46 protein-coding genes and 1 riboswitch (2 of these 47 running past the window's edge) are annotated in these 57671 nt (G+C 62.8%); of the genes, 25 read left to right on the top strand and 21 right to left on the bottom strand.

Annotated elements, in window-relative coordinates; translation table 11 throughout:
- Together R2855_08720 and R2855_08715 are read right to left on the bottom strand one after the other, a co-directional pair.
- A protein-coding gene (locus R2855_08720) for an aminotransferase class V-fold PLP-dependent enzyme (protein MEZ4531101.1) crosses the window boundary here: on the bottom strand, nucleotides 1-1104 show its 5' portion. It extends 318 nt beyond the left edge of the window; 1104 of the gene's 1422 nt are visible here — the first part of the coding sequence; the start codon lies at nucleotides 1102-1104; its stop codon lies off the left edge, out of view.
- 25 nt (nucleotides 1105-1129) lie between these two features.
- On the bottom strand, nucleotides 1130-2452 hold the full coding sequence (locus R2855_08715) for an MFS transporter (protein MEZ4531100.1): 1323 nt from the start codon (nucleotides 2450-2452) through the stop codon (nucleotides 1130-1132).
- 511 nt (nucleotides 2453-2963) lie between these two features.
- Here R2855_08715 and R2855_08710 point away from each other — a divergent pair.
- The 3 genes from R2855_08710 to R2855_08700 are packed head-to-tail and all read left to right on the top strand — an operon-like array spanning nucleotide 2964 to nucleotide 5102.
- The gene (locus R2855_08710; GenBank protein ID MEZ4531099.1) at nucleotides 2964-3191 is read left to right on the top strand and encodes a hypothetical protein; all 228 of its coding nucleotides are present in this window, start codon (nucleotides 2964-2966) and stop codon (nucleotides 3189-3191) included.
- A 4-nt stretch (nucleotides 3192-3195) separates the two neighbouring features.
- Entirely contained in the window at nucleotides 3196-3561 is a 366-nt protein-coding gene (locus tag R2855_08705; GenBank protein MEZ4531098.1) for a hypothetical protein, read from the top strand.
- Nucleotides 3558-5102 (top strand): aminotransferase class V-fold PLP-dependent enzyme, encoded by a 1545-nt coding sequence (locus R2855_08700; protein ID MEZ4531097.1) that lies wholly within the window; start codon nucleotides 3558-3560, stop codon nucleotides 5100-5102. The genes R2855_08705 and R2855_08700 overlap by 4 nt, the downstream gene beginning before the upstream one ends.
- A 181-nt stretch (nucleotides 5103-5283) precedes the next feature.
- Here R2855_08700 and R2855_08695 read toward each other — a convergent pair whose 3' ends face one another.
- Nucleotides 5284-7635 (bottom strand): helix-turn-helix domain-containing protein, encoded by a 2352-nt coding sequence (locus tag R2855_08695; GenBank protein MEZ4531096.1) that lies wholly within the window; start codon nucleotides 7633-7635, stop codon nucleotides 5284-5286.
- Nucleotides 7636-7935: 300 nt separating this feature from the next.
- Between R2855_08695 and R2855_08690 the strand changes: the two genes are divergently transcribed.
- Together R2855_08690 and R2855_08685 are read left to right on the top strand one after the other, a co-directional pair.
- A complete protein-coding gene (locus tag R2855_08690; GenBank protein MEZ4531095.1) occupies nucleotides 7936-8331 on the top strand; it encodes a hypothetical protein in 396 nt (131 codons plus the stop codon).
- 114 nt (nucleotides 8332-8445) lie between these two features.
- A complete protein-coding gene (locus R2855_08685; protein MEZ4531094.1) occupies nucleotides 8446-9693 on the top strand; it encodes an FAD-dependent oxidoreductase in 1248 nt (415 codons plus the stop codon).
- 146 nt (nucleotides 9694-9839) lie between these two features.
- Here the strand turns inward: R2855_08685 and R2855_08680 are convergent, their stop codons facing one another.
- Nucleotides 9840-12302 (bottom strand): prolyl oligopeptidase family serine peptidase, encoded by a 2463-nt coding sequence (locus R2855_08680; protein MEZ4531093.1) that lies wholly within the window; start codon nucleotides 12300-12302, stop codon nucleotides 9840-9842.
- Nucleotides 12303-12499: 197 nt separating this feature from the next.
- Between R2855_08680 and R2855_08675 the strand changes: the two genes are divergently transcribed.
- Nucleotides 12500-13003, top strand: coding sequence for an arsinothricin resistance N-acetyltransferase ArsN1 family A (locus R2855_08675; protein MEZ4531092.1), 504 nt, complete (start codon nucleotides 12500-12502; stop codon nucleotides 13001-13003).
- Between the two features lie 226 nt (nucleotides 13004-13229).
- Here R2855_08675 and R2855_08670 read toward each other — a convergent pair whose 3' ends face one another.
- The gene (locus tag R2855_08670; GenBank protein ID MEZ4531091.1) at nucleotides 13230-13706 is read right to left on the bottom strand and encodes a four helix bundle protein; all 477 of its coding nucleotides are present in this window, start codon (nucleotides 13704-13706) and stop codon (nucleotides 13230-13232) included.
- Between the two features lie 143 nt (nucleotides 13707-13849).
- On the bottom strand, nucleotides 13850-14245 hold the full coding sequence (locus tag R2855_08665; protein MEZ4531090.1) for a hypothetical protein: 396 nt from the start codon (nucleotides 14243-14245) through the stop codon (nucleotides 13850-13852).
- Between the two features lie 219 nt (nucleotides 14246-14464).
- Between R2855_08665 and R2855_08660 the strand changes: the two genes are divergently transcribed.
- Entirely contained in the window at nucleotides 14465-15445 is a 981-nt protein-coding gene (locus R2855_08660; protein MEZ4531089.1) for a hypothetical protein, read from the top strand.
- Nucleotides 15446-15511: 66 nt separating this feature from the next.
- Here R2855_08660 and R2855_08655 read toward each other — a convergent pair whose 3' ends face one another.
- The 3 genes from R2855_08655 to R2855_08645 form a co-directional block, all read right to left on the bottom strand.
- The gene (locus R2855_08655) at nucleotides 15512-15997 is read right to left on the bottom strand and encodes a cupin domain-containing protein (GenBank protein ID MEZ4531088.1); all 486 of its coding nucleotides are present in this window, start codon (nucleotides 15995-15997) and stop codon (nucleotides 15512-15514) included.
- A gap of 69 nt (nucleotides 15998-16066) precedes the next feature.
- On the bottom strand, nucleotides 16067-16834 hold the full coding sequence (locus R2855_08650) for a hypothetical protein (protein MEZ4531087.1): 768 nt from the start codon (nucleotides 16832-16834) through the stop codon (nucleotides 16067-16069).
- A gap of 232 nt (nucleotides 16835-17066) precedes the next feature.
- On the bottom strand, nucleotides 17067-18026 hold the full coding sequence (locus tag R2855_08645) for a LuxR C-terminal-related transcriptional regulator (GenBank protein ID MEZ4531086.1): 960 nt from the start codon (nucleotides 18024-18026) through the stop codon (nucleotides 17067-17069).
- 512 nt (nucleotides 18027-18538) lie between these two features.
- On the opposite strand from R2855_08645, the gene R2855_08640 reads away from it, so the two are divergent.
- The 4 genes from R2855_08640 to R2855_08625 all read left to right on the top strand — a co-directional run bounded on the left by R2855_08640 (nucleotide 18539) and on the right by R2855_08625 (nucleotide 23295).
- Entirely contained in the window at nucleotides 18539-20404 is a 1866-nt protein-coding gene (locus R2855_08640; protein ID MEZ4531085.1) for a peptide ABC transporter substrate-binding protein, read from the top strand.
- Between the two features lie 167 nt (nucleotides 20405-20571).
- Nucleotides 20572-21603, top strand: coding sequence for a hypothetical protein (locus R2855_08635; GenBank protein MEZ4531084.1), 1032 nt, complete (start codon nucleotides 20572-20574; stop codon nucleotides 21601-21603).
- 254 nt (nucleotides 21604-21857) lie between these two features.
- Entirely contained in the window at nucleotides 21858-22532 is a 675-nt protein-coding gene (locus R2855_08630; GenBank protein ID MEZ4531083.1) for a hypothetical protein, read from the top strand.
- A gap of 79 nt (nucleotides 22533-22611) precedes the next feature.
- Complete coding sequence (locus R2855_08625; GenBank protein MEZ4531082.1) at nucleotides 22612-23295, top strand: histidine phosphatase family protein; 684 nt, start codon at nucleotides 22612-22614, stop codon at nucleotides 23293-23295.
- Between the two features lie 264 nt (nucleotides 23296-23559).
- Here R2855_08625 and R2855_08620 read toward each other — a convergent pair whose 3' ends face one another.
- The 5 genes from R2855_08620 to R2855_08600 form a co-directional block, all read right to left on the bottom strand.
- Nucleotides 23560-24189: a chloride channel protein gene (locus tag R2855_08620; GenBank protein MEZ4531081.1), complete on the bottom strand. Its 630-nt coding sequence runs from the start codon at nucleotides 24187-24189 to the stop codon at nucleotides 23560-23562.
- 743 nt (nucleotides 24190-24932) lie between these two features.
- A riboswitch (Fluoride riboswitch) is annotated at nucleotides 24933-24995 on the bottom strand.
- A gap of 298 nt (nucleotides 24996-25293) precedes the next feature.
- Nucleotides 25294-25587: a substrate-binding domain-containing protein gene (locus R2855_08615; GenBank protein ID MEZ4531080.1), complete on the bottom strand. Its 294-nt coding sequence runs from the start codon at nucleotides 25585-25587 to the stop codon at nucleotides 25294-25296.
- The gene (locus R2855_08610) at nucleotides 25560-26300 is read right to left on the bottom strand and encodes a LacI family DNA-binding transcriptional regulator (GenBank protein ID MEZ4531079.1); all 741 of its coding nucleotides are present in this window, start codon (nucleotides 26298-26300) and stop codon (nucleotides 25560-25562) included. Before R2855_08610 ends, R2855_08615 begins: the two co-directional genes overlap by 28 nt.
- A 1152-nt stretch (nucleotides 26301-27452) precedes the next feature.
- Nucleotides 27453-28547, bottom strand: a complete 1095-nt coding sequence (locus R2855_08605; protein MEZ4531078.1) for a hypothetical protein — start codon at nucleotides 28545-28547, stop codon at nucleotides 27453-27455.
- A 215-nt stretch (nucleotides 28548-28762) separates the two neighbouring features.
- A complete protein-coding gene (locus R2855_08600; protein ID MEZ4531077.1) occupies nucleotides 28763-31006 on the bottom strand; it encodes an MMPL family transporter in 2244 nt (747 codons plus the stop codon).
- A gap of 752 nt (nucleotides 31007-31758) precedes the next feature.
- Between R2855_08600 and R2855_08595 the strand changes: the two genes are divergently transcribed.
- From R2855_08595 to R2855_08575, 5 genes are all read left to right on the top strand, one after another.
- Complete coding sequence (locus tag R2855_08595; GenBank protein ID MEZ4531076.1) at nucleotides 31759-32793, top strand: ABC transporter ATP-binding protein; 1035 nt, start codon at nucleotides 31759-31761, stop codon at nucleotides 32791-32793.
- Nucleotides 32794-33864 (top strand): ABC transporter permease, encoded by a 1071-nt coding sequence (locus tag R2855_08590; protein MEZ4531075.1) that lies wholly within the window; start codon nucleotides 32794-32796, stop codon nucleotides 33862-33864.
- Nucleotides 33865-34102: 238 nt separating this feature from the next.
- Nucleotides 34103-34654 (top strand): sigma-70 family RNA polymerase sigma factor, encoded by a 552-nt coding sequence (locus R2855_08585; GenBank protein MEZ4531074.1) that lies wholly within the window; start codon nucleotides 34103-34105, stop codon nucleotides 34652-34654.
- Nucleotides 34641-36272, top strand: a complete 1632-nt coding sequence (locus R2855_08580; protein ID MEZ4531073.1) for a PQQ-binding-like beta-propeller repeat protein — start codon at nucleotides 34641-34643, stop codon at nucleotides 36270-36272. The genes R2855_08585 and R2855_08580 overlap by 14 nt, the downstream gene beginning before the upstream one ends.
- A gap of 5 nt (nucleotides 36273-36277) precedes the next feature.
- Nucleotides 36278-37606, top strand: a complete 1329-nt coding sequence (locus R2855_08575; GenBank protein ID MEZ4531072.1) for a hypothetical protein — start codon at nucleotides 36278-36280, stop codon at nucleotides 37604-37606.
- Nucleotides 37607-37654: 48 nt separating this feature from the next.
- Here R2855_08575 and R2855_08570 read toward each other — a convergent pair whose 3' ends face one another.
- Nucleotides 37655-39553 carry a peptide ABC transporter substrate-binding protein gene (locus R2855_08570; GenBank protein MEZ4531071.1) on the bottom strand — a complete coding sequence of 633 codons (1899 nt, stop codon included), beginning with the start codon at nucleotides 39551-39553 and terminating at the stop codon, nucleotides 37655-37657.
- 461 nt (nucleotides 39554-40014) lie between these two features.
- On the opposite strand from R2855_08570, the gene R2855_08565 reads away from it, so the two are divergent.
- The 7 genes from R2855_08565 (at nucleotide 40015) to R2855_08535 (ending at nucleotide 47253) form a co-directional block, all read left to right on the top strand.
- Nucleotides 40015-42174 (top strand): M43 family zinc metalloprotease, encoded by a 2160-nt coding sequence (locus R2855_08565; GenBank protein MEZ4531070.1) that lies wholly within the window; start codon nucleotides 40015-40017, stop codon nucleotides 42172-42174.
- A 92-nt stretch (nucleotides 42175-42266) separates the two neighbouring features.
- Entirely contained in the window at nucleotides 42267-43673 is a 1407-nt protein-coding gene (locus R2855_08560) for a M28 family peptidase (GenBank protein ID MEZ4531069.1), read from the top strand.
- 100 nt (nucleotides 43674-43773) lie between these two features.
- Nucleotides 43774-44094 carry a hypothetical protein gene (locus R2855_08555; protein ID MEZ4531068.1) on the top strand — a complete coding sequence of 107 codons (321 nt, stop codon included), beginning with the start codon at nucleotides 43774-43776 and terminating at the stop codon, nucleotides 44092-44094.
- 169 nt (nucleotides 44095-44263) lie between these two features.
- Complete coding sequence (locus tag R2855_08550) at nucleotides 44264-44818, top strand: ester cyclase (GenBank protein ID MEZ4531067.1); 555 nt, start codon at nucleotides 44264-44266, stop codon at nucleotides 44816-44818.
- 72 nt (nucleotides 44819-44890) lie between these two features.
- Nucleotides 44891-45442 carry an ester cyclase gene (locus R2855_08545; GenBank protein MEZ4531066.1) on the top strand — a complete coding sequence of 184 codons (552 nt, stop codon included), beginning with the start codon at nucleotides 44891-44893 and terminating at the stop codon, nucleotides 45440-45442.
- Nucleotides 45443-45685: 243 nt separating this feature from the next.
- A complete protein-coding gene (locus R2855_08540) occupies nucleotides 45686-46651 on the top strand; it encodes a CorA family divalent cation transporter (GenBank protein ID MEZ4531065.1) in 966 nt (321 codons plus the stop codon).
- Between the two features lie 71 nt (nucleotides 46652-46722).
- Entirely contained in the window at nucleotides 46723-47253 is a 531-nt protein-coding gene (locus tag R2855_08535) for a hypothetical protein (GenBank protein MEZ4531064.1), read from the top strand.
- Nucleotides 47254-47431: 178 nt separating this feature from the next.
- Here R2855_08535 and R2855_08530 read toward each other — a convergent pair whose 3' ends face one another.
- The 5 genes from R2855_08530 to R2855_08510 all read right to left on the bottom strand — a co-directional run bounded on the left by R2855_08530 (nucleotide 47432) and on the right by R2855_08510 (nucleotide 54603).
- Nucleotides 47432-48199 (bottom strand): hypothetical protein, encoded by a 768-nt coding sequence (locus R2855_08530; protein MEZ4531063.1) that lies wholly within the window; start codon nucleotides 48197-48199, stop codon nucleotides 47432-47434.
- 305 nt (nucleotides 48200-48504) lie between these two features.
- Entirely contained in the window at nucleotides 48505-50862 is a 2358-nt protein-coding gene (locus tag R2855_08525; protein ID MEZ4531062.1) for an arylsulfatase, read from the bottom strand.
- 120 nt (nucleotides 50863-50982) lie between these two features.
- The gene (locus R2855_08520; protein ID MEZ4531061.1) at nucleotides 50983-51894 is read right to left on the bottom strand and encodes a hypothetical protein; all 912 of its coding nucleotides are present in this window, start codon (nucleotides 51892-51894) and stop codon (nucleotides 50983-50985) included.
- 272 nt (nucleotides 51895-52166) lie between these two features.
- Nucleotides 52167-52913, bottom strand: a complete 747-nt coding sequence (locus tag R2855_08515) for a TRIC cation channel family protein (protein ID MEZ4531060.1) — start codon at nucleotides 52911-52913, stop codon at nucleotides 52167-52169.
- Between the two features lie 19 nt (nucleotides 52914-52932).
- The gene (locus R2855_08510; GenBank protein ID MEZ4531059.1) at nucleotides 52933-54603 is read right to left on the bottom strand and encodes an MFS transporter; all 1671 of its coding nucleotides are present in this window, start codon (nucleotides 54601-54603) and stop codon (nucleotides 52933-52935) included.
- 254 nt (nucleotides 54604-54857) lie between these two features.
- Here R2855_08510 and R2855_08505 point away from each other — a divergent pair, with 254 nt between their 5' ends.
- Nucleotides 54858-56507: an ABC transporter substrate-binding protein gene (locus tag R2855_08505; GenBank protein MEZ4531058.1), complete on the top strand. Its 1650-nt coding sequence runs from the start codon at nucleotides 54858-54860 to the stop codon at nucleotides 56505-56507.
- Nucleotides 56508-56538: 31 nt separating this feature from the next.
- Here R2855_08505 and R2855_08500 read toward each other — a convergent pair whose 3' ends face one another.
- The gene (locus tag R2855_08500) at nucleotides 56539-57222 is read right to left on the bottom strand and encodes an NYN domain-containing protein (protein ID MEZ4531057.1); all 684 of its coding nucleotides are present in this window, start codon (nucleotides 57220-57222) and stop codon (nucleotides 56539-56541) included.
- A 198-nt stretch (nucleotides 57223-57420) separates the two neighbouring features.
- On the opposite strand from R2855_08500, the gene R2855_08495 reads away from it, so the two are divergent.
- Nucleotides 57421-57671, top strand: partial view of a hypothetical protein gene (locus tag R2855_08495; protein ID MEZ4531056.1) — the 5' portion only. 28 nt of this gene lie beyond the right edge of the window; only the first 251 of its 279 coding nucleotides appear in the window; the start codon lies at nucleotides 57421-57423; the stop codon falls past the right edge of the window.

Genomic DNA, 57671 nt, shown 5'->3' with positions numbered 1-57671 from the left:
CCGAATCAGCTCCGCCCAACGCACCGCCGCCCCCCGGGTGCGCGCCAGCACCGGCCCCAAGCCTCGTTCCGCTTCCAAAGGCAAGACCCGCATCGTCGTCCAGAGCGCCGCTGCCGCCGCGCCTGCCCGCGAGCATTCGAGACTGATCTCTCCCAGGTGCAGCTCCGCCGACGTGAAATAGGTGTACGGCGAGTCGTGCTTGTAGAACCGCCCGACCGTCGCGTCCCTGAAAAACACCGACCCACACCCGTACGGCTGCAACCCGCGCTTGTGCGGATCGACCACGATACTGTCCGCATCCCTGATTGCCCGGAACGCCCGCGCCACCGCTGGATCGAGCGCATCCGTTCCCGCCAGCAGCACGAAATACCCGCCATAGGCGGCATCCACATGCACCCGCACGCCATAGCGCGCCGCCAGTGGCACGATTTCGTCCACCTGATCGACCGAACCCGTTCCGGTCGAACCCGCCGTCGCGACCACCGTCCCCACGCGGCCCGATTTCAGCGCACGCTCGAGCGCATCCAGATCGATCCGTCCCAGCGCATCGGGTTCGATGGCAACGCCTTCCATGCGCAACACATCGCACATGCGCGCATGCGTGTAGTGGGCCAGTCTCGAATAGGCGATCGACTTGTCCGGATGGAGTTCCCGTGAGACCCAGAGCGCCTCCAGATTGGCAATCGTCCCGCTGGAGGTCAGGTGCCCCAGCGACGTCTTCGGGTCGTAGCCGAACATCGCCTTGTGGGTATCGACCACCTCGATCTCCAGCCTGGTCGTTGCCGGACCGCCGTCATTCGCATGCGCATTCGGATTGATCCGCTGCGCGATGGCATACGCCGCCGCCGCCACCGGATGCGGAGGCATCAGCATCTGCGCCGCATAGTCGGGATGGAAAAAGGGGTAGTTGTCCGTCAACCGCTCCGTCAGCGCCTCGATCGCCTCGGACATCGCCGCCGCATCCACATCCCAGCTCGCATCGACCGGGAATGCTCGCCAGCCCGCTTCCCAGGCTTCCATGCGGTCCAGACCAAGATCGATCATGGCCGCGATGGTCCGAGGCCCAGCGTCCTGCGCCCTGTGACGCCCGTCGTCACCCGTCATCATTCGCTCCTCGTTCCCAACCGTCTCAGGACCCAGGCCCCCTGACTCTTGACCCTGGACTCTGGACTCTGGACTCCGGCCTCAGGACTCCTCCCGACCCTGTCCCCTGAACACTGGCCTCACGACGCGCCGGCTTCCGCTCGCTCAACAACCGCACGTCCGCATCGGTCGGCAAGAGCATCGACACAAAGATCGACAATCCGGCGATCAGCGCCCAGAGCCGCATCGCGTTCTGGATGCCCCATTCGTCCGCCACCGCGCCCATGATCGGCACGCCAACCGCCCCCATGATGAAACCCAACCCCAGGATCAGGCCAGATGCGATTCCCGGCCGCCCGGACATCAGCTGCTGCGCCATCACCAGCAACAGCGGTCCGGTGCTCGCCGCCAGCAACCCGATCATCGCCGCAGTGAAGAACGCCGGCACGCCGGGGAACTGCGCGAAGAGCAGAATCAGCGGCACCGTGGCCACCGACGTCATCACCAGCAGCTTCCGCCGTCCATGCCGGTCAGCAATCGACCCAACACCAATGGCCCCGGCCGCGCTGCTGAGCAGGATCGTGGTCGAAAGCGCGGCATAGAACAACCGGCTGTAGCCCATCTCGTCATACCAGATGGGAATGAACGAGCTGATGCCGAAGAGCACCCACGAGCGCAGCATCATCAGCGCAATCACCACACTCATCGGCTTCCAGGGGATCGGCGGCGCCTCGGCCTGCGCCTGCTCCGCCTTCTTCTTGAGGCGCGACGCAATCGTGCGCATCTGGCTCAACAGAAACACAGCGATCGCCGCACCGGGAATCACCATCGCCAGGGTGCCGTGCAACCCAAAGAGCGCGAACACCGCCACGCCGATGAGCGGGCCGATTGCCACTCCCAGTGTGCCGCCCGTGACATAAATCGACATCGCCACATTGCGCTGATTGTCCGGAATCACCGACGCCGCGGTCACCGCCCCCATCGGGTGATACGCGCCCGACCCGATACCGGCAAGCGCGGCGCAGAGGAGCAACATTGAAAAGCTGGTCGCCAGCCCCAGCAACGCGAACATGATGGCCGTCCACATCAGCGCCAACCCGATCCAGCGCGTGCCCCACCGATCGGTGACCCACCCGAACAGCGGCTGCGTCAGCGACGCCATCCCGGAGTAGCAGAGAGACACCAGTCCGACCGTCTTCAGATTCAGGTCGAATTGCTCGGTCAACAGGGGATAGAGGAGGGGGATCACCCCGGAGTACATATCGACCGTGCCATGCCCCAGCATGAGCGTCAGCAACGAGCGATTGCGGACGACATCGAGCCGTCCCGGTTTCTGCGCGTCGGTCTGTGCTGCTGTGTCGCTGGCCAAGGTCTGTCCTACCAGTCCCTCGTTGGACCGGCCGAGGTAAACCGCCTCGCCATCCTAGCAGCGCCCAATCGACCGAACAATCCGATATGCCGGAGCACGCAGCAGGCAGCAGGCGGCAGGCGGCACGCAGCACGCAGCACGCAGTAGCTAGTTGTCAGTAGTCAGTCGCCAGTTGGCTGTCGCATGCCAATGCGCGGAAAGCACGAGCAAGCATGACGTGAAAGGCTATGGCTGCGCACTGGCATCCCCATTCCGTTGCCCAAGTGCTGTCCGCCCACAACCCCCAACTGACCACTGACTACTGACTACTGCGTGCTGCGTGCTGCCTGCTGTCCGCAAGAACACACCAATTGCGTGTGCGTTGCGTCTGTTGCTCCGGGTCGTCTGGCTGCACCATGAGGATGCGTCGACCGGAGGGCCGCAACCCAGCTCTCATCGCAGCCCGGCCCTTCCGTCGACTCGACCAATACGGCGCTTGATAGATCGATACGTCAATGGAGAGGAACGCACCGTGGTTCGCAACAGTTGGTTCTCCCCATTCCAGCAAGTCGGCAACGAGATTCGCATCGAGCTGCGCGTGTCATTCGAGGAAAGCCGGTTCGCCGGCCTCGTACGTCGCATCTCGCCAGTGAACGTCTCGCTCCTGCCAGAGCAGCGCGCCGACGACTGGCCGATCATCGATCGCCGCAAGGCCGAAGCGCTGCTGCGCTCAGTGCGCCATGGCGCGGTCAGGCGGTGATCGAATGATCGAACTGCCGGCGGTCCCTCGCGTGTTCGTGCTCGCCACGGTCATGGCCATTCTGGCCGGGCTCGATTTCGGCGGCGCGTTGCTTGCCAAGCACTGGGCGGATAACGGCAGCCGCCTCTGCTTCCTGATCGGGTTGCTGACCTTCGCGGTCCTCTTCGCGGTCTATGCCACCAGCCTGAAAACGGCCGAACTCTCGGTCGTGACGATGGGCTGGGTCGTGCTCCTGCAGGTTGGGCTCGTCCTAGTCGACCGCTTTCGGTATGACGTGCCGATCTCGCCCGGCAAGTGGACTGTCATCGCTGTCATCTTGCTCTTGCAGACCTATTTGATCCTCGACCCCTTCGCGGACCGCGATTCGTGAGCGGCAGTTTCGGAGACTCACCGATGGAAACAGTCGCGCTCCAGATGTCGACCCAGGTCAAGCCACCGCGTATCGATTCGCACCAGGCCGTTCCCCTCGTCGACGCGCTCCAGCGGCATCTCGACACCGGCGCAATCGCATTCTCCACCCCTGGGCACAAGGGTGGACGCCTGCTCGACGATCAGGTGCGCGGCCTGTTGGGCGACTCGGTCTTCCGTTCCGATGTCTGGCTCAACACAACGGAACTCGACACCGCGTTGCGCGCGGCGGAACAGTTGGCCGCCACCACCTGGGGCGCCGATGACGCCCGCTATGTCGTCAACGGTTCCTCGAGCGGCAACCATGCCCTCCTCTTGGCGCTGCTGAATCCGGGCGATACCGTCATCGTCGCGCGGGACGCGCATATGTCGGTCCTGACCGGATTGATCCTGGTCGGCGCCAATCCGGTTTTCGTCGCCCCGGAGCTGCATCCGACCCACGCCATGAGCATCGGCGCCAACCCCGCTCGCATCGCCGAAGCGCTCGATGCCCACCCAGATGCCAGCTTGGTCATCGTCACCAGCCCGACCTATCACGGCGTTGCCTCCGATCTGCCCGGCATCGTGGCCGCAGCCCACGCCCACAACGTGCCAGTCATGGTCGATGAAGCCTGGGGCGCGCATTTCCCCTTCCATCAGTCGCTTCCCATGCACGCCATGGCCGCCGGCGCCGATGCCGCGGTGGTGAGTCTGCACAAGACACTCCCCGCGCTGAGCCAGGGCGCCATGATCGTGCTCCAGGGCGAGCGCATCGACCGCCGCCGCATTACCGCGAGCGTGCGCATGACGCAGTCGACCAGCCGCTGCCTCCCGATCCTCGCCTCGCTCGATGCCGCCCGCCGGCAAGTGGCCCTCCATGGCTGGGGTCTGCTGGAACTCACCATGGCGCTTGCCGCCTGGGCGCGCAAGGAGCTCCGCGCGATTCCCGGTCTTGCGCTGATCGACCATGCCGCCCTCGGATTGCCTGCCGATCAGGTCGACCCGACCCGTCTCGTCATCGATACCGCCGGCATCGGGCTCTCCGGCTACAAGGTCGAGGCATTGTTACGCGAAGAATTCGGCATCGCCCCCGAGATGAGCGACCGCCGCGGCATCGTCTGCGTGGTCACCGTCGGGGATACCCGCGCCTCGCTCGCAGCGTTGGTCGCTGCCCTCACGGCCATCAGCCGCCGCACCCCGGTTTTCGAATCTCGACCCCGCCGGCTGGCCGCGCGTTCGGTCGGTGACGCCATCAGTCCAGGAGAGATGACCATGACCCCACGTGACGCCTTCTTCGCCAAGTCCCACGCCGTCCCGCTGCCCACGGCGATCGGCTGCATTGCCGCCGAGCCAATCATTCCTTATCCGCCCGGCATCCCCGTGCTCGTTCCCGGCGAGCGCATCGGCTGGAGCAAGCTGCTCTATCTCGCCCAGGTCGTCGCCGGTGGCGCCACCTGCGCCGGAGCCGCCGACCCGCGCTTGCTCACCATTCGCGTGGTCGACGAGGAGTCGTTGCAATCATAGAAATGGACCTCTGTGTCCGCTCATCCGGTGGTCTGCCAATGCGTTTCGAGACCGCCACCCAATACATTGCTCTTCCACCTAATCGATGCGGGAGAGGGGAGATACATGAAATCCCGGACTGGTTGAATCGCAACCGGCCCGGGATCCCTTTGTGCCATGGAGACGGGCCGCCCGTGTCCTGTTACGCTCGCGCCTTTTCGAACACCAAGCGCGCCTCGTCCAGGGCCTGCTCCCGCGTCATCCGCTGACCAGCGGCCCAGCCTCGCCCGAACCGCTCCCGCCCCAATTGACGCTGAACCGATTGCATCAACCGATCGAGCGTCTCCCCAATGCCGACGCGCAAATCGATCCCGGTTGCCTCGCGCATCGCCTCCGACGCGGAAAACAACCGCGTCGCCCGTTCCAGCTCGCTTCCCTTTGCCGCGGCGATCGCCGCCGCCGCGCGAATGCACCATTCCATCTGCAAGACATCGTCCGATTCCACCGCCAGCGGCAAGGCGTCCAGATAGGTCTCCGCGCTTTCGGCGTAACGCTCGGCCAGCAACTGCGCCCAACCGAGCCCAGCCAGCGCGTCGAACACATGTCCGATGTCGCCCAGTTCCCGCCAAATCTCGACCGCTTCCCGGTGCCGCTCGATCGCCCAATCGGGCGCGCCCTGCATCGCCTGGCTCAACCCAAGCAGGTTTGCCGATGCCGCCACTTCCCAATCGTTCCCGGAGCTCTGAGCCAACTCGCGCGATTCCGACAGCAGCGCGTCCGCCTGCCCGAACTCGTTCCGTTCAAGCGCCACATTTGCCAGACTGCGCAGCACCGCTGCCAGCTGCCGCTCGTCGTTCAACTCACGCAGCAGCTCCAGCGCCTCTCCATGCAACGCCGCGGCCTCGTCCAGCTCTCCTTGCCAAATCGCAAGATCCCCCGCCGCGATCAGCGCCCGCACCCGCAGCGCCTCGGGAGAATCTGCCGCGGCCGGATCCTCCAGCAGCGACGCCAACCATCGTTGCCCTTCCGCCAGGAACCGTGGCTCGGTCCAGAACCACGCGAGCGCGCTGGCAATGCGCAGCGCGTCCTGGATCTCGCCCCGATCGCGCAAATACCCCATGGCCGAACGCAGATTGCCAATATCGATCTCCAGCAGCTCGAAGGTCGGCAATGGATCTGAACCCGTCAGCCCCGGTTCCGCTTCCTCCGCCACCGCGACGAAATGCCGCGCGTGCGCCCCGGCCAAATCCTCGGGCTCTGATCCCAGCCGTTCCGCGGCGAAATCCCGAATCGTTTCGTACATCAGGAATCGCGGTTCGTCCCGGTTCGTGTCGACCGGTTGAATCAGGCTTTTTTCCACCAACGAAACCACGCGTTCCTCGATCGCGCCCTGATCCGCATCGGTATCGATCTGGGATAGCACCCCCACCGCCGCCGGAATCGTGAACCCGCCCTCGAATACCGACAGCCGCTCGAAGAGACGCCGCTCGTCGTCATCCAGCAAGTCCACGCTCCACGCGATCGCCGAGCGCATCGTCTGCAACCGCTCCGGTAGATCGCGCGGCCCCTCGGTCAACACCTGAAAGCGGCCTTCCAGCCGTCCCAGCAGTTGATCCGGCGGGAAGATTCGCGTGCGCGCCGCCGCCAGCTCGATGGCCAGCGGAATCCCGTCCAGCCGCCGGCAGATGTCCACGACGGTCGGCGCATTGCTTGCATCGAGCGCGAACCCGTCCAGTGCTTCGCTCGCCCGTTGCACGAACAGCTCCACGGCCGAAAACGCGCCTATCTCCTCGACCGCGCGCATCCCCGCATCCGGCACCGGCAACGGATCGAGCCGCAGTTCCCATTCCCCTCGTAACCGCAACCGCTCGCGGCTGGTCGCCAGAATCCAGAGGCCGCTGCACTGCCCGAGCAACACGGAAAGCACCGGCGCTGCTTCCACCACATGCTCCCAGTTGTCCGTCACCAGCAACATGGGCTCCGGCCCAATCGCCTGCGCAACCGCTTGCGCGGGGGACGTGCCCGGTTCCACCAACACATCGAGTTGCGACGCGATCGCCCCCGGCACCAACGCCGGATCGCGCACCGCCGCCAACTCCAGATAGGCCACCCGACCACGCAGTTCCTGGTGGAACCCTCGCGCAATCGCCAGCCCGAGCCGGGACTTCCCGATCCCCCCATGCCCGGTCACGGTAACCAGCCGTGCTTCACCACCCCGGAAGAGCTCGACGATCCGCTGAATCTCCTCGTCCCGCCCCACCAGCCGTGTCGGCGGAATTGGCAGCGGCCGCGGTCTGACGCCGCGTTCCTGTTTCGGCGCGGGAGCTTCCGGGTGCGCGTCGGACTCCAGCTCCGGGCGCGCCGCCGCCAACAACGTGGCGCGATCCCGCTCGCCCAGTTCCAGCGCGTCGGCCAGCATGCGTACCGTTTCCAACCGGGGAAAGGTGCGCGCCCCTCGTTCCAGATCGCTGATCCCGCGCACGCTCAATCCAGCCCGCTCGGCCAGCCCTTCCTGGCTCAACCCGGCGGAAACCCGATAGTGCCGCAGTGCCAGCCCAAATCTGGAAATGCTCGATCTCCTTCACCGCTGTACGACCACCCTGGAATGTTGCAGCATACGAAATACGACGTCCCTTGTCTCTCACCCGCGGCACACGCCAAACGTGCCCAACGCGACAGGCTTCCCGGACCCTGTATCCCGCAGCCTGAGACAGGCAGGGCGCTGACAAGCCCCTTTGAGCCAACTGCTGACGACCACCAACAGACGACCGAACGCTGCCCACAGCCTGCTAAACTTCCGCCTATGGACCGGCTCAAGCAACTTCGCACCCAAATGCCCACGAATCTCCCCAGCATGGAGGAGATTCGCGCCGCCACCGCTGGCAAATCGCAGGCAGAAATCACCGCCAGCGCGCGCAGGACTCTGGAAGGCATGGACCCGCAAAAGGTCGCTGCCTTCGGTCAGGTGCTGCAGGAGAACCTCGCCAAGAAGGGCATCAAGCCGCCCCCTGGCGTCTCCCAGGGAAACGCCAACGAAATCGCCTCGGTAATGGCCAGCATGCTGACCGGTCAGAATGCCGCCTCGGCCAAAACGCTGCTACAAAACCCCGCTGTGCGCGACAGCGCGACCGGCGTGGTGATGGCCAAACTCATCACCAGCCGCTTCGGACTGATCGCCATGCTCCTCAAAGATCCCCGCACGGCCCAGGTGGTCGGCCCTATGATCAAATCGATGCTCAAGACAAAATAGCGGGATCAGCCATCTCGGCTCGGATTTTTGCCTTCCTGGCTACCGTTCGGTGGCGGAATCCTTCATACTTCTCTAAACGCGGAGATGCCGCGCAGATGAAGAGGGAATAGGGCCATGCCAGATCGGGTTGTCGTCATTGGCGGTGGCGTCGTCGGGCTCTCGTCAGCCTGGGCGCTGCGCAAGCGGGGATGGACGGTTACCGTCGTCACCAATCGCGATTTCGGCTACGGCGCATCCCGTGTCAATGCGGGATGGATCTCTCCCGGTTGGGCCACACCCGTTCCCGCTCCCGGTCTGGTGCGCACCTCCATGAAATGGATGCGCTCCTCGTCCAGTCCGCTCTACATCCAGCCGCGTCCCAGTCCATCGTTCATGCGCTGGACCCTCGATTTCTGGCGTCACTGCAACGAAAAGGACTATTGGCATGGCGTCGAGGCCCTCGCCGGACTTGGCAAGCGCGCCTTCGAAACCTTCGACACAATGCGCGCCGACGGCATCTCCTTCGAGGAACATCACGACGGCATTCTCTTCGTCTTCCGCACACCCGCCGGGCTCGAGGACGAACTGGAAATGCTCGCTCGCTTTGGCCCGATCAATGGCTTGCAAATCCAGGGGCCGATTGTCGGCGACGATCTGCGCCAGATGGAACCAGCCCTGACCGAGAAGATTCACGGCGGCATCTGGATGACGCAGGAACGCTCCATCCGCCCTGACACGCTCAACTCCGCGCTCGTCTCCTGGCTGGAAGCCAACGATGTCGATCTTCGCAGCGGCGTGAGCGTCGAAGACCTCACGATCGAAGGGAACAGGGTCACCAACGTCGTCCTCGATCACGGGCGCATCGAAACCGACGCTGTCCTCATTGCCGCGGGCGTCTGGTCACCCCAGATTGCCCGGTTCGCCAAGCGCCGCATTCCCATCGAGGGCGGCAAGGGCTATTCGCTGGACTACACCCCCGCCCCGGTCGAAATCCGCCATCCGATCGAGGTCTTCGACGGCCGGCACGTCATCACCCCAATGAATGGAATGACCCGCCTGGCGGGCACCATGGAGTTCTCCGGCAACAACGCGACGATCCGCCCGGAGCGTGTCGAAGCAATCGTCCGCGGCACCGCCGATATCATCCGCGGTTGGCCGACCGACCTCTCGATCCCCGTCGTCAGCAGCGGTCTGCGCCCCATGTCGTCCGACGGACTTCCGCTCATTGGGTACCTCAAGGACTACCGCAATCTCGCCATTGCCACCGGCCACGGCATGATGGGACTCACCCTCGCTCCCGCCACGGGTGACGCCATCGCCGATCTCATGACCAACAACGGCTCCCGCGAGCTCCTGAAACCCTTCGACCCCGCCCGCTTCTAGCAATCACCCGAACGGCGAGCAGGGACGCCGCGCCACCATCACTGGATCGTAGCGCCGGGCGTCCCTGCCCGGCGATCGACCGAAGGTCGATGACCAACCGCACGCCGCGCCCACGCTCCGTTCTTTCGAACAATGCGCCAATCGCGCTAGATCTCGTCCGTGCGCATCCCACGACCGACATTCGAGCTCACCAGCACCCGTTCGGGCTCCGGTTCCGGCGCTGCTTCGACCACGACATCCTCGACCACGACCTCGGCTTCGACGACCTCGGCTGCCTCCGCTACCGGCTCGTCGGCCACCACGCCATTGGTCGCCGCCTCGGCCACGATGATCCCGTCCTCGACCGCTTCCGCCACGATCACCTCGTCCGGCTGGTCCCCCAGGATCAACGCCTCGATATCGACTGTCTCGACCTCTTCGATCACATAGTCAGGCTCGGCATCCGCCGCGGTCTCGGGCGCCGCCGGTTCTACCGGCGCCACCAGCTCCGCGCCCGCCGGGTTCGCCAGGAATCCGGCCACCTTCTCGGTCGTGAGCCAGGTCGATTCGTTCTCGGACGTCACCCGCGCATACGGCACCTGAAGCTCGTCCAGCGCGGCCGCGAACCGCTCCAGCTGGATCGAGCGGCCCAGACTTGCCCGGCTGGTGCCCACCAGCAGCACCGGCAAATCGAGCACCCCCGCGAAGGTCGTTGGCGTGCGCAACGCGCTCTTGCCCCGATTGGCCGATGGCAGACCCAGGTATTCCAGATACCACGAGGCAAATTCGTCGTCGGCCTGGTCGAGCTCATCGTCCCAGTCCGTCACTGGGTCGATCACCGCCACACCGTCCGCGACCCCCGGCCGCGCGCCGGCCAGCAGCAGCGCCAACGCCCCACCGTAGCCGTCGCCCACCAGATAGAGCCGCGAGCTATCCACGAACTCCAGCCCACGCGCCCAATTGGCCAGATCGACCAGATCGGAAATCTCCGCCTCGGTGCCGGCCCGCTCCTTCAGCGCGTTCACGATCTTCTTGCCATACCCCGGCGTCCCCGGCAGCGTCGGCACGATGACCGCGAATCCGCGCTGCACGAGCGCCTGAATGGTCGAATCGAACTCGAACCGGTTTGCCTCCTGTGGCGTCGCGCCCAGGAAGAGCACGGCTGGCAACTTTTCGACCTCGCGCTTGTTGCGGTAGACCAGCGCGCCTGCTTTCAACCCGCCGGCAATCTCGTAATCGACATGATCGGGCGGCACGAACCAATCTTCCGCCGTCCAGCCGCCGGTCACACCGATGTAGAGCCGCTCGACATCTTTCTTGGCTGCCTGCACCACAAAGGACGGCGCCTCGAGCGGAGAGGAGAACTGGTAAACCACCTGCTTGTCCGGCAACCAGCGCGGCGAGCTGGCCACGCCCATACCCGGATCGAGCGGATCGGCCGTGGCGCCGCTGGTCGGACGCTCCACCAGGCGCACTTCCCCTCGCACGCGGCGGGTATAGAGAATGCGCCCGCCATCCGGCGAATAGCGCGGCGAACCCTTGTCGCCCGCTTCACTGGCCAGATTCCAGCCGGCGCTGTTGTCCGGATTCACCACACCCACGTTCAGCCATTCGGCCTCATCGGTGATGAACGCGATCTGCGATTTGCCGGGGCACCACTGCAACTGCGAGCGGTTCGCCAGCTTCTTGGTCGCCTGTTTCTGCTCACCGGTCAGGATCGAAACGGTCCAGATCTGATCGCCCACCTGCTCGCCATCCACCATATGCCGGGTATAGGCGATCCGCTGGCTATTCGGCTCCCAGCATGGATTGCGGTCGTCCTGGCCAATCGGGCCATCGGTCAGCTGCACCACCGGGCCGTAGCCATCCGGCGTCGCCACGCAAATGGCGCTGCGGCCATGGCGCCGGGACGCGAACGCCAGCAACGACCCGTCCGCCGACCACCGCGGCTGCTCGTCCGAGGCCGCGTGATCGGCCAGCAGGATGCAGTCGCCTCCCGCAGCCGGCGCCAGCCAAATGGCCGTGCCAATATCGGAAGGCGCGCTCCCGGTCAAGGCGATCATCGTGCCATCCGGCGACCACTGCGGCCCTTCGATATCGAAGACCGGACGGAACGGGAGCTCGATCGACGAGGCGCTGCTGCCATCCAGTTCCGAAATCCAGAGCCGGGTCGAACCCTCGCCATCGGTCAGCAGATACGCAATCTGCTTGCCATCGGGCGACGGGTTGCACGCGCCGGGCAAGAATGGATCGGTGGCGGTGCGAGGTGCTTCGTCCTTCTTCGGTGTCCGCTTGCGGCGCGACGATCGAGCGCTGGCGCTCACCACGGCATCGCCGGCCACGAGCGTGTCGCCAACCAGATCCGGATGGGCCTTTTCGATCGCAGCGGTTTCCTGCTCCACCGTTTCCGCCGGCAAGTGATCCACCCCAAGCTGGCGATCAGCTTCGTCACCCACCGGACCCCCTTCCGAGACCATCTCGGCAGCTTCCTGGGTGGCCGTCTCCGGAGATTCTTCTGATTTCGGCTTGGCGGTACGGGTTCGTTTCGGTTTGGCAGCCGACTTGGGCTTGGATTCGGTGGCCGGCGCCTCGGCGTCTTCGGCAACCTGTGCTTCTTCGCGATCGCTCATCGATAGTCCTTCGTCATGTATTCGAGCATGCCTATGGCGACCCAGACCTCGCGTCACTCCGCCAAAGCGCGCCTAAGTGTAGAAGGTTATGACGGGTCGGGTTGCCAGTTCGGTCACCAGTTTTCCGCGCTTTTCCCCCGGACGTGACCATACTGGCACGCAAGACCATCCGTTCCGAGCCAAGGAGACGTTGCCAGGTGTCCAATCCCCACATCCGCATCCGCCTCGCCCAGCCAACCGATGCGCCTGCCATCACCGATATCTACAACCAGGGCATACGTGACCGCCTCGCCACCCTGGAAACCGAAGAACGCACGGCCGAGGAGCGCGCCGCCTGGCTTGCCGCGCGCGATGCCCGGCATCCCGTGTATATCGCCGAACTGGACGGCGCGGTCGTCGCCTGGGGTTCGCTCAACAGCTTCAACCCTCGTCCAGCCTACCAATGGGTCGCCGACTTCTCGGTCTATGTCGATCGCGCGCACCGCGGTCACGGTCTCGGCGGCGCCATGCTCGATCACCTCATCGCGGAAGCCACCAGGCTTGGCTTTCACAAGCTCGTCCTCGCCGCCTTTCCTTTCAATGAAGCCGGTATGCGCCTCTACCAATCGCGCGGTTTCCGCACCGTCGGCATCTACCACGAGCAAGGCCAGCTCGACGGCCGCTGGGTCGATACGATCGTGATGGAGAAGTTGTTGGGGTAGGCAAGGGGCAACAGGCAACGGGCAACAGGCAACAGTGGGAGTCGGGGTGTGGCTGCTGGTCCGTTGTTCGTTCGATTGCGACCGGATCACGACCGCGGAGTCCTGTGGGGCTTATGACTGCGCGGATGTGTCACCTGGCTGGGTCGCTAACGTTGAGCCGTACTGGAGGCGAACCAGGTGTGCAGCGTGACCGACGATCGAGGTGTCTGGACCGATCGCCGTGGATTCAGAGCGTGCGCTGGTGACCATTCGCTGTCGACTGCTCGATGGCCCGATACATCGCAGCAAGTTGGCGTGTGAGAGCGCGTACGAGCGACACCAGCTCGTTCGATGTCGAACCGTCAAGAAAACCGAGTCGAGCCGCAAGCAGTAGTTGAGTCCGGATCTCCGCGAGCGACCCATGGGCCATGCGAAGAAAGCGCAGATAGTCGGCAGTGCTGTTACGCGCATTTCCTTCAGCGATGTTCGACGGCACCGAAACGCTGGCACGCCGCAGTTGGCTGGTCAAGCCGAATCGTTCATGTGATGGAAATCGTTCGGTTGCTTCGCAGACGGCAACTGCCAGATCCATGGCGAGTTGCCAAACCCGTAGATCGGTGTAGTCCCGGATGGCGCGATAGTCGTCCGCAGGTTCCTGAATCGAGCGGTCCACACGGTTTGTCGCTTCTCGCCCATCGCATTCCCAATCCCAATCATCTTGCACGCTCTACACCTTCCCCCACCGCATGACACATGTCACACACCACACGATGTGACCATCGCCCGTTGCCTCTTGCCTTTTGCCTATTGCCTTTTGGCCGTTGCCTCTTGCCCGTTGCCCGTTGCCCGTTGCCCGTCGCCTCTTCCCTACTGCCGAGCCGCCTTCTCCTGCCACGCCATCATCACGATCATCACCGCCAATCCAAAGATCAGCACTCCCAATGGGAAATGCCAGGCCCGCGCGTCCATGTTGTCACGCCCCACATAGCCCAATCCCGTCTGCGCCACCAGCGCAATGGCAAGCACCGCGTTCATTGCGAGGAGCCGTTTTCCCAATGGGTTCGCAAACCCGATCGCCAGCACCAAGCCAAACTGCGCGACCGCGAGCAGGAAGAGAATGTTCGCCAGCATCTCATGCGCATCGATCAATCCGCGTTCGCCGAGCCATAACCCGCGGCCCGCCAGGAACGCCTGCACCACGACCAGTCCGGCGGTGACGACGGTCAACCAGCGAAAGATCGGCGCCAGATTCGGTCGTTGCATCAGTTCGGTCTCCTCTTCAACCCGCGAGATATGTTCCGCATCCGTTGCGGTGGCGGAACATACGCTTTTCCCCAGTCTGCCCGCTTGGTGACTCCAAGTATCGCACCGCTCGTGCACAAGAACGGATGAGCCAGTGGCGGCACACTGCTCGACTTACTACAATCGCCCCAACCCGAGGCGTCCGTACACAGTCGGACGCAAAGCACCAGAGAGGAACCGATGCCGGACCCCCAACGCACCCCAGCCCCCCGCCACGCCTGGTTTCACCCAGGCCTGATCGCCACGCTCGTCCTTGCGCTGCTGGCACTCACGCAGAGCCCAACCGGAATTGCTGCCCAATCGGCCACACCCGTGGCGGCCAACGCTTGCGCCGATCCTGGTCTGGTTCCCGCTCCAGATGTTCCCGAAGGCGTTAGCGCGAGCACACCATCCGCGCTCTACGGTGTCGATGTCGCCACCGGCGACGCAATCCAGTCCGTCATCGAGGCGCTGGCCTCCTGCCTCACCGCGGGCGACGCCGAAACCGTCACCGTGCTCGTCACCGATCGCTATCTGGCCGACGCCTATGGCGGCGGCGAGCGCATGACCAAAGAGGACTACCTGGCCCTGGCGCCCTCGGCTGCCGTCATTCCCGTCACCGTCGTGTCGATCGGCCAGATCAACTTCACCGGCAGCGACACCGCCAGCGCCCAGGTCATCACGGTGCAGGGCAACCAGTTGCGCACCGAAGAGTGGACCTTCCTCTTCCGGCCCAGCCGTTCCACGGCCGCAACCCCAACCGCCGCCGGGGAAGGGCATTGGCTCGTCCATCAGGTCGCGCTCCAAACCCCTTCCATTCCCTCCGAGGCTACGCAGGCCACCGCCACCGAAACCGACGGCAAGATCACCATCTCCCCGGCCACGATCGCTGGGCCGGATGTCGTCTTCACCGTGAAGAACACCGGCGACGAAGCGCACGAATTCCTGGTCCTTCGCCTGGTCGATGGCGCTACGATCGAAGAGTTGATTCGCCCCACGGGCGACGGCTTCCCGGACAACATGCAGGTCATCGGCCAGGAAACCATTCCCGCTGGCGAGTCCCGCTCCCTGGTCTTCGTCGATCTCGCGCCCGGCGAATACACCGTCGTCTGCCTCTTGCCGGATGCCGATGGCGTGCCTCATCTCGCGTTGGGAGAATCCGCCACCTTCATGGTTTCCTGAGCATCGAGAGGGGACAGGTGTCGCGCACCCGTCCCCTCCTCGATACCTGATCCGGAAACGCGCCGGCTATGCGGTGGGCGTGCCCTCGACGCACTGGGTTGCCGGCTGATTCGGATCGATGAGCCCCGTCGCCAAGAGCACTGCCGACTCACTCCCGTTGTTGAACGCGGTGTGCACCATGCCCGCTGGTTCGACGAACGAATCGCCCGGGTTGAGGGTTGCCATCATCCCGTTTGTCAGGGGCTCGCTCACCTCGGGCGTGCCATTGGACGCGGCCCGTGTGACCGTCATCTCCATATCGCCAATCTGCGTTACATCCACGGTGCCGGATTCGACGGATACGACCATCATTCCTGGATGAGTATGTGGAGAGAATCCGCCGCCCGGAGCAATGGTGAGACGGATAAGGACAAGCAGCTGTCCATTTGCATCGTTCGGAGCACCCGCACCGAGAGTCAGCGCGGTGACGCCGGTGACACAGGGCAGATCAATCGGCTGTCCATCCTGCGCCAGCGCCGTCGAGCGGCCAGGCGCAAGCGTCAGAAGACTCACGAACAGAACGGCAAACAGTAAGGAAGCGAAAACGGTTCGTTCCAGACATCGTCGGCCTCCTCGAATGCACTACAACGAGAACTTCGGGATGAAGACCAGCGAGTATCCGGCGGTCTGCGCCCGGCTCACTTCACCGACAACAGCCGGAACGAGCACGGCTCCCGGTACGAGATTGGCGGCAATGTCTGTGGCGACATCGGCGGCTTCCATTCCTGCGGGCGCGCGCCCGTCCGCTACCGCCGCCGCAGCCTGGCCGTTCAGTGAGTTGTTGCAGCTCAGGAAGATCGTCCCTCGCTCCTGCAAGACTTCGATTCCCGTGTCCTGGTAGTAGTTGTCCTTGGCGGTGATGTCTTTCGGGGCATCGGGGCCAAATCGGCTCGACCAGAAGAGGTTCCGAATGGTCGGAGCTCCCGTCATCGGATCGGTAATCTCGTACTTCTCGCCGAGTTTGTACTTCTCCCACACCGCGTCACCGTAGGTCAGCAGATTGGCCGCGGCATAGGTGGCGGCGAGGGTGTGCAAACCTTCTGGCGCTTCCTCATAGGCGAATTGGAAACTGTTGAGCCAGTTCTTGATCTGGACCAACAGGAGATGGTTGAGGTTGTCGCCGGCGGGCGACAGGGCATCGAGCGCTGGCGACTGAAACACGCCCCGGATGCCATCGGTAATCTTGAGGGCAGCTTCATACTCGGGTGACCCAAACTGGGGAGCCGTCTGCGTGGCAAGCGTGGATGCCCGCGTCAACGAGCCGAATGCTCCGACAGCAGCGACACCGGCGCCAGCGCGGAGCAGTGCGCGCCGGTTCGTACGCAAATGCGATCGATCGTTGGGTTCCATGGCATGTTCTCCATCGATAAAGACCGAGGCGTCGCCATTTGCGACCAACCGCTCGACGCGGCGCACCCTTTCGACTGGGATCGATTCCGATGCTGTCGGGCGGATTGCCCCGATGATGCGCCTGTGCACGCGCATCACGCATCTGCCAATTGGCAGATTATAGCTGCGGATACTCCGGGAAGCGGTATCCCCAACGGCGGATTGGGGTTATCTGCTATCGACGAACACTCGGCTATACCAGCCCCTGCCGAATGGCGTAGCTGGCGGCTGCGGCTCGTGTCGATACCCCGAACTTGGCCAGGATATGCGCGACGTGCGTCTTTGCAGTACCGACACCCACACAAAGCGCATCCGCGATCTCGGGATTCGATCGCCCGTCGACGACGAGACGGAGAACTTCCTGTTCGCGTGTCGTCAGAATATCGCTACGTCCGCCGCGCACGATGGCAGATCGAGGACCTCGCGCGTCGGCGACGGCGATGATGTCATCGGCCATCTGAATCCACTCTGGCGCACTGGCGCTTTGCCCAAGCGCCCGACTGGCCACGAACGCCACATCGCCGAGCGACTGTCGGCTCAGCGCTTCCGCCTGCCGTTCCGCGAGGAGGTCGAATGGCAGGAGGCGATTCCCAAGACGTCGCCGCTGCTCATCGACGATTCCCAGCAGGTGCGCGGCAATCTCCGCCTGGCCGAGCTCGGCGGCAACAGCCGCCAGCCCCAGCAGCGGCTTGTGCACTGCCGTTGTTGCTCCAACATCCAGAAACGCCAGCAAACTCTCCCGATAGGCAGCGGCGGCGGTTCGAGGCTCGTGCCCAGCCGTGGCGATGACAGCCCGATACCAATGGCTCATCCCCTCGCAACGGCGATCGCCTACCCGAGAAAAGATCGATTGCGCCGCATCCACGGCCGACTGTGCTCGTGCCAGGTTGCCCTGCGCCAGTTCCACGCCACCAAGAATCGTCAGAATGCTCCCCATGCGAAAAAGGTCGTTCGCATCCACGCCATCGCCGAGCGATAGCTGTTCCGATGCTGCGTGGACTTCTCCGCGAAGGGCAGAATCGTCGATCATCGGGAGCATCAAGACATCGACCGGCACACGCCCGTCACCGATCATCCGCAAGACGGCCAACGCCTCCAGCGCGATCGAAACCCCTTCGGAAGTTGCAGCCCAGGTTGCGAGCAGGGCTGCCATGGCAACGGTGTCCACCGCTCGACCGCTCGGACGAGCACGCTCCCCGCCTGGAATGCGCGCGCGAATACCCGATAGCAAGAGAACGCTGTATCCGCGAAATGTGTGACAGCGTCCGCAACTGCACGATCGCCCGCATTTCGCCCGCAGACCTGAATGTTTCGTGAAATCAGGGACGCCAGGACTGCCAACATGTGACGGATGCCGGAGCCTCGGGTACTATTTCCGATGAGTTTCAGAGTGCGGAAAAGACCTTGCTGAGGAGTTGCGTTCGCGCATCGATGTTGCTATCGTCGAAGGCGTCGTGATTTCGGGTGGAATGTTGGGGAACATCGTCAGGGTACAAACTTGATCGTTGATCGATCGCGCCGCCCCGGCGCGCGTTCCCGCATGCATTCCGACAGCGTTGTGTCAATGGCGTGCTCCGGAAGCCACGTTGTTCGTTCGTTTGGGTAGATCGCCGATCGCTGTCAGGAAGTGGCCGGCATCGTAGTTCGTAGTAAGGAGTCGCAATCGTGCCGCAACGTGAAGGACCATTCTGGTCGACCTATCAGGATCTCAAATCGGGCCGGATCACCCGCCGCGAGTTCATCGCCCGGGCAACCGCCCTCGGCGTCGGCTTGCCAATCACGCTCTTCGTGCTCAATTCCATGAAAATCGAAGGCGTCGCCGCGCAAGACACCAATACCGACGCCTCCACCCGCCCAGCCGTGGGCACCGAGGGCCAAACCCGCGGCGCCGGCGGCGAGCTCAAGATTCTCCAGTGGCAAGCCCCTTCGATTGCCTTTGCGCACAAGGGCACCGGCACCAAGGACTTCCTGGCCTCCTCGATCGTGCTCGAGGGCCTCTTCTCCTACGCGCCGGATGGCACCATCATCCCCAACCTCGCCACCGAAGTTCCCTCGCTGGAGAACGGTCTCCTCTCGGAGGATCTCACCACCATCACCGTCAACCTGCAGGAAGGTCTCCTCTGGAGCGACGGCGAGCCGGTAACCGCCAACGACATCGTCTTCACCTGGCAGTGGATCACCGATCCCGCCAATGCTTCCACCAGCGCATCGGTCTGGGCCCCAGTCGCGTCGATCGAAGCGACCTCGGATCTCCAGGCAGTCATCACGCTTTCCGAACCCTCGATCTCGTGGTTCGTTCCGTTTGCCGGCTGCACCTTCGGCGCCATCATCCCGCAGCACATTCTGGGCGGCGATGATCCGGCCGCCGCGGCTGAAGCCTTCCTCACCAACCCAATCGGCACTGCCGCCTACAAGGTCGATTCCTTCAAGGAGAACGACCAGGTCATCTACGTCATCAACGAGCACTACCGCGAGCCCAACAAGCCGTACTTCTCGTCCATCAACGTGAAGGGTGGCGGCGAGGCGTCTTCGGCCGCGCAGGCTGTGCTCCAGACTGGCGACTGGGACTACGCCTGGAACATGCAGGTCGAGCCGCAGATTCTCAAGCAGCTCGAGGAATCGGGTGGCAAGGGCACCGTCATCGCGGCCCCGCCAACCAATGTCGAGCGCATCAACTTCAACTTCTCCGACCCGAACACCGAGGTCGATGGCGAGCGCTCCAGCCTCCAGGCGCCGAACCCGTTCTTCACCGACGTTGCGGTCCGCCAGGCCTTCTCCCTGGCCACCGACCGTGACTCCATCGCCAATCAGTTCTACCTGGGTGGCGAGCAGGAGCCGCCGGGCCAGAACTACCTGACCGGCCTGGCCGCCATGGAATCCCCCAACACCGCCTGGACGTTCGATCTGGACCAGGCCGCAGCCGTGCTCGACGAAGCTGGCTGGGTGCTCGATGGCGACGTTCGCAAGAAGGACGGCAAAGAACTCTCGATTTCCTACTTCACCTCGATCAACTCGGTGCGCCAGAAGACCCAGGCCGTCAACAAGGACAACTGGGAAAAGATCGGCATCAAGGTCCAGCTGGGCCAGGTGACTGCAGACATCTTCTTCTCCAGCTCCCCGGGCAACGATCAGACCTTCTATCACAACTATCGCGACATGGATATGTTCACCGACGGCCCCACGTCGCCGGTCCCCCTGACCTACATGCTCACCTACTACGCAGGTCCGGACAACAGCAATGTGTCGCAGAAGTCCAACCAGTGGACCGGTAGCAACACCTGTCGCTACGTCAACCCGGACTACGATGCGCTCTACGAGCAGGCCGTCGCCTCGACCGACATGGAAGAGGTTGCCGAGCTCTGCATCCAGATGAACGACCTGCTGATCAACGACTTCGTCCTGATCCCGGTCGTTTCGCGCGCCGCGACCAAGAGCGCCGTCTCGCACAAGCTCGTCGTCGACAACATCGGCGCCAGCGGCTGGGAGCCGGACTACTGGAACATCCAGAACTGGACCGCCGTCGAGCAATAGTGTCGCTCCGGCGCCGGGAACAGCATCGCGCCGTTCCCGGCGCCATCGCCGCGCCGCCACGCTGGCGGGCAGTCGTCAAATGTTCCCAATCCCGGCGAGCGGGTTCCAAAGCGGACCAGTCTTGCCGGGGATCGAAAGAATCGTTCGAAGGAGGAGGATTCCGTTTCATGACCACGGATAAACGGTCTACATTCCGCTGCGTGCGCCTCGCGGCCGCCGCACTGGCGCTCGGTTTCGTCACCAGCGCCAGTCTCGCGCCAGTCTCCGCGCAAGACGCCTCTCCGGTCGCCTCCCCAGCGGCTGCGGTCGCCTGCGTTTCCCCCGGTCTTCCCCCGGGGACCCCCACCCCCATGGACGACATGGCCGGGATGGACATGGGCACCCCCATGGCCGTCGCCGAAGCCGAAGAAGTCGTCACCGGCACCCCGGCCGATGACGCCACCGCCGCCACCATCGTCGCCGAAGTCGAGAACTACTTCGCCTGCTACAACGAGGGCCAGGCCTCCGGCGATCCCGGCCTCTATGTCGCCCTCGAATCCAATGGCTTCGTCGCCTCCCAGGGGTACGCCACCCGCTATGACGAGGTCGAAGGCGAGCTCGGCTCTCCCTTCCCGGTCGTCACCCTGCAGGATGTCGACAACGCCATGGTCTGGGACGATGGCCGCGTCTCCGCCGATGTGCAGGCCATGGTCGGTGACCATTGGTACAACCACTGGCGCTGGTTCCTGATCGAGGAAGATGGCGCCTGGAAGCTCGACGAGCGCGCCGACCTGCCGCCAACTCCGGATGTCGACTTTGTCGCCGTCAATGGCATCAACATCACCGAAACCACCGATGAGGCCACCGGCGGGATCACCTACGCCTTCGAGTCCTTCAGCGGCTCCTGGGACTTCGTCCAGACCGACGCCATCATCTTCAACTTCTCCAACTCCGGCGAAGAGGCGCACGAGGCCATCGTGGCGCAGCTGCCCGAGGGCGCCGATCCGATGGGGCTGCTGGACGGCTCAGTCGACATGTCCCAGGTCACCTTCGTGGGTGGTGTCTTCGACATCGAGCCGGGTGGGTCGGCCGACCTGACGCTCATCGGTCTCGAGCCCGGCGCCTATACCTTGCTCTGCTTCTACCCCAGCCCGGATGGCGCCCCGCATGCGGCCCACGGCATGGTTCAGCAGTTCAATATCGTCGCGCCGGCCGCGTAATCGGCTACACTCTCTGCGCCGGAGCGGGCATCTCCCGCTCCGGCGCATGTCTGCCCATCACTCGGCGGACCCCAACCAACGCCTACCCCGATGCGCCGAAGAGGCGCCCAGATTGCACCCGGCTGGGGGTCGCAATCGCTTCTTGATCTGGCGAAGACGCCCTCCCGCGAGGGCGTCTTCGTTTGATCCAGCGCCGATCCATTTCCTTTGCGGTCTCTCGCTCCTGGAACCCATTCCGTGCGATCCTTTCCCTCGTGAGCGACAACGACCCGGACGCACCGCAAACAACACCCGCAGACACCGAAATGCCGAAGGACGACGGCGCCTTCTCGGCCATGCAGCGGCGTCTCGATGGCAAACCGGTGCTCATCTACGGCACCCTCATCGGCGGCGCCATCGCCCTTCTCTTGCTGCTCATGATCGTTTGGCTCTCGAACCGCGATAGTGGCTCGCAAGTCAACCTCTGTCTCGATACCACGGTGGCCGAAGCGCAACAAACCATCATCGACGGTGGCGTCCGCCGCATCGATGTCCTCATCGACGCCGAACAGCCGGTGGAAGGGCTCACCGCCATTCAGCTCGAGTTGGAAGACGGCGAATGCCGCAAGCTCCCCGAAGGCGCCGACAACCGCGCCGCCCTGCTGCAAATCCTTGGCCTGGTCGAGCTCTACAACCAGGAAGGCGATGGCAACGTGCGCGTCGAATATCAGCGTGAGACCATCCCGCCCAATCTGCTCGTCACGTCCACCCCAGTCCGCACGGAAACCCCTGCCACGGAAGAGGCATCCCCGATCCCGGCAACACCCGTCCCCGTGCTCGACACCGCCACGGCAACCCGAACATCCGAGCCCACGCGCACGCCTACCCGCGTCCCGACCAACACCCCGGTCCCGGCAACCCCAACCACAGCCGCCAGTCCTGCAGCATGATCACCCTCCACGGCCAACGCGCTATTCTGCAAGCCGCGCGCTGCTTGCCGCATGCTTGTTGACAACATCGGAGCACCCTATGATCCCCAATCTCTGGCATGGCATCGATCCGCACCCCGACTTCCGCGTCCTCTTCGTGCGACATGCCGAATCACAGATCAACATCATGCCGGAACTGGAAATCCCCCGGCATGCCCTGCCACCCGACAGCGGCGTCACCTATCCCCTGACTCGTAAAGGCATGGAACAGGCAACAGCAATCGGGACCAGATTGGCCGATACCAACCTCATCGCCGTCTACACCAGCACCCGCACCCGCTGCATCCAGACCGCCACCGCCATCGCTCTGCCACACGCGTTGCAGATTCAGCTCGACGACGACCTCGTCGAAATCGCCTTTATCGACCCCGAATACAGCATGGGCATGATCGAGGAAGGGGCGGTGCGCTCGGTCATGGGCCGATGGCAGGCAGGTGACTACGAAGCAGCCGCGCCCAACGGCGGCGAAAGCCTGCTCCAGGTTTTCCAGCGTTTCGTGCCCGCCTCGCAGCGAATCATCACCAACCACGTCGCGCAGCCCGGCACGCTTGTCATCGTTGCCCACGGCGGCGTGCTCCTCGCCTGCCTCACCCAACTGTTTGCCAACATCGCGCCCGAATTCGCCATCCAGCACATGTTCGACAACACCGACACCGCCGCCGGCCGCTTCGTCGATGGCGCGCTCATCTGCACCGACTGGCACGGCGTCCCGCTGGGGTCCTGAGCCCGGGGTCCTGAGGCCGGAGTGAAAGACCTCCGTGTCCTCTCATTTCCATGATCGCGTACCCCTGACGACTGCCGCATGCCGAATCCGGGTGACTGCGCCCGTCATCCTGAGCCGCAGCGAAGGATCTCTCGTTGCCCGAACTCCACGCTCAGACTGGAAACCGAGGTGCGCACAACGAAAGACGTCTCAGCCCAGCGTTTCAACGGTGGGACAAAACGGAGCGACGGTAGTTGGCCCCCGAATGTCCAATCGAATGCCATCTCAGGTCCCCGCACCCCGATCCCACCACCGCTCGAACTGCTCCACCAACGGCGCCCGCGCCGCCCGAGCCTCCGCCAGCGACCCGCCTATGGTGGCGCTTTCGAGCCGCATATGCTTGCCCGTCACGATGCGCTGCGCGTGATAGATCCCCCGGTCTCCAGAAATCGTGTACGCCACGAACACCGCGATCCCGAAGAAGACGATTCCCGATCCCCCAAAGAGTTCCGCGCCCATGATCACGCAGGCGATTGGTGTATTTGCCGCCGCCGCAAAGACCGCCACGAAGCCCAACGCCGCCAGAAAATCTGGTTCCAGTCCCAGCGGTCCCGAAAGCGTCACTCCCAACGTCGCGCCGATCACGAACAGCGGTGTCACCTCGCCCCCCTTGAATCCCACCCCCAACGTCACCGCCGTCAGAATCAGTTTGAACAGGAACGCCAGCGCTGGCACCGGTTGCCCCGTGAAACAATCGGTCAAGAGCGGCAGGCTCAACCCGTTGTACGCCCGCGTGCCATAGGCCAGCGTGATCAGAATGACCAGAATGCCGCCCAGAAAGGTTCGCAACGTCGGGATCGGCACGAACCGTTTGGAGAGTTGCTCCACCGCTACCGTCGCCTCGGCAAAGACCAGGCTCGCTCAACCCGAACATGATTCCCGCCACCACCACCAATCCTGCCGTCTGCGCGGAAATCTCCGGGAAGCCAGAAGTCACCGCATAGGCAATGTGCTCCACGCCCACCGCACGCACTGCCAGATCCGCCACCACCGCCGCGATCAGGCAGGGGATGAGCGCCTCGTAACGCATCCCGCCCATCGCCACCACTTCCATGGCAAACACCGTACCGGCCAATGGCGTGCCGAACACACCGGAGAATCCGCCGCTGATCCCGCACATCAACATCACCCGCAGATGCCGATTCGTCATATGCAGCACGCGCGACATCCAACCTGCAATCGCCCCGCCCATCTGTACGGCGGTCCCTTCGCGTCCGGCCGATCCGCCGAAGAGATGCGTCAGAATCGTCGCGCTCAGCACCAGCGGAAACATGCGCAACGGCACCCGGTTCGAATCGCCCGCCTCGTGCAGTTGGTCCAGCAGCAGATTGTTCCCGCCTGCGGCCGATTTGCCCCATCCGGCATATGCCCAGGCAATCAGAATCCCGGCAAACGGCAGCAGATAGAGCAACCAGGGATTGTTGGTTTGCTCATCGGTCGCCCAGTTCAGCGCAATCAGGAAAAACGCGCTCGCCAGCCCGCTGGCGATCCCAACGACCGCACCCAACCCCGACGCAACAAAGAACCATCTGCCATCGAGCTTCGACACCGGCGCACCTCTCCAGACGTTCCGGAGCAGGCATGCCAAACCCGGCGCATACGCGCTAGGAGTCATCAGCACCAAAGTGCGCTCGATGGCGAACCCCATCGCCAGTCTTGCCTTGTCTCTCCGCATACTACGCACCCACCCGCCCCCCGTCAACAACTACCCCGTCGCCCCGACCGAAGTGGAGAGCCTGCCCTGAGCGCAGCCGAACGGGGACCTCTCGTTGCCCGAAACTCACTCCTCCAGCAATCACGCAATCTGCAACTCCAGCGAGATCCTTCGACAAGCTCAGGATGACGGTTCGTCGTCCCCCGCACCGATCATCGACCCAACCAGTCTCGTCTTGCTGCCTGCTGCCTGCTGCCTGCCGCCTGCTGCCTGCCGCCTGCTGCCTGCCGCCTGCTTCCGTCCCCCTATCCCGCCGTCGACTCCCGCACGATCAGCTCCCCCTCCAGCACCATCACCTGCCGTTCATCCGGCGCCGTCCCCTGGATGCGCCCGATGAGCAACTCCGTCGCAATCGCCCCATACGTCGTCGCCGGCTGCGCCAGCACCGTCAGGAACGGACAGAGATACGCCGCCAGCTCGATATCGTCGAAACACGCCACGGCGATATCCCCCGGCACCTTCAACCCCGCTTCCCGCAATGCCAGCACCACCCCCACCGCCGACAGATTGTTCACCGCCAGAATCGCCGTGAAATCCACCCCCGCCCCAGCAGTTCCTCCGTCGCGCCCCGTGCCCCTTCGATCGTCGCGCCGCTCCCCTCGGTCACCAGTTTCGGGTCGAAGGGAATCCCGTTCGCCGCCAACGCCTCCCGATACCCCTGAAACCGGTCCCGCGCCGTCGAAACGCTCTGCGACTCAGTCACATGCCCAATCCGACGGTGTCCATTCGCCACCAGGTGATCCACCAGCAAACGCGCGCCGCCCACGCTATCCCCCTGCACCAGATCCGCCTGCACCCCGGGAATCGAGCGGTCCAGCAACACATGCGGCAGTTCGCGCGTCACCATCCAATCGACCACCGTCACCGACCCATTGTCCACTGGCGCCAGAATCACCCCGTCCGCCTGATGCGCGATCAGATCGTCCACATAGGCTGCTTCCAGCTCAGCGTCGCTCTGCGTATTGCAGACGATCACCCGATACCCCGCCGCCCGTGCCACTCGTTCCGCCCCACGCAGCACCAGGGTGAAAAACGGGTCTCCCAGATCGGGAACCACCATCCCAATCGTCCCGCTGCGCTGCTGCGTCAAACCGCGCGCCAGCGTGTTCGGCACGTAATGCAGTTCGGCGATCGCGGATTGAACGCGCTCCCGGGTTTCCGGCGTCACCTTCGGACTGCCGTTGATGACGCGCGACACCGTCATCGGCGACACCCCGGCCAACTTCGCCACATCCCGAATCGTTACCGCCATCCGGCCGTCCTCAGGTCGCACACCAAATCCCGCACTCCTCTACCTGCAGAACCTACACCCGTCTGAGCGAATAGGCAAACGTCCATAGGTCTCCACTGGATCCCCACGACACCCCTTGATCCCGCCAACATGCCCGACAATCGCCGCATGCTCCAGATCTTCCTCACCGAAACCAACCTCACCCAACCAATAGCAAGTCGGGGGTGGTTCAGATAGTGGGAATCGACACCCTGGTTCGATCCGGCGTGAGCCCGAAGCAGGACCGACCAGCCGTGGCCGCACCGCTACGGATTCCAGGTGATTGCCCAGGGGCTTGGCCCGGAATATTCATATTGGATTCCTCCTGTCCCCAAACCCGTAGCCGCAGCCCTCCGTGGCTGCTCCTGTCCCCAAACCCGTAGCGCAGCCCTCCGTGCCTGCTCCTGTCCCCAAACCCCGTAGTCGCAGCCCTCCGTGGCTGCTCTTGTCCCCAAACCCCGTAGTCGCAGCCCTCCGTGGCTGCTCTGTCCCAAACCCCGTAGCCGCAGCCCTCCGTGGCGGCTCTTGACGCCAGACAGCAGCCACGGAGGGCTGCGGCTACGTGAGGAAGGAGGGCAGGCACGGAGGGCTGTGGCTACGTGAGGAAGGGGAGGGCAGGCACGGAGGCCTGCGGCTACGTGAAGAAGGGGAGGGCAGGCACGGAGGCCTGCGGCTACGTGAGGAAGGGAGGGCAGGCACGGAGGCCTGCGGCTACGTGAGGAAATGGGCGTGACCGGCGAATACGAACAATCTGGGCTGCCCAGCGTTTCAACGGTGGGACGTCACAGACCAACAACGGTCCATCGCGTCGTCTTCTGGCCGATTCCGTGGCAGGCGCCACTTCTGATCGTTTCGGCCGTCGACGCATCCTGGAAATCCCAAAATCTGAACCACACTCGGGCGAATCTTCTTGTTGGTCGCCTGAATCGAGTCCATGACCTGGATCCCGAAGCGGGCTGGCCTGGCGAACCTTTCTCTACCGCGCCCGCCAACGCCTGATAGCTCGTCACCGCAGAAAACCGCCGGCACATGGCCGGCGGTTTTGCATGCTTCGATCGTCGTACTCAGCCTCGGAGAGGCTTCGTGCTGTGAGCCCCTGGTTCCGACCTGGGGAGCCCGGCAACGCGCGAAACCCTACGCGCAAACCTGCAAGCCGCCCGAGATGAAGTCGCACGACCCCGAGCAGCAATCGCCATCTGCCGCGCAGAGATGATCGGTATCCAGGCAGCAATCGCCTGCCACGCAGAGCGACGGCAGCAACTGATCGTCCGCGGTTGGCATCCACGGGCACTGGTGATCGCACGATCCGCAATGTTCCGGATCGTTCTCCAGATCGGCGCAAATGCTTCCGCACGCCACGGTTCCGCCCGGGCATAGCGGCAGATCCTCGCACTCGCACGTTTCCATGTTCAACGTTTGTCCCGGGGTGCAATTCGCATCCGGGCAGTAGGGCACGCACAGGCACGAGATCTCATCGAGATACTCGATCTCGCTGCAAAGCCCGATGCATTGATCGCCGCATGGCTGCATTCCTGCGATGCACTGGCAGGTGCTCGTGGTGGGATCGGCGCATTCCTGGCCTGCTCCACAACAGGCGCCACCGCAGACCAGCTCGCCGCCCGGGCAGACACACTCGCAGGTATCCGCGCTGGGAACTTGCGGTTCGAGGCACGACACGGCCGCGCATGGGTTCGGCGTCGGGGTTTGCGTCCCCGAGGGAGTAATCCCCGGACCGCCCGAACCCACCAGCGTCATCCCATCGACCGTGATCCAGGTTCCCATGTTGCCCATTTCGGGCCCCATGAACGACCCGGCCGCCGCGCCCTGGCAGAGTTCGAAAGCGTTCTCGGCTGTGCCCGTCAACGTCAGGAGCTGCTGGTTCCCCAGGTCGACGCGCGCATCCAGCCCACGTCCCGCGGCATGCCCCACCACCGCATAGTGCTGTCCATCGAGCGTGTCGAACGAGCCGCTGTCGATCGCGCCAGTCGCGCCGATATCGAGCGACAGCGTACCCTGATAGACCGTTCCCAGCCACGGTCCCACATACACCTCGGCAATGATCGGCAACGAGCACGTCTGCACAGGACCCTGCGCCTGCAACTGCTTCGCGCCCAGCGCGAGAGCGACCCCGCCGAGCACACCCCCGGCGCCAACCTGACGCATCGCCTGCCGCCGCGTCGTCCGCGCGGCAAACGAGCGTGATATTCGATCGAACCGTTGTGAATCCATGCACCTATCCTCCGCTATCGACACGTCGTCAGCGTATGAACCTACGAGTCCCACCCAAAGCAGACCGTCGGCTCCATCCTATCACGGCATGGTACCGGTATCATGCGCGAAACTATGCAGATTCTTGCCATCGAACACACGAAACCCCCTTCCTCTCCAACAAGGAGAAGAAGGGGGGCGTCTCGATACGCAGGGTGCGAACCCTCGGTTCGTCCCTAGTCGTCGCCGCTGGTGCTCGTCGCAGCGAAGACTGGCGCAGCCGGCAGCGAGGGCATATGACCCTCGATCGTGACATGCGGCAACCAGCCGAGCCACGTCGGGAAGTACCAGTTGCGGTCACCCAGCAACACCATGCTGCTCGGCACCAGAATCGAGCGCACGATCGTCGCATCGATCAGGATCGCCACCGCCAGGCCGAATCCGACCTGCTGCAGCATCACCAACCGGCCTGCCGCAAACCCGGCGAAGACCACCACCATGATGAGCGCCGCGCCAGTGATCAGCTTGGCGGTCGATTGCAGACCGAAGGCCACCGACTCTTTGTTGTCCTTCGTCAGGTCGTAGTGCTCCCGGATGCGGCTCAGCAGGAAGACGTGATAGTCCATGCTCAACCCGAAGAGAATCGAGAAGAGGAAGAGCGGCAACCAGCTTTCGATCATCGGCACCGTCTGGAAACCGAAGAGGTCCGCGCCATAGCCCTTCTGGAAGACCAGCACGATCAAGCCATACGCCGCGCCCACGCTCAGCAGGTTCATGATCAGCGCCTTGACCGGCACCACGATCGAGCGGAACGCCACCGTCAGCAGGATGAAGCTCAGCGCCAGCACGAAGGCGATCACGATCGGCAGGTAGTCCTCGGCAAGCGAGTTCATGTCCTGCGTCAGCGCCACCTGACCCGCCACCAGCACCTCGGCCGGCGCGCCCGCAAAGGCCGGCGGCACGATCTGCTCGCGCAGATCCTCGATCGTCTCATACGCGAGCGGGCTGTCCGGCTCCAGCGTCAGGGGCACCGAAACCAGCGTCAGTGTGCCCAGCGTGTTCGGGTGCACTGCTGCCGGTCCAAAGCGCTCATCGCTCTCCAACGCGGTCAGCAGGTTTGCGACACCAGCCTCGACCTCGCTATCGGTGGACGATCCATCGATCACGATCTCCACCGGGGCAATCATGCCGGCCGGGAAATCGCGCTCCAGCAGCGCGTAAGCGGCCGCGGCCTCGGTGTTCTGCGGCAGACTGGAGACCCCGGAGGAACCACGCTGCATGTCGATCATCGGCAGCGCGAAGGCGAGCAACAACCCGACCGAAAGCACCAGCGCGATCACCGGATGCGCCATCACGCGCTTGGTCACGCGGCCCCAGAACCCCTTGTAGGTCACCAGATGCGGATCGGCCGTCACCGTCTGCTTGCGGCCCAGGCGCGGCCAGTTGATCTTGTCACCCAACAGCGCCAACATCGCCGGCAGCAGGGTGAGACTCGCGGCCACCGCCACGACCACCACCAGCACCGCGCCAATGCCCAGGCTGCGGAAGGTCAGTTCCGGCACCAGGAACATGCCCGAAAGCGCCAGCACCACGGTGCCACCCGAGAAGAGCACTGCCTTGTTGGCCGTTCCACCGGTGATGGCGATGGCATCGAGCTTCGCCACACCCTTGGCGCGCTCCTCGCGGAAGCGGGAGATGATGAAGAGCGCATAGTCGATCCCAACCGCCAAACCGATCATGAAGATCATGTTGACGACAAAGAACGACAGATCGGTTGTCTTGCCCACCAGGGCCGAAAGCCCCATGGCGATGAAGATGGAAACGAACCCGACGATCACTGGCAATCCAGCCGCAACCAACGCGCCGAACAGCACGATCAGAATCAGGATCGCAACTGGCAGGCCAATCGTCTCGCCCTTCGCCAGGTCTTCCTCGGAGATGCGCTCGAACGTTTCGCTGATCGTCGCATCGCCCACCGAGTAGATCTGGAAGTCGCCATCCTTCTGAGCGCTCGCGAGCGCAGCCTGGTAGTCAGGCACACGGGCAATCGCCTCGTCCAGGTTGCCGTTCATGACCACCGAAACGATGGTCGAATGCCGGTCCTCGGAAACCAGCGCCGCATTCTCGGTCGAGTAGTACGAAACCACCGAGCTGGTCAGCTCCGGAGTTGCGGCGAGCGCGCTCACCAGACCGTCGACCTTGGCCTGGAAGGCCGCATCATCGACCGTCAGGCGCTCCGAGCGAATCACAATCGTCTCGGTAATCGGCTGCTCGCCGCGCAGGCGCTCTTCCAGTAGCTCCTTACCGCGCTGCGATTCCGGATTGTTCAGGAATCCCTGTTCGGTCGTGAGTGCGTCATTCAATGTCGACGCGGACATACCGGCCAACACCAGGACCAACAACCACAGACCAATCGTGCGCCAGGGCCGCCGAGCGCTCAGGCGGGCCAACCCCGCCGTAGAAAACCGTGCTGTATTCAAGTCACTATCCTTCCATTACGACTTATCTCGGGGCCCGAGCCGTACCACATCCGGCCGTCCCCATCTGCCAATTACACGGGGGCATCCCCTAACTGTGTCGATCCTCTTTCGTATCGGCTCCTTTCGATCACCGTCCTGGGCCGGCTGCCCGCCGAGAGACGTTCCTCTCCCCACTGATCACATCATGCGCCCGTTCACCCCTGCCCACCATCGGCAAAAACACGTATTCCCTGTCTCGTTCGCGACAATCACTACGTATATCTGTGCATCCTCCCTCCGTCATTCCGAGCCTGCCGCCCCGTCATGCCGCGCACACCCCCTCCCGTCATTCCGAGCTTGCCGCCCCCGTCATTCCGAGTTTGCCGCCCCCGTCATTCCGAGCTTGCCGAGGAATCTCTCGTCCCCCGCAACCCAGCCTCCCACGGAGCGCCGTGCCCGCTCCCATCCCGCTCCAACGATTCCCGGTCCATGCGCCGATGACACGCCGCGCACACCGTGACCAAATTCTCCGGATCGTTCGAACCGCCCAACCGCCGCGGCACGATGTGATGCACCTCCAGTTGCTCGTGGCTGCCGCAGATCGTGCACCGGTATCCATCCCGTTCCTGCACCAACCGTCTCGATGCTCTCGCCATATCATCCTCCTGGCGCTCTCCTGATCGTATCCTGTCGCATCACGCCAAAGACGGTATCGTTGGCGGTCGATGGAGCGATCCGGTACGCACTGCCGCGTCGACACGGAAGGCGAATTCATGTCCAGGGTGACCCAATCCGTCCACATTCCGGCCGGTCAGCCGATCATCGAAGCCAACGGCCTCGTCAAGCGCTACGGAACGCTGGCCGCCGTGAATGGCGTCGATCTCACCGTCCTGTCGGGCGAAATCTTCGGCATCCTCGGACCGAACGGCGCTGGCAAGACCACCACCCTCGAGATGATCGAGGGCCTGCGCCAACCCGACGCCGGCACCATCATGGTCGCCGGGTATGACACGCGGAGCCAAACCGAAGAGGTCCGCCGCGCCATTGGCGTACAACTGCAAACCACCGCGCTCTTCGACTATCTGACCGCCTCCGAGCTGATCAAGCTCTTCGCCGATCTCTACAGCGTCGATTCCTCACCCGCGCGGGTGGAACACTTGCTCGGCATGGTCGGCCTGCTCGACAAGCGCAACGCTCAGGCCAATCAGCTCTCCGGTGGCCAGCAGCAACGCCTCTCGATCGCGCTTGGGCTGGTCAACGATCCGGTGGTGGTCTTCCTCGACGAACCAACCACCGGGCTCGATCCCGGCGCGCGCCGTGAGCTCTGGCAAACCGTGCGCGACGTGCGCGACCAGGGTTCCACGGTCGTGCTTACGACGCACTACATGGAAGAGGCGGAAATCCTCTGCGACCGGATTGCAGTCATGGACCGCGGCAAGATCATCGCGCTCGATACGCCGGTTGGCCTCATCGAGGCAATCGATGTCGAGGCCACCATCTCCGCCCGCATGCGGGACGGTGCGCTCGATGAGCGCCAACTACGGGAGATCCCCGGTTCCCGCGATGTGTCGGTCAATGGCGATCAGCTCGAGCTCCGCAGCGACAACCCGCAGCTCACCCTGATCGGTCTCCTGGAAGCCGCCCGCGCCAACCATGTCGAGCTCACCGAGCTCCGCAGCAACCAGGCATCGCTGGAAGATGTCTTCTTGACGCTCACCGGCCGCACGTTCGAACCCGAGGCCGAGCAAACCGATGTCGATGACACCGAACCCAAACGCCGCTTCTGGCAACGGAGAAAGGCGGCGTAGATGACCTCGTTTCTTTCCATGATCACGTCGTTCCTGAAGATGACGGTGCGCAACCGCACCGCGCTCTTCTGGAATCTCGTCTTCCCGGTTATCTTCATCCTGGTCTTCGGCACGGTCTTCAACAACGATCAGTTCAACTCCGATGTTGGGCTCACCGGCGCCCCGTCTGAGTTCCATTCCGCGGTCGCGCAGGCTCTGTCACACACCGATATCTTTTCGGTTACCACCAGCGAAGACACGCAAGACGAGCTGGATGAGCTCAAAGACGGCAACCGCGATGTCGTGCTCGTCTTTGGCGACGAACCTGCAGGCGGCGGCTTTCCGACCGTCCAGCTCTATTACGACGAAGCCGCCGGGCCGAACGCGCAAATCTCGATCAACGCCATCACCCAGGTGCTGAACTCGATGGCGCAGGGTCCCAGTCCGGTCACCATCGAAGCGCAACCGGTCGAAACGCTCGACATCTCCTATATGGACTTTCTGCTCCCGGGCATCCTGGCGATGTCGATCATGAACGCCGGCGTGATCGGGCTTTCGACCTCGTTCGTCACCTTCCGCGAGCGGGGCATCCTGCGCCGGATCAAGATCACGCCTTTCCCGCTTTCCAGTTTCATCACCGCCCGGGTCATCTCCCAACTCATCGTCGCGGTGCCCCAGGCGCTGATCCTCTATCTGATCTCACATTTCCTGTTCGATGTCGATATCCAGGGGAGCATCCTGCTGGTGGTCCTGTCGATCTTCATTGGTTCGCTTGCCTTCCTGGCCATTGGCTTCGCCGTTTCCAGCATCGCGCCCAATGTCGAAGCTGCGGCCAGCTACTCCAATCTGATCACCTTCCCGATGCTCTTCCTCTCCGGGGTCTTCTTCGATATCGATTCCGCCCCGAGTTGGCTGGCTCCGATCACCAAGCTGCTCCCATTGCGCTATCTGGTCGATGCGCTGCGCGAAGTCATGACCCGCGGCAAGGGGCTGGACGCCATCTGGATGGATTGGGTCATCCTCGGCGCCACCGCCCTGGTCTCGGTCCTCATCGCGATCCGCTTCTTCCGCTGGGACGCCCGCTCGGTGTAGGGGAGAGGCCAGAGTCGAGAGTCCGGAGTCCGGGGCCCGGAGTCCAGGGAGACGAACGCGGCTGCCGGCTCGTTCTGCGTGCTGCCTGCCGCGTGCTGCCTGCTTCCCCTGCGTCACAAATCGGAGCGCTTGCAGTCTATCCCTGTGAACGGTATGTATCTGGTAGCAGTCTCGGAGCACTCGGGTGAGCACGCTGCAGGCACGGACGATGGCCATCGATCGCCCTCGAGATGCCGAAATGACGGACCGTCAGCTGGTCGAGCGGGCATTGGCCGAACCAGCGGCGTTCCTCGAGATCTTCCAGCGGTACCGGGATCCCGTTCACCGCTACTGCCATCGCTGCCTCGGTAACCGCGAATCCGCCGAGGATGCCGCGCAAACCACCTTCATGCGGGCCTTCGCCAATCTGAAGTCGTGCAAGGACCGGGATCGCTTCCACTCCTGGCTCTTCACCATCGCGCACAACGTCATCGTCGACGCCTACCGGTCATCCAAACAGTCTGCCTCGATCGACTGGGCCGAGGAGATTGCCGACGAAGCAGCATCGCCCGAAGACCAGGCGATCGCAGCCACCGAGATGTTGCGGGTCACCGAGCTACTCGACAAGCTGCCCGATCTGCAACGCGAGGTCGTGGAACTTCGGTTGCAAGGACTGACCGACAAGGAAATCGCCAGCATTCTGGGCAAGAGCCACCAGGCGATCAGAGCAGCGCAATACCGGGCGCTGCTTCAGCTCAGAACACTCGCGGGTATCGACTCCGCCAAAGGATCAGGTCATGTGGAGAGATAAGCCGGTATCGGAATCGGAATCGAATCGCGTTGCGCGCTACTGGGACGACCTCGTGACCGGCAACCTGGGGATCGGGCGCCCGAATGCGGATAGGGACATCGACCCAACGCTGGCGCAGACCATCGCGTGGCTCGAGCGATTCGATGACGCGCAGCCGGCGGCCGCGGAGTTCTCCCGCACCTTCGAAACGCAATTTCTGAACTCCGTGGGCGCAGTCTCGGCCCCGAACGCGGTATCCCGTGGAACGCTGGTCCCCCTACCGCGTGATTCGGGCGGCTCTCAGCGCAACGGCATCGGTTCTCCGCGCACGGTATCCAGGCAATCGCTCCGGCTCGACCAACACGGAGGCGCCCGGCAGTGGGTGCTGGCATCGCTGGTGGCTGCGGCGCTGATCGTCGTTTCACTGATGACGATCTATCACGTGGTCGAACGCCACGCGGGGCCAGAACCCACACGTGTCATCCTGGCGCCCTCGTCGGCGCTCGACGTGCCGATGGATCGCGGCAACGCCGCGCGAAGCGGGGTCATGCCCGGCCCTGAGGTTACAGGCGATTTGACGGTGCGCTGGAGTTTCGTAGCGGGCCGGGACGGCATCAGCGCCCCAGTGGTGGTCGGCGACAGCCTCTTCGTAACCAACTGGTCGGACCCCATCGGCGCCACCGCAGATCAGGGCGCCATCATTGCCATCGACGCCACGACTGGCGCCGAACGCTGGCAATTCCCGACCGAGCATCCGACGGGTGCGGCCCCAGCCGTTGCGGGGGGAATCGTCTATGCCGGCGATGCAGGGGGAGTCGTCTATGCCCTCGATGCCCAAACCGGCGAGGAGCACTGGCGGCGCGACCTGCAAACCGGCTGGACCTCGGAACCGGTGGTGATCGGCGATCTGGTCATCATCGCGACAACCTCGTACCAGTCTCCGATCCATGTGGCCGTCCAGGAGAACACGGTCGTCGTTGGCAGCGGCCTGGTGGGACAACCCGCGGACGGGTTCACGCTCTATGCCCTCGACCGGCGTTCCGGCGAGGAACGCTGGCATGCCGGTGACGATCGCGCTGGACAACCAGAGCTCGTTGCCTTCGACATGGAGAGCGGTGCGGCGCGATGGCAGTTCGCCATGCCATCGCTCGAATCCGGACCCGCCATTACCGGCCGATCTGTCTATGCCGGAAGCACGCTCGACGGCACGATCTACGCACTCGATCTCATCTCGGGTGAAGAACTTTGGCGAACGCCGATCGACACAGATCTGCCACTGAACTCCTCTCCGGCTGTGTCGGGTGGACGGGTGTACGTAGTTGCTGCGTCTGGCATGGTCATCTGCCTCGATGGCGCTTCCGGTCAGGTGCTGTGGCAAGCGAGCACCGAGCATGCAAGTGTGAACGGTTCTCCGGTCGTCGTGGGAACCACGGTCTATGTCGTCGATACCGAATTTGGTGTGACGGCGCTCTCGGCAGTCGATGGCTCCGTGCTCTGGAGTGAGCAACTCGAGCTCACCGGTCAGGTTGCCGCGTCCCCAATCGTCGTCAACGGCGCGCTTTACATTGGCACCTCGCTCGAAGACAGCACGGCCATCGCCGCCACGCTTTGGGCGCTTGTGGGCTCCAATGGGAGGTGATCCACATGTATCACCGAGCCACCGCCGTTGCATTGATGCTGGCGCTGCTCAGCGGATTCGCCCTCGCCCAGCTCTGGTCGCTTGATCCGGTTCGCTTGCGTTCGATCCAATCGGTTCCCAGTTCTCAGGTGGAGGCAACGACGCTGGCGTTCTACCAGGGGATGAATGACTATCTCGACAGTGGGAGCGACGACGCGCTACGCAAGATGCTCCACCCGGCGTTTGTGAGCCATCAGTCCGGTGGCTTGGCCACTGGCAATGAAAAGAGCCTGTTCCAACAGCTCGATGCCATCAAGCAGCATTTTCCCGGTCTTCGAATCGAACCGCGAATAACGCCAATCAGCGGTACTGCTGCCTCTGTCACCCTCGATTGGAATCATGCCGCGCGGACCGAATTCGCGGGGATCGTCGTAGAACCGCACGAGCTCATCGGCCGATTGGATCTGCTGCGGATCGAGCGCGGGTTGATCGTGGAGCGCTGGTCGTCCGCAGTTCTGGCTGGGCAACTGGATACGTTTCCCGCTCTCTCGCTCACGTTGCCGGTTGCACTGGATACGTTGGCCGCCCGCGTGCGGCAAATCCCGCTTCTGGGCGACCACGAACCGACTGCCAGCCGATTCGGACACCTGTTGCTGATCGATCTATCGGGCGATGCGTTCCTGGAGGTCACCGATCCAGCGTCCATCCCAGCCATGATTTGGAAGCAACATCGCGGCCGCGTCGCCGACCCGGCGCCAGTCGAAGCCGGAGCGGTCGTGGCGCTCGGTCAGATGGACGCAGTGTTTGTGCCCGCCGGGGCAACGTTCCGCATGTGGGACGCCGGAGATCAGAATGCCGCGCTGATCGCGCTCGAATTCGGGCCGTCGATATCCGGCGAAACTCGCCCCAAAGGTTCGCTGCTGGCGGATCTGCACACGACCCTCTGGAGCGGGATCGAGTTGAAGAAAACCGGAGATCGCCTGACCTTGTCGTTCGGCCGGGCTCAACTACTGCCCGAGTCGACGATTGCCAACCCAGAGGTGGGCGGAATCGAGCTTGCCTGGGTCGCCAGTGGTGAGATCGACATCACCCGATCATGGGGAGAGGTGCGTATGCGCGCCGCGAGCGGGCTGCGTTCCCAGCTCATCGACAATCACGGGGTTCTGCGTGCTGACGACACCAGCGCGGCCGGACCCGGAGCGAATGTCTCGTATCAGGCCGATGAAACGCTTGCCTCCACGGTTTGGATCTTCTCACTCGTGGCCACACCGGATCCCCCGGACACCGACGCGGAGGGGACTCCTGCCGCTCCGGCGGCGCTCCCAACCCCGCCGCCGCCACGAAACATCTCGTAGCCCACGCCTGGTTTCTCGCTGCGGATGGTCCGTGCGCCGTCCAGTGAGTCAGCTCGCGGGCGTGGCCAATTGGTCATCCACCGTTCGCCAATTGGCAATATTCCAGAAGAGCGGCTCCCACGTGCTGGGAGCGACATTCTCCGTTACGAGCCGATTGCTCACCGCGGCGATTTCACCCGGCTGCGCGATCAGCGGCACGACCACAAAATCGTTGACGATCAGGTCGTTCATCTGAACAAGGAGCTCGGCCGCGCGCTCGGGATCGGTGGTGGCCGCCGCTTCATCATACAGAGCGTCGAACTCCGGGTTGACGTACCGCTGGAGGTTGAATCCTTGCCAGTCGTTCGCCTGTTGCGCGACATTGCGGTTGTCGATGCCGGCATACCAGTCCTGGAAATAATCGAGCGGAAGTGGCGACATTACCGAACTCGAAAACATTTCGATGTCGCAATAAAAGTGGGTGTAGGACAGAAGATTCTCCGGGTCGGGATCGAAAAAGACATCCCCTGGCACCTGACCGGGCTCGACCTCGATGCCAATTGCTTCCCAGCCAGCCTTGACCACTTCCTGCGTTTCCGCGCGCCACCGCTTGAACACCGTGAGGCCGCTCACCGACGTGTAATAGGACACGGCCAACTTGATTCCATCCCTGGACCGTTTGTCTCCATCCCGGACCCATCCTGCCTCGTCCAACAAACGATTGGCCGCCTCCAGATCGAAGGTGTAGGAGGTATTGGGCGACTCGAGCGCAGGAATGCCGGACAGAATGTTCGCCGTCGGTTGCGCGAGCTTGTCAGCTCCAAAGGCTTCACGAGAAATCTTCTCCCGGTCGATGGCCAGAGCCATGGCCTGGCGTACGGCCTGGTCGGTCAGGAAAGGATGGGGAGCGGCCAGGCTCGACCGCTCGCCTTCGATCTCCCGATGCGGATCGGAAAAGTTGAACAAGATGCGCTCGACCGCGGTTGGCGATCCCGCAATCACGCGCCCCTTGCCGCCCTCCACTTCCATCTGTTGCAAATTCGCAGTCATCCCAATCAGGCCGGAAGCTACATCCCAATTGCCGTCCTGCAAGACCGCCTGCGCGGCAGACGCGGTGTCTCCGCCGGCCTGGAAGCGAACCGACGCAAAATAGGGCTTGTTCGGCTCTCGATAGCGGTCATTGATCGTGCACGCAACATATTCGCCCGGAACAAAGGCTTCCACCTTGTACGGACCGGTGCCGATCGGATTGGTCGCGAACTCCGCATTGACCGCTTCCGAAATCCCGTCGATCCAAATGTGTCGGGGAACGATGGCGCCAACGTAGGAGCCAGCTATCGGGTCGAACCAGGCCGGGTTGGGTTGCGCGTAGGTCAACTCGACTGTCGTGGCATCGACCGCTTCGATGCTCCGGATGGGCTCCCAGCGATACCCTTCCGTCGCCACCGTCGATTCGTCCCTCACCCATTGCCAGGTCCACACCACGTCATCCGCGGTGAACGGCTCGCCATCGCTCCAGACGATGTCGTCCCGCAACTCGAGGATGACCTTGGTGAGATCCTCGGACAGGCCGCCGTTCTCCTGCGTGGGTACCCTGGTGACGAGCGTCGGCAGAAGCGTGCCGTCGAAGGCATACGACAGCAGCGGCTCCAGGATCAGAGATGAAACCCGGGCAGCGGACGGCAATCCCTCCCAGAGATGGGCAACCGCGCAGTTTGGTGCAAACCATTCGCGCACTTTCAGTTCACCGCCGCTGCCCCTGAGCTGTCCCTCCGTGCCGAACGACGGTCGATCGGCAGGAGTATGAGGCGCGGATGCCTCGACCGCCGGTCGCGAATTCACCAGCGCGAGCGTCAGCGGGGCGCACACGCCTAGCGCAGCAGCCCGAACGACAAACGCGCGTCTGGTCATTTCCCCACGACAGAGTGCCTGGTAGATGGAGGAGAGATCGTTGCCCTGTTGGACCATGGCGCACCTCGAGTTGGAAACGCACCTGACAATGGCTTCGTGTGGATGCCCATCATTGTCCCAGACCCCCAACCCGATGTCTACGTAAATTTTGTGAGGAATAGGTCATGACGATCGTGCCGTTAGGCGGCCGGGGAGGGGAATCCGTTCGGCGCCAGAACGCCGCGCTCCGTTCCCTGAGATGATCATCCAGGCGCCGCCGCCGCGGTCTGCTTGGCCGAGAGGCTTGCAGGTTCGACAGTCTCGAGTTCGACGGCATGTGCAAGAAATGCGCTCCGCGCGATTTTCGCCGAGAAACGGAATACATGCACAAAACATATTCTCACGCATGCAATACATCTACAAAATAGTCATAACTGGCTTGACATTGCAAGGAATGGAGAGATACTGAAATTGCCTGGTTTTTCCAGGCAGGCCGTGGGTCCTTCCCCTTTCTTCACACTACCCCCATGGAGGCCTTCATGAACACTTCCCCACGATCACAGGACAAGAAGAAGCGAGGCATGAACCCACCGAGGATGGGTCCAGCCAGCGCAGGCACTGGCATGAGCTCGAGCGGCTCGGGCATGGAGATGCCTTCGAGCGGCGCGGGTACCGGAATGGGCGCGGGCGGTTCCCGGACAGGCATGGGCGGAACGCAGCGCGCAGACCTCCCCACCCATCGATCGTGCGCGACGATGGATGTCCATGCCCGCTTGATGCGAACCGTGCCACGGTACGCGGTAGAGCGCGCTCAAATCGAGCAAACAACGCTCGAGTTCCTTCGAGCCGACGACGATACATTGAGTTCTATGGCGCGGGCAGGAGGATGCCGTATTCCGGTCGTCGTGCATGTCGTCTGGAATCAGCCGGATCAGAACATCTCCGATGCCCAGATTCATAGCCAGATCGACGTCTTGAATCGCGACTTTCAGATACTCAATCCAGACATCTCGACCGTACCTGGCGCATTTCAAGGACTGATCGGCAATCCAAATCTCGAGTTCTTTCTCGCCACGCAAGCTCCAGACGGGAGCCCAACCGACGGCATCGTGCGAACACGGACAAATCAGACGTCGTTTGTCGACGATGACAAGGTGAAATCCAGCGCCACGGGAGGCTCCGATGCGTGGCCAGCAGACCGCTACCTGAACATCTGGGTGTGCCAGCTCTCCGGTGGCTTGCTCGGATACGCGCAATTCCCGGGCGGTCCGGCCGCCACCGACGGTGTGGTCATCACCCATACCGGTTTCGGCACCACTGGAACAGCGAGCCCGCCGTTCCATCTCGGCCGCACTGCGACGCATGAGATCGGGCACTGGCTCGACCTCTTCCATATCTGGGGCGACGATGGTGGCGCCTGTACCGGTACCGACCAGGTCTCGGACACACCTAACCAGGGGGATGCGAATGTCGGCGTCCCGACATTTCCCAAGATAAGCTGCAACAACGGACCGAACGGTGACCTGTTCATGAACTACATGGACTATGTCGACGACCCGGTCATGGTCATGTTCACGCAAGGGCAGGTCGCAAGGATGCAGGCTTGCCTCGCCGGACCGCGCGCTTCGATCTGCAGTGGCCAGGTCGGCGGCGCGCCATCTGCCTCGGGACCAATCGTGGCCTGGGGCTCCGACCGGCTCGATGTCTTCGTCATCGGGACCGATAGCGCCCTCTACCACAAGTGGTGGGATGGGTCCAATTGGGGACCCTCGGTGACCGATTGGGAGTACATGGGAGGCATCTGCATGAGCCAGCCCGAAGTCGTTGCGTGGGGACCAAATCGGCTCGATGTCTTCGTCCTGGGAACCGACAGCGCCCTCTGGCACAAATGGTGGGATGGGTCCAGTTGGGGACCGTCGGTGACTGATTGGGAGTCACTCGGCGGAATCTGCACCAGTCGGCCCGAAGTCGTCGCATGGGGACCCAATCGGCTCGATGTCTTCGTCGTGGGGACCGACAGCGCGCTCTGGCACAAATGGTGGGATGGGTCCAATTGGGGACCGTCGGTGACTGGTTGGGAGTCGCTCGGCGGAACCTGTTCCAGCCGGCCAGAAGTCGTCGCTTGGGGGTCCAACAGGCTCGATGTCTTTGTGCTCGGCACGGACAACGCGCTTTACCACAAGTGGTGGGATGGCTCGGCCTGGGGCCCGTCGGTAACCGGATGGGAGTACATGGGCGGGACCTGTTCCAGTCCGCCACGCGTCGTCGCGTGGGGCCCGAACCGGCTCGATGTTTTCGTGCTGGGGACTGACCATGCCCTCTATCACAAGTGGTGGGATGGGGCGGCTTGGGGACCGTCGGTAACCGATTGGGAATACATGGGCGGCACCTGTCTCGGCGAACCAGGGGTCGTATCGTGGGGCAGCGATCGCCTCGACGTCTTCGTGCTCGGTACCGATAACGCCGTCTGGCACAAGTGGTGGGACGGATCGGCCTGGGGCCCGTCGGTAGTCGACTACGAGTACATGGGCGGCATCTGCACGAGTCGGCCAGAAGCGGTTGCCTGGAGTGCTAACCGACTCGACCTCTTTGTCACCGGGACCGACCACGCGCTCTGGCACAAGTGGTGGAACGGCTCCGCCTGGGGCCCGTCGGTGACCGACTGGGAGTACCTGGGCGGCACGATTTCCGACTTCTAGCGGGTTGTCGGACACTGCGAACGTGACATCGGGATCCGCTGGCGCGCCGTCGTCAGCGTTTCCCGATGTCGATCGCCGGAGGATCGATCCTGATGCTCTATCTTGTGATCTCCGAGACCCCGGCCCAGCTTCGCGCCGCTGCCGGCAAGGACGTCGCCCCGTTGCATTGGACTCAGCTTGCGGACCGCACGGTGATCTGGTCCGACACGGATGACCGCAGGGCGTTTCGAAGCCACGCCCGGAACACCGGCATTGCCATCGCCAGCGGCGCCCTCGATCAATCGAGCGGCCGACTCGCGCTTGTCATCCAGGTTGGAGCCTCGTTTCAGCGCGAATTCCCCGATGTTCCAGTCGTGGTCGACAAGGGTCGCCACCTGATCGTCGATCTCGATTCCCAACAGCTTGCGCGGCTGACCGATCGATCTGGCGATTGCTGGGTGGTTCGCCCAATCCCGGTCGACACGGCAGTCCTCAGAACCATCGAGGGCGACCGCCGTGCGGCAGATCAACGGGTCCAGCACGTGGTGGATGCCGTTTCCCCCTCGACCTTCCGCTCCGCACTGGATACGTTGGTGGGTTTTGGCACCCGGCATTCGTTGACGACCCAGTTCACCAACGCCGCCAATTGGGCTCAGAACCAACTGAGCCTCCTGGGCTACAGCGTCCAGTTGCAGACGATTGCGGTTGGCGCGGGCACAAGCTTGAACGTCGTCGCCGATCGACCCGGAAATGGTGTCGGAACTCGCAATCTGGTGATCGTCACCGCTCATCTGGATTCGATCAACGCGGCTGGGGGTATCAGCGCGCCGGCGCCGGGGGCCGATGACAACGGAAGCGGGTCAGCGGGCGTGCTGGAAATCGCGCGGGTGCTTGCCGGGCAACCGTATCAGCATGACCTGCGGCTCATTCTTTTCGGCGGAGAGGAACAAGGACTGCATGGCAGCATCCAGTACGTCAGCACACTCCAATCCGCCGAACGCGCGCGAATACGAGCAGTTATCAACATGGACATGATCGGCACCCGGAATACGGCCTCACCAACCGTACTGCTCGAAGGCGCGGCAATCTCACAGACGGTGATGGATGCGTTGGCGGCAGCTGCCTCGACCTATACCAGTCTGATCGTGGAGACATCGCTCAACCCATTTGCGAGCGATCATGTGCCATTCATCAATGCCGCGATACCCGCGGTACTTACCATCGAGGGTTCTGATTCGGCAAACACCAACGTTCATACCGCGAACGACACGCTGGTCCACATCGACAACAGTCTCGCGGTCGAGATCTTGCGGATGAACGTTGCCACGATTGCATCGCTTGTTGGTCTGGCGACTGAATCCCCCGACATCGCTCCAGTGTCTGGACCGGTTGTCGCCTGGGGTGCCGATCGCCTGGACCTCTTTGTCACTGGCACAGACTCCCGCGTCTACCACAAGTGGTGGGACGGCTCGTCGTGGCAGCCTTCGACAACTGATTGGGAGTCGCTCGATAAACCATAATTGGCTGGAGAAGTCGACAGAAGCCACGAATCAGCGTGAAAACTCAACTCCAAACCAATTGCACGAGGGCCATCTGCTCGGCCATGTGAGAGGAACACCCATGTCATCGCCACCGCGGGACACGCTGCAGCATTGGGTTCGCGCCCAGGAGGAAGACCAGGCAGACCTGACCGTGTATCGACCGGCGACCTATCCACTTCCCCCGGCACGGGGTCGAGCAGGATTCGAGCTGTTGCCAGACGGAGAAGCTGTGTACTACGGCATTGGACCCACCGACCGTATGGAGACAATCCGCGGACGTTGGGTCTTCGAGGCGCCCGCTCGGCTCCAGATCGAGCTTCCCGGCAGCCGCATCGGAAACATCTCGATGGAAATCGTCTCGGTCGAACCGAACCGCCTTGTCGTCAGGCAATCCATGTAGCTGGTTCGGTCGATCGCGATCGCCACGCTGAGATGCCAGAAATCGCAGCCGGCATCCCGAGTGCGGACACCACCGTCGTTTTCCCGTAGAATGGGGAAGCACCCAAGTTTTCCGCTTGCGCAGACGAAATGCGCCGGTCACACGCGTCGGAAGATGAAAGGAGCCAACGGTGACACGTTTCATCTCTCACTCGGTCGGGTTTGCCCTCTTGCTGGCAGTGGTTGCCGTGCCGATGGTGGCGCGCGGAACGACCGCCCAGGATGCAACGCCGTGCCCTCCCATGACGGAGGAAGAAGCCGTCGCCTGGGCAAACACCTACTTCGGTGCATGGAACTCGCACGACCCTGCCCAGGTCACCGCGCTTTACGCGCCCGACGGTATTCATCATTGGGGTATCGGCGCAGATAGCGAAGGCTCCGAAGAGCTTGCCGCCTCGCTCGAAACGTATTTCGCCGCTTTTTCCAGCCTCCACTACACCGTTGACAGAGTGTGGCTCGCGGACGACACCGTTATCATCCGCTGGATCGCTATCGGCATCCAGGAAGGCGACCTCATGGGTGTACCCGGCTCACTCGATACCGTGACGTTTACCGGTATCAAGGTTCTGCAGCTCAATTGTGGGCTTGTGGTCGAGACGTGGTCAGAGGCCGATCACTTCAGCCGCCTCGAGCAAATGGGACTCATCCCCATTGGCGCCGATGCGGAAGCCACGCCCACTTCCTGAACATCGTGGTCCCGAGGATGAGCCCGGTACGCCGGATGCTCGTAGCGACAAAAGGTTCGAAGGAGGTCACCGGTGCGGACAATTTACCGATCGATTGCGGCGTTGCTCACCATATGTGCATGCGCAGGATTGTTTGGCAGTTCTCAGATTGTTGCCCAGGACGCAACTCCCTGCCCGCCTTTGACCGAAGAGGAAGCGGCCGCCTGGGCGACTGCCTACTTCACGGCCTGGAACTCGCACGACTCCGCGCAGGTCACCGCCCTCTACACGCCGGACGCCATCCATCACTGGGGCATCGGCGTCGATAGTGAAGGCTCCGAAGAGTTCGCAGCCGCCCTCGATGCCTTCTTTGCCGCCATCCCGGGAGTTCGCGGCACGATCGACCAGGTTTGGCTCGCGGGTGACACCGTTATCATCCGCTGGATCGCCATCGGCATCCAGGAAGGCGACTTCATGGGTGTTCCAGGTTCGCTGGACACGGTCACCTGGACGGGCATCAATATCATGCGGCTCGACTGTGGCCTCGTGGCCGAGAGCTGGTCGGAAGCGGATCACTTCGGCCGCCTCGAGCAAATGGGGCTCATTCCCATCGCGCCCGAAGCGGAGGCCACCCCCGCCGCCTGATCGTTGAGGCCATCCCAGTCTCTGGTTCATCAGAAGAGCGTCTGGACAAACTGTCCAGGCGCTCTTCGCTCAGCATTCGAGCAGAAGCCCAAACCGGCAAATCCAACACCCAAAACCGCTTTCACATCCGTCCGCCTGTGAATACATCCTTCGCGGCATAGCCATTTCGGCAGTCTGGGGCGAAGGTTGTCTCGGCAACGGTGGCCGGCCGCTCGTGCATCAGAGATCGCGCTCATGGTTCACATGCTCATCATTCGAGCCAACGGATCGATCGCCCGCGCGCGCGCGGAAGACGAGCTCGCGCGGGCGTATCGCGACGAGAACGCCTCCGTCTGGGTTCACTTCGATCGACGGCCGAACCCTGAAGATCTCGAATTCCTGAGTGATCTGTTGGGACTCGGCGAGCTTGCAACCGAGCATCTTTCCCGTACGCATATCGGACCGCGCGCCTCACGGTTTCAGACATACATGCTGACGGTCTTCTACGATGTCACGCTGTCGGACGATACGTCCCAACTCGAGAAACGGGAAGGCGTGCTGCTCTTCTCGACTCGTTATCTCATCAGTGTGCTCGATGGCGCCTCGCCGCGTATCGCGCAAGTAACCGAGCACGTCGACCGCGCCCTGCGGCGCTATGGTGTCGAGATTGCAGCCATCGTCTTTGCCCTGTTGGAATCCATCGCCGATCACTACCTACAGGTCGTCAAAGAAGTTCGCCAGCGGGTGGAAATACTCGAAGAACGTGTCTTGCAACAGGAACAGCAAGAGGCGATCGCCGACCTCTACCAGCTCCGCCGGCAACTGATCGCCTTGCGGCGGGTCATCGCGCCGGAGGCCACGCTCATTGGTTCGCGAGAGACGCCAAACCCCTTCGTGCTCAATCCGGACCTGCAAGACGGAGCGCTCGATATCAAGCACAAACTGCAGAGCGCGGTGGATGAGATCGACCAGGATCTGAGTCTCCTGCCCGACATCCTGACGACCTTCGAATCGCTCAAATCCGACAATCTGAACCGCATTCTCAAGCTGCTGACGGTTTGGTCGATCATCCTCACAGCCGTCGCCCTCTTTCCCACCATCCTGGGTATCAGCCTGTCCCGCGAGCCAAGTGTCTCACCCTACATTGGCTATCTCGTTTCGGTGGTCACCATGGTGTTGGTTGGCGGAGCGATCTGGTACGCCTTCAAACGCCGTGGCTGGATCGACTGACCGGGACCCCAGGCCAAATACATCCTTTGCGCCATGGCCCTCCCGCGCCGTACACCAGATAGTAGGAATGGATGCAGAGCATTCCCGATCGCAAGGGCGATCGACGTCCAACCAGTAAAGGCATTCTCACCATGGCCGCTGATCCCATCAGCACTGCACGACCTGACGAAATCGAAGCGCTATTCGTCCAAACCGCGTCCGGTATGTCCTACGCCGACGGCGTTCTGACCCTGCACGGTCTCACACCGACCGCGCTCATGTTCTCCGACCGGCCCGACCGCGTCACCGGCCACATTCCCTCCGGCGAGTTCATCGATTCGTGGGGACAAGGGGAGGACAGCTTCGCCTCCAATCCGCCGAATGCTGTGCTCTCGATCTTCCAATCCGATCACGTCCAGGACGTGGTCGTCGTGCTGACGCATCCCGAGTTGTCGGGGACCACGCTCACTTATGGCGTCGACATTCTCGACGGCGATATGCCCGCCGCCGGCGGAGAATCCGCGCTCTTCATCGATGTCATTGGGCGCCCGCTCTCGCCAGTCTCGGTTGCGGGAATGCACCGGCGCGACCGCCGCGCCGCCCGGCGCATGGGCCGCTTCTAGGCAACCCCATTCCGGCGGCGCGCGCGTCCAGGTCCGCGCCGCTACCTTCCACGCCGCCGGCAAGACGGCGACGCGCGACCGATCCGGGTTCCGCCCCCGGATCGGTCTTTCTCCGCATGTGCGTTGGTTGGCGCCCAGGTCTGCCGCGCGGTATGGCAGACGCGCATGTGGGGAAGGTTCAGGTCATTCTGGAAAGCGCTTCGCGCAATGGCTGTTGCGAGACGGCGATATAGCCACGCTCCGGATTGTCCAGCGCGGCGATCAGCACGATCACGATCGAGAACGACAATGCCAGCGCGACGAGCACCCAGGTCCGCTGCGAGTTGGCTATCGCGGTCTGGTACCCCACCGAGAACATCGCAAAGCCAACCAGCAGGTAGAGCATGATCCATAACTCGTTCGGCAACCGCGACTCCACGGCAACGGTCACCCGCGTGGCAAACACCTCATTCATCTGGTTGAGCGAATCGACATAGAGCGCAGAGATATCGGAATTGTCGCCGGCGCGCACATTCGCCACCGCAATTTCCCAGAGTTGTGATTGGATGGCTTCGAGCTCGCCGATCTTGGCCGGGAGATCGGCCATATTGTCGGCGTTGCTCACAAAAATGAGGGTGTCGACGTAGGTTCGGAAGAGATCCTTCGACTCGTTGCCCATCGCCTCTGGCAGAAAATCCGTTCGATCGTAGGCGGTGCTGATCGCGTTCGCCTGCTCCTGAACGAGCTCCCGGCGGGTGTCATATCGATTCGAGACGATGCCAAAGGTGAATGCCAGAACGAAAGCCAGCAAGGCCAGCACCGTACCGGCGATAGCGGAAACCGGAGCCTCTTTCTCCTCTTCTCGTCTGCGGCGCGCTTCCTTGCCGACCAGGTACCCCAGCTCGATGATGCCCAGCACGATGACCACCGTGCCAATGAAGAGAAGCCAAAGCGGGATGTCATCCATGGTCATCGATCCAACCCCGGGTGCTCTGGGCGTGCGGGGAAGCCCTTCGGTTCGGTCACGCGCTACCCCTGTTTCGTGCTTTCCGCGATCGCGTCGAATCGGAAGGATTTACCACGATCGAGACAACGCGCGCTACTATCGCATGCCGCGAAGAGACGCTCGGCGCCGAAATTCGGCGCCGAGCAATCTTGCTACATGGTTCGGAATCGACCAACCGGGCATGGCCCGAGTCGGCGAACCGAGCGCTGGAGCGTCGCCTGCTTTTGGCAAGCGCGAACCTGCCCCAGCGGCGAATGGGCCCGCTCTTACTGGCGCGCCATCGCCACGCTGAGACGATCCTCTGGCGAAATCAGATGGCTGTGATCGTCGTCGCCGGTATCGATCTGCACCCAGTTGACCTCGCCATTGAAGGCATTGCCGCGCTGGCCGTAGTCGGGTGACACCGGGGAAGCGGTGTCGACGCCGATATCGCAGGTTTCATCGGCCGAGAAGATCATCGCCTGGGTGAGCCCGATCTTCCCTTCGCCCACCTTCTTGCCGTCCACATAGAGCGTGGCGGTGCCACCCTTGCCCAGACCACCGCCATCGTAGGCGAATTCCATGCGCGCCTGGTGGGTGCCGCTGGGGATGGCGCTGTCCGCTTCGGCGAAGAAGTGCTGCACTCCGCAGACGTTGTAGCAATACTTCAGCTTGCCGTCCTTGGCGTAGAGACTCCAACCGCCGATGCTGGCGCCCTGGGAGATGATCACGCCCTCGGCGCCACCCTCGGGCACCTCGATCTCCGCGGTCACCGAGAATGACTTGTTCTTGGTGTTGATGACGCAGTTCTCTCCCAGACGCCCCATGCCGCCGAACAGGATCTGCGACTTGCCTTTGATCAGATTCGGTCGCCCTGCTTGCTCCGGCACCAGACGCTGCGCCCGGCGGTCGTCCATCGGCAGCACGCTGTACTTGACCGCTTCGATCAACCAGAGCCGTTGCAGCTCGGCCAGCTTCTCCGGGTTCTGCTTCGCCAGATTGTTGGACTGGGTCCAGTCATCCGGTCCATAGAGCTCCCAGGTGTCATCGTCGAACGGCACCGGCTGGGCAACCAGATCCCACGGGATGCTGTGCCGGGTGACCGCGGTCCATCCCTGATGGTAGATACCGCGGTTCGCGAACATCTCGAAGTACTGCAAGTCGTGCACTTCGGGCGCATCGGCGTCGTCGAAGGCATACGCCATGCTGAAACCTTCCAGCGGCGCCTGCTGGATGCCGTTGACCATCGTCGGCGTGGGAATGCCGGTCACCTCGAGCACCGTCGGTGCGATGTCGATGACATGGGTGAACTGTGGGCGGATCTCCTGCTTCGCCTTGATCCCCTTGGGCCAGTGCACGATGGTGCCATTGCGGGTTCCGCCCCAGTGCGAGGCGACCTGCTTGGTCCACTGGTAGGGGGTGTCCATGGCATGCGCCCAGCCGACCGCAAAGTGGTTGTACGAATCCGGTCCGCCGAACTCGTCGAGCTTGCCCATCAGGTACTCCGCCGATTCGATGGCGCCCAGACCATTGAAGTTCGCCATCTCGTTGAAGCACCCGTTGATGGTGCCTTCCGCCGAAGCTCCGTTGTCGCCCACGATGTAGTAGATCAGCGTGTCGTCCGTGATGCCGAGATCGTCCAGCGCGGCGAAGAGCCGGCCGACATGCTCGTCGGTGTACTCCATATACGCCGAATAGCATTCCATCTCGCGCCGCAGGACCGGCTTCATATCCTCCGGCATGTCATCCCATGCGGGAATTTCGTCCGGGCGTGGCGTCAACACCGCGTCCTGCGGAATGACACCCAGCTCCTTCTGCCGCGCGAAGGTCTCTTCACGCAGCTTGTCCCAACCTTGATCGAAACGGCCCTTGTTCTTCTCGATCCAGTCCTGCGGAACGTGGTGCGGCGCATGAGTGGCGCCGGGAGCGAAATAGACGAAGAAGGGCTGGTCGGGCGTCAGCGATTTCTGCTGGCGGATCCACTTGATCGCCTTGGTCGTCATGTCGTCGACCAGGTGATAGCCCTCCTCAGGGGTCTTGTCCGGCTCCACCGGAGTGGTTCCTTCATAGAGGGTGGGGTACCACTGGTTGCACTCGCCAGCGACAAAGCCATAGAAGTACTGAAACCCGCTGCCGGTTGGCCAATGATCGAAGGGACCCACCGGGCTGGTTTCCCACACCGGCACCTCATGGCACTTGCCAAAGTGAGCGGTGGCAAAACCGTTCAGCTTGAGAATCTCGGCCAGCGGCGCTTTCTCTTTGGGACGAATCGAGGTGTTGCCGGGCGCGGAGGTGGCGATCTCGGTGATACCGCCCATGTTGACCGAATGGTGATTGCGCCCGCTCAGCAGTGCCGCTCGCGTGGGTGAGCAGAGCGCGGTGGTGTGAAACCGGTTGAACTTCAGACCGCCTTCGGCCAGTTTTTCGGCGGCCGGAGTGCGGCATGGACCGCCAAACGCGCTGGATGAGCCGAAGCCGGCATCGTCGATCAGCACGATCAGGACATTCGGCGCACCAGCAGGCGGGCGCAAGAGCTCGATCGGCGGGAACTTCGAGTTCGGGTCGCTGGCGTCATACGTCGTCAAACCGACATGTTTCGTATCGGCGATCGGCAACGTTTGTCGGTTGATGGTGTCTTTTGGCACGCTCGTTTCCTTTCACGTCATGCATTGCATCGACTATCGACAGTCAGATCGGTGAAAACGAAGAAATAGGGTAGTCGCGCTCCTTTCGAACTAGGCGCCGATACCTGATCGATCGGTGTTCTAGGTTGCTGGGGACGCGGCGGTTGGCGCGGCATCCGCGGCATCCTCACCGGGGAGTGTGCGCCGCTTTCCAAGCGCTCCGGAAACGACCAGCGGAATGATGCTTCCCAGTATCAGGATACCGGCAAGCGCCGCCAAAATATCCGGGTCGTTGTTGAAGGCGATGCCAATGGCCGCAAATACTGGTCCTGCATTCCTGATCGGCGCCAGGGTGGCTGTGGTGGTTCTGGTCTTTTCTGGACCAAAGCTGACCAGGTACCCAACGGCCATCGCCAGGATGGCAAGAACGATCGCGGCGAGCAATGTGCGCGATCCGAGAAGATCGACCAGTTGGCTCCAGCTCCCCAGCAACATGAGCGCCAGCACGACCAACAGGGACATGTTCGAGATTTTGAGCGCGGTGGGCGCCCAGGATTTCGCTTCGTCTTCTCGCGAGTAGCGCAGAAAGAGCCCGATGGCGAACGGAAGCAGCTGCAGGATCGCGACCGTCTTCACCAGCTGCCAGACATCGAGCGAAACGCCTCCGCCCACGTCTGCCCAGGTCAGAATCTTGTTCGCCACAATCGCGAAGGTCACACTGCCCACCGAGGCCAGCAACACCTGCAATGCGGCGCCGAGCACGACCTCTCCTTTTTGGATCATCGCCGTCTTGGCCCCAAACGGACCACCAGGAGATGACGCGAAGAGGATCATGGCGGTGGCCGCTGGCGCCGCAAGGTCGAAGACCTCCGCCACGCCCCATCCCAGCAGCGGCACCACGATCACATTGGCGATCAGGACCGCAACCCACAACTTCACATTGGACAACATGGCTTTGAGCGCGGGAATGGTGGTGGCAAGCCCCGCGCCAAACATGGTGGAAATAATGAAGACCACTACGATGACATTGAAGGCGATCTGCGCGGCTTCCAACTACCGATCCTCCCTGAACACTCGGCTTCGACGTTCCCCGATGCGTCCGCCAATACCGGGAGCCCTCAGCCCGGCCCATTCATGAAGCGCTTCGCTCTCTGTTGTCCGTCGCCGCAGCCACCGTGGCTGCCGCGCAACACGAAACTGCGGCATCGAGAGACCGCAGTCACCATCTTGCGATATCCCTACGCTGCACCAACATGCTCCAAAGGGTGTAATTGCTCCCACCCGTTCGATCGCCCATGGCGGCCGATGCCGCGTTGGGGTCGTCACTACAGTCTGGGCAATCGAAGCTCGTCGTCGCCCGGAACGTCGACCACCATGTGTTTGGGCAGCGGCTCCTCCCATTTCCGGGTAATCGCCAGCAGCCGGACCGTGAATCCCACCAGGAACGCCACTCCAGCGCACACCCAGGTGTTGGAGGTTACGAATGAGTAGGTGAGAATCCAGACCAACCCAGTGAGAAAGGCGATGGTCGTCCACCACTCAGACTGCACGAAGTGCTTCGGTGTCACCCCGCTGCACACGTCGATGAACCACCGCCCAGCCGTCGGACCAACCACGGCCAGCATCAAGCAACCCCACACGGGAAGTCCGACATCGACTCCCTTTTGCGCGCCGACGATGGCGTACCAGGGAAGGGAGAATGCGGTCAAGATCTGGAACGTTCCATGCCGAAACCGTTCTTCCCGGTCGAAGGCGATGAGATAGCCCGCGATCCCGGCAAGGATGCAGAGTGTCAGATAGGCCGGATTCTGCAATGCCGCGGGAACATCGGACACCAACACGTCTCGCGTCACACCGCCGCCAATTCCTCCCAGAATCGCGAACAGCAAGATGCCGACAATCGAGTACTTGCGGTAGTGGCTCGGCTCGCGCACCAGCATGGCGCCATTGAAGGCATTCGTCGTTGCGGCGATCAGGTCGATCGTCGTGAAATTGCCGTACCACTTGAAACCGCCCCAATGGACCGGATTGGTAGCCGCCAGCACCGTATCTGGAATCATCGAAATATCCAAATCCCTCTCCTCCCGGCGCTCAGGCAGCCTGCGCCGCGTGCCCGCCCGCTTGCGCTGCGGCGGCTTGTTGCATGGCCGCCAATGCCTTCATGTCTTCCGCATGATATTCGGCCAGCAGCTTCTCCTCTTCATCCTTCTTCGGGAACATGAAGAAGACGATCGCCCCACCAATCAACACCGCGATGATGCCAGCGGCATAGGCCCATTGATCTCCGTGCAGGAACGCGTCCTGCGCCCCAGCGATGATCGCATCCGAATATTCCGGATATTGCTTCGCGACTGCTTCGGCCGAGGAATACGACTTTTGCAGCTGCGTTTCGACCGAGGCGTTGACCTGCGCGGCGTTGGGCGAGCCGGAAATCGTGGTGGCGACCGCGGCGGCATATCCCGCAGTCAGCAACGCGCCAAAGATCGACTGCATCAACGCCCCGCCCAGGTCGCGTTGCAGATCGGCGGTGCCCGAGGCCATGCCGGCGCGGGTGACCGGCACCGATCCGGTCAACGAATGGGAAGCCGGCGTGCCAGCCAGGCCGACGCCGATGCCCACGAAGATGTAGCCCAGCGCCACCTTCCAATAGGAAATGCCGTCCTTCCAGAGCAGCAGCATGGTGACGAACCCGGCCACCACAAAGACATACCCCAGCAGCAAGGTCATGCGCGCGCCATGCGACTCGACGATCTTGGCCGACCGCGGCGCCACCACCACCATCGCAACGGCAGCCGGCAGGATGGCCATTCCAGCCTCCAGGGTCGAGTATTCGAGCACGTTCTGCAAGAACTGCTGCCCGATGAACATCGCGCCCATCAGCGAGCCAAAGACGATGATGCCGGCCACCGCGGCCACCCAGAAGATGCGCCGCTCCGCCACCTTCAGATCATAGAGCGGGTTCTCCGCTCGTTCCTGCCGGAAGATGAACAGGAACACGGCGATCACCGCAACACAGAAGAGTCCGATCGCCAGCCGGTGCTCGGTCGACACCGGCGCGAAGTTGATGCCAAGGATCAACGATCCGACCAGCACCATCGAGAGGATGCCGCCCAGGTTATCGACCGGCTCGGTGGTCTCATGCACATGCGCCGGCACGTACTTCCAGGCCAGCAAGAAGGCGATTGCCGCCAGCGGCAAAGTCACCACGAAAACCGACCGCCAGCTAAAGTGTTCCAGGAGGAAACCGGCGACCACTGGACCGCACGCGGCAATCGCTCCACCAGTGGCCGACCAGAGCGCGATCGACTTGGTGCGCGCTTGCCCGGTCCAGAGCGCGGCAATCAGCGCCAACGTGGTGGGATAGGCCATACCGGCCGTGATTCCGCCGAAGACGCGCCCAAAGATGAGCACTTCGACCGAACCCGCATACGCCGAGATGAGGCAGGCGGGCACCGAAAGGGCCACCCCGAGCAACAGCATCATCTTGCGGCCATATCGGTCGCCCAGCGCGCCCAGCCAGAGCACCGAGCTCGCAAGACCCAGCGAATAGGCCACCGCCACCAGATTGAGCTGCACCTGTGACGCGTCGAACGCATCGCCAATCGAGGGCAACGCCACATTGGCGACCGAGAGATTCAGGTTCGCAACCGCCGCGACCAGAATCAGCGAGATGAGCACCATCTTCGCATTGTCTGGCCCGCTGGACGGTTGTTCCATGGGAGTTGCCGGGGCCGTCGCGGCGCCCGAATCGGTGTTCGCCATCACATTCTCCTCTCGACCACGGCCGCTCGGCGTTCGAAATTGCGTTTTCACAACGAAGACCGCCGCGCGAGCATGGCCGCCCGGCGTCTCCGCCAGCCTACGGAGCAGACGGTGCAACTGCTATTGCCCAAAGGGTGTAACCCGAGTCGCATCGCCACTTTCGCTCGAAGCAAGAACGCGAGATACTACCGGGGAGGGCAACAATCGATCGACGGGCGGCGACGTCCACAATCCTTGAAGGGATTCGCTCTCACATGCCGCAACCCGAACCTGTCAGACCCGCCCAGTCATCATCGCTAGTGATCGACCGGCGGGGGCTATTGACCCGTTCGGCCGCGCTCGCGTCGAGTGTCGCCGCGTTCGGAGCGCCGGCGGTTGCCGTTCGGACGCAGGACTCGACGCTCACGATCGCATCCAACTGGACGCCGGCCGATCTCGATCCACAGAGCGGCTACGATCCCGGCTCCGGATTGATGCTTTGCGGCATCTACGAGGGGCTGCTCCGGCAAACCGGCGATTCCGGCGCCCAGCTCGAACCATGCCTGGCCGAATCGTGGAGCGCCAACGCGGACTCCAGTGTCTGGACCTTCTTGCTTCGGTCGGGTGTCACCTTTCAGGACGGGACGCCGCTCACCGCCGAGGCCGCACAGGCGTCGTTCGACCGTCAAATGACCCTGAACCGCGCGCCGGCAAATGTGCTCAACCGGTTCGTCTCTTCGCCGGACCAGATCGTGGCCGTCGATGAGCGGACGTTGCGGTTCGATCTGGACCGCTCCTGGCCCAGGTTCGATGTCGCGCTGGCCGCGCCGTTCGGCGCATCGATCATGAATGTCGCGGTTGCCATGGCGCACGACGTGGACGGCGATCTGGGACTCGGATGGTGCCAGACAAACGCCGAGGGTCTCGGGACCGGCCCCTATCGGCTCACCGAGCTCGAACCGCAAAGTCATGCAACGCTGGAACGCTACGACGGCTATTGGGGCGGCTGGAACGATCCGCATTTCGATCGGGTCATCATCCGCGTGGTCGTGGAATCAGAAACCCGCCGCGAGCTGCTCGAGCAGGGCGAGGTCGATCTGGTCGAGAACATCGGGCTCGATTCAGTAGCCGATCTCGAACAGAATCCCGACCTGGTCGTCGACCGCCAAACCCTGATGACCGTGCGCTATCTGGCAATCACCCAGACGGAACCCTTCACCCAACCCGAGGCGCGTCAGGCGCTCTGCTGGGCATTTCCATACGACGAGGTGCTCAGTGGAGTCTTGCTCGGTACCGCCAAACCCGCGTTCGGCGCCGTCAGCCCGAACACCTACGGGTTCTCCCCTCCCAGTCCGGCGTTCACCACCGATCTGGACAAGGCCCGCGGCCTGCTGGCGAGCGCCGGCATTCCCGAGGGGACGCGCATCTGGACCGTTGTCAACTCCGGCAACATCTCGTTGCAATCGGTCGCGGAACTCTTTCAATACAACCTGCAACAGATCGGTATCCAGCTCGACATTGTCGACATGGACTACGGGACCTTCATCGCCATGATCTTTGGTGACCAGCCGGCCGAGGAACGGCCCACGCTCCTGCCCATCTTCTGGGACCCGGACTACGACGATGCCTGGAGCCAGCTCTGGCCGATGGCCTCATGCGACGCATGGAACTCGGGCAACGGCGGGCACTATTGCAACGAACGAGTGGACGAGCTGCTACAGGCTGCCAACGACGCTTCGGATGAGGACGCCTGTCTGGCGGCGCTGGCCGAGGCGCAGCAGCTCACCGGCTATGACGATCCCGTTTCCATCTACTTCGCGCTTCCCGAATGGATCACCGTGCTCCGCGCTGACATCGGCGGTTTCCAGGTCCACCCGATCGTGGGAAGCTACCTCGACTACTACGCGATGTATCGACGGGAATAGGTCCTGGACGTTCTTGCCTATGGAATGGCGCTTACCAAGTCTCAGGTTTGCATACTGTCCCATCGGCATCAGAAAGCAGATTTGGGAACTGGGCGCCTTGCAGCTTGTTCAGCGTCATCTTCCAATACTCCACACCTGGGATCTGCCTGAGACGGTAGGCGACTTCTCTCGGATGCGGATTCACAAGCAGTACAGTCTTGTTCAACTCCTCGGGATCGGCAACGATCCGGACCGGTTCATAGAGATCTGAATCGTTCGAGACGACAATGGCTACATCGAACGCATTACGAAATCCATCAGCGACAAGGAAGGTGGCCAAACTCACATCGGACCCCTTCTCTTCGTTGTGAAGTATCGTCACCCGCTGATACGGTTCGAGCAACGTTGGAAAGCGGCTATCCGGATCGGCGAGATATCGATCCTTGCGGGTAACCGCGTAAGTACCCTCGTGAATTGTTACTTTGGGCAACGTCGCTAGCGCGCGAAAGTACTCCGCCTGCCTCGTCTCAGCCCCAGGATTAAGGGGACTTTGAGAAATCCGAGCAGTAAAGTAGCGTATCCGCTGAATGTCCAGATTTGGAAACATGGCCGCACAGAAGGCCTCGAGATCGAGCCAGCGGCAAGCCCGCCAAGCTTCGGAACGTCCCGAACGAAAGCATCCATAGTAAAAATTGAAGCCGTCGAAATACACGACGGCCCGATTGCGTTGCGACATGGGAAGAGTCTACAAAATGCAGAGGCCACCCGAAGGTGGCCTCCACGCCCTGACCTTGTGTGATCAGGGGATGTACATAATATATACCATGCCCCGGTTCTCTGTGTCAAATTCGGATCGGTACTATTGGGCGAGGAAGTGGACGATTCTGCAGCTCAGACTCAACATGTGCATGAGCGAACGAAAGAGGAACTCGAAATGTTCAAGGACGGTGGATTCATTGGCGTGCTGCTGGTCGGGCTTTGCCTGATCGCCGCCGGCATCATGATCTGGTCGATGGCCACAGACACCGAGCTCACCTACAACGGACCCAGATGGCTTCCATGGATCCTCTTCGTCGTCATCTTCGGCGGTTCGATCTTCGGCATGTACCGCAACTACCGCATGCGCAAGGAGAGCGGCGGCAGCGCCCAATGGCCAAACCCGAACAGCGGTCAGAAGTCCCTGCT

The sequence above is a fragment of the Thermomicrobiales bacterium genome (genome assembly GCA_041390825.1).
In the GTDB taxonomy this organism is placed as follows: Bacteria; Chloroflexota; Chloroflexia; order Thermomicrobiales; family UBA6265; genus JAMLHN01.
The sequence above is the reverse complement of the archived record's forward strand: the minus strand, read 5'-3'. Positions and strand labels throughout refer to the sequence as shown.

Bases quoted from the DNA above. Each gene is read 5' to 3' on its own strand.
- R2855_08595 (MEZ4531076.1), top strand. From the start codon at position 31,759: ATGTCCAGGGTGACCCAATCCGTCCACATTCCGGCCGGTCAGCCGATC.
- R2855_08635 (MEZ4531084.1), top strand. From the start codon at position 20,572: ATGACCACGGATAAACGGTCTACATTCCGCTGCGTGCGCCTCGCGGCC.
- R2855_08650 (MEZ4531087.1), bottom strand. From the start codon at position 16,834: ATGGAACCCAACGATCGATCGCATTTGCGTACGAACCGGCGCGCACTG.
- R2855_08560 (MEZ4531069.1), top strand. From the start codon at position 42,267: ATGCTCTATCTTGTGATCTCCGAGACCCCGGCCCAGCTTCGCGCCGCT.
- R2855_08540 (MEZ4531065.1), top strand. From the start codon at position 45,686: ATGCTCATCATTCGAGCCAACGGATCGATCGCCCGCGCGCGCGCGGAA.
- R2855_08530 (MEZ4531063.1), bottom strand. From the start codon at position 48,199: ATGGATGACATCCCGCTTTGGCTTCTCTTCATTGGCACGGTGGTCATC.
- R2855_08580 (MEZ4531073.1), top strand. From the start codon at position 34,641: ATGTGGAGAGATAAGCCGGTATCGGAATCGGAATCGAATCGCGTTGCG.
- R2855_08500 (MEZ4531057.1), bottom strand. From the start codon at position 57,222: ATGTCGCAACGCAATCGGGCCGTCGTGTATTTCGACGGCTTCAATTTT.
- R2855_08660 (MEZ4531089.1), top strand. From the start codon at position 14,465: ATGCCGGACCCCCAACGCACCCCAGCCCCCCGCCACGCCTGGTTTCAC.
- R2855_08590 (MEZ4531075.1), top strand. From the start codon at position 32,794: ATGACCTCGTTTCTTTCCATGATCACGTCGTTCCTGAAGATGACGGTG.
- R2855_08605 (MEZ4531078.1), bottom strand. From the start codon at position 28,547: ATGGATTCACAACGGTTCGATCGAATATCACGCTCGTTTGCCGCGCGG.
- R2855_08665 (MEZ4531090.1), bottom strand. From the start codon at position 14,245: ATGCAACGACCGAATCTGGCGCCGATCTTTCGCTGGTTGACCGTCGTC.
- R2855_08685 (MEZ4531094.1), top strand. From the start codon at position 8,446: ATGCCAGATCGGGTTGTCGTCATTGGCGGTGGCGTCGTCGGGCTCTCG.
- R2855_08575 (MEZ4531072.1), top strand. From the start codon at position 36,278: ATGTATCACCGAGCCACCGCCGTTGCATTGATGCTGGCGCTGCTCAGC.
- R2855_08610 (MEZ4531079.1), bottom strand. From the start codon at position 26,300: ATGGCGGTAACGATTCGGGATGTGGCGAAGTTGGCCGGGGTGTCGCCG.
- R2855_08625 (MEZ4531082.1), top strand. From the start codon at position 22,612: ATGATCCCCAATCTCTGGCATGGCATCGATCCGCACCCCGACTTCCGC.
- R2855_08570 (MEZ4531071.1), bottom strand. From the start codon at position 39,553: ATGGTCCAACAGGGCAACGATCTCTCCTCCATCTACCAGGCACTCTGT.
- R2855_08680 (MEZ4531093.1), bottom strand. From the start codon at position 12,302: ATGAGCGATCGCGAAGAAGCACAGGTTGCCGAAGACGCCGAGGCGCCG.
- R2855_08510 (MEZ4531059.1), bottom strand. From the start codon at position 54,603: ATGGCGAACACCGATTCGGGCGCCGCGACGGCCCCGGCAACTCCCATG.
- R2855_08505 (MEZ4531058.1), top strand. From the start codon at position 54,858: ATGCCGCAACCCGAACCTGTCAGACCCGCCCAGTCATCATCGCTAGTG.
- R2855_08565 (MEZ4531070.1), top strand. From the start codon at position 40,015: ATGAACACTTCCCCACGATCACAGGACAAGAAGAAGCGAGGCATGAAC.
- R2855_08645 (MEZ4531086.1), bottom strand. From the start codon at position 18,026: ATGGCAGCCCTGCTCGCAACCTGGGCTGCAACTTCCGAAGGGGTTTCG.
- R2855_08535 (MEZ4531064.1), top strand. From the start codon at position 46,723: ATGCAGAGCATTCCCGATCGCAAGGGCGATCGACGTCCAACCAGTAAA.
- R2855_08690 (MEZ4531095.1), top strand. From the start codon at position 7,936: ATGGAGGAGATTCGCGCCGCCACCGCTGGCAAATCGCAGGCAGAAATC.
- R2855_08705 (MEZ4531098.1), top strand. From the start codon at position 3,196: ATGATCGAACTGCCGGCGGTCCCTCGCGTGTTCGTGCTCGCCACGGTC.
- R2855_08555 (MEZ4531068.1), top strand. From the start codon at position 43,774: ATGTCATCGCCACCGCGGGACACGCTGCAGCATTGGGTTCGCGCCCAG.
- R2855_08585 (MEZ4531074.1), top strand. From the start codon at position 34,103: ATGACGGACCGTCAGCTGGTCGAGCGGGCATTGGCCGAACCAGCGGCG.